Source organism: Pontibacillus chungwhensis BH030062, from assembly GCF_000770675.1.
GTDB lineage: Bacteria > Bacillota > Bacilli > Bacillales > BH030062 > Pontibacillus > Pontibacillus chungwhensis.
This window is the reverse complement of sequence record NZ_AVBG01000010.1, coordinates 1-57671: the sequence shown is the minus strand read 5'-3', so window position 1 is coordinate 57671 and position 57671 is coordinate 1. Positions and strand designations below refer to the sequence as shown.

Annotated in this window: 56 protein-coding genes, 1 pseudogene and 1 riboswitch (1 of these 58 running past the window's edge); of the genes and pseudogenes, 37 read left to right on the top strand and 20 right to left on the bottom strand. The window is 42.0% G+C overall.

Features of this window, described 5'->3' with window-relative positions:
* Window positions 1-435, bottom strand: the 5' portion of a protein-coding gene (locus N780_RS13160; protein ID WP_036784893.1) for a TerC family protein. Its footprint begins 231 nt before the window's first position; 435 of the gene's 666 nt are visible here — the first part of the coding sequence; it begins with the start codon at window positions 433-435; its stop codon lies off the left edge, out of view.
* A gap of 321 nt (window positions 436-756) precedes the next feature.
* Here N780_RS13160 and mecA point away from each other — a divergent pair, with 321 nt between their 5' ends.
* The 4 genes from mecA to pepF all read left to right on the top strand — a co-directional run bounded on the left by mecA (window position 757) and on the right by pepF (window position 7068).
* A complete protein-coding gene (gene mecA / locus N780_RS13155) occupies window positions 757-1446 on the top strand; it encodes an adaptor protein MecA (protein WP_036784890.1) in 690 nt (229 codons plus the stop codon).
* 195 nt (window positions 1447-1641) lie between these two features.
* Window positions 1642-3153, top strand: coding sequence for a cardiolipin synthase (gene cls, locus N780_RS13150; RefSeq protein ID WP_036784887.1), 1512 nt, complete (start codon window positions 1642-1644; stop codon window positions 3151-3153).
* A gap of 567 nt (window positions 3154-3720) precedes the next feature.
* Window positions 3721-4890, top strand: a complete 1170-nt coding sequence (locus N780_RS13145; protein WP_036784885.1) for a competence protein CoiA — start codon at window positions 3721-3723, stop codon at window positions 4888-4890.
* A gap of 372 nt (window positions 4891-5262) precedes the next feature.
* Entirely contained in the window at window positions 5263-7068 is a 1806-nt protein-coding gene (gene pepF, locus N780_RS13140) for an oligoendopeptidase F (protein WP_052115067.1), read from the top strand.
* Window positions 7069-7436: 368 nt separating this feature from the next.
* Here the strand turns inward: pepF and N780_RS20075 are convergent, their stop codons facing one another.
* The 4 genes from N780_RS20075 to N780_RS13120 all read right to left on the bottom strand — a co-directional run bounded on the left by N780_RS20075 (window position 7437) and on the right by N780_RS13120 (window position 10016).
* Window positions 7437-7610 carry a hypothetical protein gene (locus N780_RS20075; RefSeq protein WP_198135861.1) on the bottom strand — a complete coding sequence of 58 codons (174 nt, stop codon included), beginning with the start codon at window positions 7608-7610 and terminating at the stop codon, window positions 7437-7439.
* Window positions 7611-8002: 392 nt separating this feature from the next.
* A complete protein-coding gene (locus N780_RS13130; protein ID WP_036784880.1) occupies window positions 8003-8896 on the bottom strand; it encodes a ClpXP adapter SpxH family protein in 894 nt (297 codons plus the stop codon).
* Complete coding sequence (locus tag N780_RS13125) at window positions 8893-9297, bottom strand: globin domain-containing protein (RefSeq protein WP_036784878.1); 405 nt, start codon at window positions 9295-9297, stop codon at window positions 8893-8895. The genes N780_RS13130 and N780_RS13125 overlap by 4 nt, the downstream gene beginning before the upstream one ends.
* 146 nt (window positions 9298-9443) lie before the next feature.
* Window positions 9444-10016 carry a CYTH domain-containing protein gene (locus N780_RS13120; protein WP_036784876.1) on the bottom strand — a complete coding sequence of 191 codons (573 nt, stop codon included), beginning with the start codon at window positions 10014-10016 and terminating at the stop codon, window positions 9444-9446.
* 160 nt (window positions 10017-10176) lie between these two features.
* Between N780_RS13120 and yjbM the strand changes: the two genes are divergently transcribed.
* From yjbM to N780_RS13105, 3 genes are read left to right on the top strand one after another with little or no spacing between them, the layout of a single operon-like run.
* A complete protein-coding gene (gene yjbM, locus N780_RS13115) occupies window positions 10177-10812 on the top strand; it encodes a GTP diphosphokinase (RefSeq protein WP_036784874.1) in 636 nt (211 codons plus the stop codon).
* A gap of 28 nt (window positions 10813-10840) precedes the next feature.
* A complete protein-coding gene (locus N780_RS13110) occupies window positions 10841-11641 on the top strand; it encodes an NAD kinase (protein WP_036784872.1) in 801 nt (266 codons plus the stop codon).
* A gap of 18 nt (window positions 11642-11659) precedes the next feature.
* Window positions 11660-12532, top strand: a complete 873-nt coding sequence (locus N780_RS13105; protein ID WP_036784869.1) for an RluA family pseudouridine synthase — start codon at window positions 11660-11662, stop codon at window positions 12530-12532.
* Between the two features lie 52 nt (window positions 12533-12584).
* Here the strand turns inward: N780_RS13105 and prpE are convergent, their stop codons facing one another.
* Together prpE and N780_RS13095 are read right to left on the bottom strand one after the other, a co-directional pair.
* Window positions 12585-13337, bottom strand: a complete 753-nt coding sequence (gene prpE, locus N780_RS13100; protein WP_036784866.1) for a bis(5'-nucleosyl)-tetraphosphatase PrpE — start codon at window positions 13335-13337, stop codon at window positions 12585-12587.
* Window positions 13338-13879: 542 nt separating this feature from the next.
* Window positions 13880-15055: an FtsW/RodA/SpoVE family cell cycle protein gene (locus tag N780_RS13095; RefSeq protein WP_036784864.1), complete on the bottom strand. Its 1176-nt coding sequence runs from the start codon at window positions 15053-15055 to the stop codon at window positions 13880-13882.
* Window positions 15056-15314: 259 nt separating this feature from the next.
* Between N780_RS13095 and mgtE the strand changes: the two genes are divergently transcribed.
* From mgtE to N780_RS19290, 7 genes are all read left to right on the top strand, one after another.
* Window positions 15315-16688 carry a magnesium transporter gene (mgtE, locus tag N780_RS13090; protein ID WP_036784861.1) on the top strand — a complete coding sequence of 458 codons (1374 nt, stop codon included), beginning with the start codon at window positions 15315-15317 and terminating at the stop codon, window positions 16686-16688.
* A 21-nt stretch (window positions 16689-16709) separates the two neighbouring features.
* Window positions 16710-18569, top strand: a complete 1860-nt coding sequence (locus N780_RS13085; RefSeq protein WP_036784857.1) for a monovalent cation:proton antiporter family protein — start codon at window positions 16710-16712, stop codon at window positions 18567-18569.
* An 803-nt stretch (window positions 18570-19372) separates the two neighbouring features.
* A complete protein-coding gene (locus tag N780_RS13075) occupies window positions 19373-20674 on the top strand; it encodes a homoserine dehydrogenase (protein ID WP_036784850.1) in 1302 nt (433 codons plus the stop codon).
* A 2-nt stretch (window positions 20675-20676) separates the two neighbouring features.
* Window positions 20677-21738 (top strand): threonine synthase, encoded by a 1062-nt coding sequence (gene thrC / locus N780_RS13070; protein WP_036784847.1) that lies wholly within the window; start codon window positions 20677-20679, stop codon window positions 21736-21738.
* On the top strand, window positions 21735-22643 hold the full coding sequence (gene thrB, locus N780_RS13065; protein WP_036784844.1) for a homoserine kinase: 909 nt from the start codon (window positions 21735-21737) through the stop codon (window positions 22641-22643). The genes thrC and thrB overlap by 4 nt, the downstream gene beginning before the upstream one ends.
* A gap of 172 nt (window positions 22644-22815) precedes the next feature.
* A complete protein-coding gene (gene fabI, locus N780_RS13060; protein WP_036784842.1) occupies window positions 22816-23595 on the top strand; it encodes an enoyl-ACP reductase FabI in 780 nt (259 codons plus the stop codon).
* A 377-nt stretch (window positions 23596-23972) separates the two neighbouring features.
* Entirely contained in the window at window positions 23973-24767 is a 795-nt protein-coding gene (locus N780_RS19290; protein WP_052115066.1) for a CotO family spore coat protein, read from the top strand.
* Window positions 24768-24894: 127 nt separating this feature from the next.
* On the opposite strand, the gene N780_RS13050 is transcribed toward N780_RS19290, so the two are convergent.
* Window positions 24895-25353, bottom strand: coding sequence for a CotY/CotZ family spore coat protein (locus N780_RS13050; protein WP_036784840.1), 459 nt, complete (start codon window positions 25351-25353; stop codon window positions 24895-24897).
* Between the two features lie 217 nt (window positions 25354-25570).
* Between N780_RS13050 and N780_RS13045 the strand changes: the two genes are divergently transcribed.
* The 5 genes from N780_RS13045 (at window position 25571) to N780_RS13025 (ending at window position 28243) form a co-directional block, all read left to right on the top strand.
* Window positions 25571-25828, top strand: coding sequence for a hypothetical protein (locus tag N780_RS13045; RefSeq protein WP_036784836.1), 258 nt, complete (start codon window positions 25571-25573; stop codon window positions 25826-25828).
* Between the two features lie 106 nt (window positions 25829-25934).
* A complete protein-coding gene (locus tag N780_RS13040) occupies window positions 25935-26273 on the top strand; it encodes a DUF1360 domain-containing protein (RefSeq protein WP_036784833.1) in 339 nt (112 codons plus the stop codon).
* A gap of 191 nt (window positions 26274-26464) precedes the next feature.
* On the top strand, window positions 26465-26698 hold the full coding sequence (locus tag N780_RS13035; RefSeq protein WP_052115065.1) for a hypothetical protein: 234 nt from the start codon (window positions 26465-26467) through the stop codon (window positions 26696-26698).
* A gap of 320 nt (window positions 26699-27018) precedes the next feature.
* Window positions 27019-27315 carry a hypothetical protein gene (locus tag N780_RS13030; RefSeq protein WP_052115064.1) on the top strand — a complete coding sequence of 99 codons (297 nt, stop codon included), beginning with the start codon at window positions 27019-27021 and terminating at the stop codon, window positions 27313-27315.
* 22 nt (window positions 27316-27337) lie between these two features.
* Window positions 27338-28243: an MBL fold metallo-hydrolase gene (locus tag N780_RS13025; protein WP_036784832.1), complete on the top strand. Its 906-nt coding sequence runs from the start codon at window positions 27338-27340 to the stop codon at window positions 28241-28243.
* Here the strand turns inward: N780_RS13025 and N780_RS13020 are convergent.
* Entirely contained in the window at window positions 28240-28914 is a 675-nt protein-coding gene (locus N780_RS13020) for a YetF domain-containing protein (protein WP_036784829.1), read from the bottom strand. The two genes, N780_RS13025 and N780_RS13020, sit on opposite strands and share 4 nt — an antisense overlap.
* A gap of 120 nt (window positions 28915-29034) precedes the next feature.
* Here N780_RS13020 and N780_RS13015 point away from each other — a divergent pair, with 120 nt between their 5' ends.
* Window positions 29035-29262, top strand: a complete 228-nt coding sequence (locus N780_RS13015) for a hypothetical protein (RefSeq protein ID WP_036784827.1) — start codon at window positions 29035-29037, stop codon at window positions 29260-29262.
* A 52-nt stretch (window positions 29263-29314) separates the two neighbouring features.
* On the opposite strand, the gene N780_RS13010 is transcribed toward N780_RS13015, so the two are convergent.
* From N780_RS13010 to N780_RS13000, 3 genes are all read right to left on the bottom strand, one after another.
* Window positions 29315-29737, bottom strand: a complete 423-nt coding sequence (locus tag N780_RS13010; protein WP_036784825.1) for a GNAT family N-acetyltransferase — start codon at window positions 29735-29737, stop codon at window positions 29315-29317.
* Window positions 29738-29744: 7 nt separating this feature from the next.
* Window positions 29745-30257 carry a YjcG family protein gene (locus N780_RS13005; RefSeq protein WP_036784823.1) on the bottom strand — a complete coding sequence of 171 codons (513 nt, stop codon included), beginning with the start codon at window positions 30255-30257 and terminating at the stop codon, window positions 29745-29747.
* 109 nt (window positions 30258-30366) lie between these two features.
* On the bottom strand, window positions 30367-31101 hold the full coding sequence (locus N780_RS13000) for an alpha/beta hydrolase (protein WP_036784821.1): 735 nt from the start codon (window positions 31099-31101) through the stop codon (window positions 30367-30369).
* 375 nt (window positions 31102-31476) lie between these two features.
* Here N780_RS13000 and N780_RS12990 point away from each other — a divergent pair, with 375 nt between their 5' ends.
* The 6 genes from N780_RS12990 (at window position 31477) to N780_RS12965 (ending at window position 38627) form a co-directional block, all read left to right on the top strand.
* Window positions 31477-32481, top strand: a complete 1005-nt coding sequence (locus N780_RS12990) for a TAXI family TRAP transporter solute-binding subunit (protein ID WP_036784817.1) — start codon at window positions 31477-31479, stop codon at window positions 32479-32481.
* Between the two features lie 76 nt (window positions 32482-32557).
* Window positions 32558-33088: a DUF1850 domain-containing protein gene (locus N780_RS12985; protein WP_052115063.1), complete on the top strand. Its 531-nt coding sequence runs from the start codon at window positions 32558-32560 to the stop codon at window positions 33086-33088.
* The gene (locus tag N780_RS12980) at window positions 33081-35201 is read left to right on the top strand and encodes a TRAP transporter permease (RefSeq protein WP_036784813.1); all 2121 of its coding nucleotides are present in this window, start codon (window positions 33081-33083) and stop codon (window positions 35199-35201) included. Before N780_RS12985 ends, N780_RS12980 begins: the two co-directional genes overlap by 8 nt.
* Before the next feature lie 175 nt (window positions 35202-35376).
* Complete coding sequence (locus N780_RS12975) at window positions 35377-37077, top strand: methyl-accepting chemotaxis protein (RefSeq protein WP_036784810.1); 1701 nt, start codon at window positions 35377-35379, stop codon at window positions 37075-37077.
* A 184-nt stretch (window positions 37078-37261) separates the two neighbouring features.
* Window positions 37262-37768: a sigma-70 family RNA polymerase sigma factor gene (locus tag N780_RS12970; RefSeq protein WP_232299538.1), complete on the top strand. Its 507-nt coding sequence runs from the start codon at window positions 37262-37264 to the stop codon at window positions 37766-37768.
* Window positions 37761-38627, top strand: coding sequence for a DUF4367 domain-containing protein (locus N780_RS12965; RefSeq protein ID WP_036784804.1), 867 nt, complete (start codon window positions 37761-37763; stop codon window positions 38625-38627). The genes N780_RS12970 and N780_RS12965 overlap by 8 nt, the downstream gene beginning before the upstream one ends.
* A gap of 151 nt (window positions 38628-38778) precedes the next feature.
* On the opposite strand, the gene N780_RS12960 is transcribed toward N780_RS12965, so the two are convergent.
* Window positions 38779-39207, bottom strand: a complete 429-nt coding sequence (locus N780_RS12960) for a ferritin-like domain-containing protein (protein ID WP_036784802.1) — start codon at window positions 39205-39207, stop codon at window positions 38779-38781.
* A 208-nt stretch (window positions 39208-39415) separates the two neighbouring features.
* Between N780_RS12960 and N780_RS12955 the strand changes: the two genes are divergently transcribed.
* Complete coding sequence (locus tag N780_RS12955) at window positions 39416-41374, top strand: phospholipase D-like domain-containing protein (RefSeq protein WP_438942508.1); 1959 nt, start codon at window positions 39416-39418, stop codon at window positions 41372-41374.
* Between the two features lie 165 nt (window positions 41375-41539).
* Entirely contained in the window at window positions 41540-42055 is a 516-nt protein-coding gene (locus N780_RS12950) for a GNAT family N-acetyltransferase (RefSeq protein ID WP_036784798.1), read from the top strand.
* Between the two features lie 747 nt (window positions 42056-42802).
* Here the strand turns inward: N780_RS12950 and N780_RS12945 are convergent.
* Window positions 42803-44149, bottom strand: coding sequence for an N-acetylmuramoyl-L-alanine amidase (locus tag N780_RS12945; RefSeq protein ID WP_036784795.1), 1347 nt, complete (start codon window positions 44147-44149; stop codon window positions 42803-42805).
* A 192-nt stretch (window positions 44150-44341) separates the two neighbouring features.
* On the opposite strand from N780_RS12945, the gene N780_RS12940 reads away from it, so the two are divergent.
* The 5 genes and pseudogenes from N780_RS12940 (at window position 44342) to N780_RS12925 (ending at window position 47235) form a co-directional block, all read left to right on the top strand.
* Window positions 44342-44950 carry a GNAT family N-acetyltransferase gene (locus N780_RS12940; protein ID WP_052115062.1) on the top strand — a complete coding sequence of 203 codons (609 nt, stop codon included), beginning with the start codon at window positions 44342-44344 and terminating at the stop codon, window positions 44948-44950.
* A 178-nt stretch (window positions 44951-45128) separates the two neighbouring features.
* On the top strand, window positions 45129-45845 hold the full coding sequence (locus tag N780_RS12935) for a nucleotidyltransferase domain-containing protein (RefSeq protein ID WP_332307818.1): 717 nt from the start codon (window positions 45129-45131) through the stop codon (window positions 45843-45845).
* A gap of 14 nt (window positions 45846-45859) precedes the next feature.
* A complete protein-coding gene (locus tag N780_RS19895; RefSeq protein WP_156969175.1) occupies window positions 45860-46015 on the top strand; it encodes an NUDIX hydrolase in 156 nt (51 codons plus the stop codon).
* A 15-nt stretch (window positions 46016-46030) separates the two neighbouring features.
* Window positions 46031-46381, top strand: a pseudogene (locus N780_RS19285) (NUDIX hydrolase); the annotation flags it as partial.
* A complete protein-coding gene (locus N780_RS12925; RefSeq protein ID WP_036784792.1) occupies window positions 46378-47235 on the top strand; it encodes an aminoglycoside 6-adenylyltransferase in 858 nt (285 codons plus the stop codon). The pseudogene N780_RS19285 and the gene N780_RS12925, both read left to right, overlap by 4 nt.
* 32 nt (window positions 47236-47267) lie before the next feature.
* Here the strand turns inward: N780_RS12925 and N780_RS12920 are convergent, their stop codons facing one another.
* The 4 genes from N780_RS12920 to N780_RS12905 form a co-directional block, all read right to left on the bottom strand.
* Window positions 47268-47630, bottom strand: a complete 363-nt coding sequence (locus N780_RS12920; protein ID WP_036784789.1) for a hypothetical protein — start codon at window positions 47628-47630, stop codon at window positions 47268-47270.
* Between the two features lie 161 nt (window positions 47631-47791).
* On the bottom strand, window positions 47792-48331 hold the full coding sequence (locus N780_RS12915; protein ID WP_036784787.1) for a D-glycero-alpha-D-manno-heptose-1,7-bisphosphate 7-phosphatase: 540 nt from the start codon (window positions 48329-48331) through the stop codon (window positions 47792-47794).
* A 361-nt stretch (window positions 48332-48692) separates the two neighbouring features.
* Complete coding sequence (locus N780_RS12910) at window positions 48693-49652, bottom strand: ATP-grasp domain-containing protein (protein WP_036784783.1); 960 nt, start codon at window positions 49650-49652, stop codon at window positions 48693-48695.
* Window positions 49649-50710 carry an LLM class flavin-dependent oxidoreductase gene (locus tag N780_RS12905; protein ID WP_036784781.1) on the bottom strand — a complete coding sequence of 354 codons (1062 nt, stop codon included), beginning with the start codon at window positions 50708-50710 and terminating at the stop codon, window positions 49649-49651. The genes N780_RS12910 and N780_RS12905 overlap by 4 nt, the downstream gene beginning before the upstream one ends.
* A 168-nt stretch (window positions 50711-50878) precedes the next feature.
* Window positions 50879-50984, bottom strand: a riboswitch (SAM riboswitch).
* Between the two features lie 275 nt (window positions 50985-51259).
* Between N780_RS12905 and N780_RS12900 the strand changes: the two genes are divergently transcribed.
* The 4 genes from N780_RS12900 (at window position 51260) to N780_RS12890 (ending at window position 56055) form a co-directional block, all read left to right on the top strand.
* Entirely contained in the window at window positions 51260-52525 is a 1266-nt protein-coding gene (locus N780_RS12900; RefSeq protein ID WP_036784778.1) for a helix-turn-helix domain-containing protein, read from the top strand.
* A gap of 173 nt (window positions 52526-52698) precedes the next feature.
* Entirely contained in the window at window positions 52699-52830 is a 132-nt protein-coding gene (locus N780_RS20285) for a hypothetical protein (RefSeq protein WP_269746712.1), read from the top strand.
* 911 nt (window positions 52831-53741) lie between these two features.
* Window positions 53742-54875, top strand: a complete 1134-nt coding sequence (locus tag N780_RS12895) for a HesA/MoeB/ThiF family protein (protein WP_036784777.1) — start codon at window positions 53742-53744, stop codon at window positions 54873-54875.
* Window positions 54868-56055, top strand: coding sequence for a hypothetical protein (locus N780_RS12890; RefSeq protein ID WP_036784775.1), 1188 nt, complete (start codon window positions 54868-54870; stop codon window positions 56053-56055). Before N780_RS12895 ends, N780_RS12890 begins: the two co-directional genes overlap by 8 nt.
* A gap of 95 nt (window positions 56056-56150) precedes the next feature.
* Here N780_RS12890 and N780_RS12885 read toward each other — a convergent pair whose 3' ends face one another.
* Both N780_RS12885 and N780_RS12880 read right to left on the bottom strand, forming a co-directional pair.
* Window positions 56151-56738 (bottom strand): hypothetical protein, encoded by a 588-nt coding sequence (locus tag N780_RS12885; RefSeq protein WP_036784773.1) that lies wholly within the window; start codon window positions 56736-56738, stop codon window positions 56151-56153.
* Between the two features lie 199 nt (window positions 56739-56937).
* Window positions 56938-57468, bottom strand: coding sequence for a DUF6944 family repetitive protein (locus N780_RS12880; RefSeq protein ID WP_052115060.1), 531 nt, complete (start codon window positions 57466-57468; stop codon window positions 56938-56940).
* Between the last annotated feature and the right edge of the window lie 203 nt (window positions 57469-57671).

Sequence of the window (57671 nt, the reverse complement as noted above, 5' to 3'; positions counted from 1 at the left end):
AATAATAGGGACCGAAATAAGCAAGCCAAATACAACTAGGTAGACTTCCCCTCTAGCAGCTCCGGCAATGGCTAACACATTATCAAATCCCATTACGAGATCAGCGAATACAATGGTTTTGACAGCTGCCATAAGAGTTGTGTGAGCTTGAATTTCAGGGCCATCTTCCTGCTCTGTGACTAGGGTCATAGCGATATAAACGAGTAGGACACCACCGACAAATTGTAGGAATGGAATTTGAAGCAGAAAGACAGCTATTCCTGTCATTACAATTCTTAACCCTACAGCAAGGCCTGTACCAAGTAAGATTGCTTTGTTCCGCTGGCTAGTCGGTAAATTTCGGCTTGCAAGGGCAATCACAATGGCGTTATCCCCTCCTAGAACCAAGTCAATTCCAACGATAATAAGAATAGATTGAATGATCTCAAAATCCACAAAAAAACCTCCCACTTCTAGTGACAAAGCTGCCCAAATAAGCTACAATGTTAAATTAACTAACCCTCTACTATTACTTATATGTACAACCATGGGAGATCATGATTACGGATCTCGTCTAGGTCATTCGTTTGTTTTTAATTTTATGAGCAATTCTGTTTTCAATTAGCAGGGTAGTATCATAAAATGGTATTAAACGTAGCAAGAGCACATCAAATGATTGAGAATAGTCATATGAGGGTAAGGTAAAGTAATAGCAATATTGAAAGGGTGAAGTTTTCCCTTCCACCTTTAACTAATCAACAGAAGGGAGCGAGTTCCATGGAAATCGAACGCATTAATGAAAACACAGTAAAGTTCTATGTTTCCTACATTGATATTGAAGATCGAGGTTTTGACCGCGAAGAGATTTGGTACAATAGAGATAGAAGTGAACAGCTCTTCTGGCAAATGATGGACGAAGTAAACGATGAAGCAGATTTTAATATAGACGGTCCGCTGTGGATTCAAGTACAGGCCATGGATAAAGGGCTAGAAATTGTTGTAACGAAAGCTCAAGTTTCAAAGGATGGTCACAAACTTGAATTACCAACAGAGGATGGTAAGACATTAGATATGCCTGTCGATGAGAAGCTTGAATCTCTTCTTGATCAAGAAGTAAACGCGAACCAAGAAGGAGACCAGGATGGAGAAGACGAAGCAGTGGAATCCGACAATTTATCCTTTGTCATTGGCTTCCGTGACTTTGAAGATGTCATCCAGTTAAGTCATTACTTCTTGAATGAACAATATGTAGAAGATCAATTGTATCACTTTGATGGATCTTATTATCTATATGTTCAATTTGCGGATGGGCAGTTAAGCGACGAATCTCAAGAGAATATTTTGAGTCAACTACTAGAGTTTGGCCATGAATCGCCACTTACAGTTCATCGCTTAGAAGAATACGGTAAAACGATCTTCAGTGAAAATGCACTAGAGCATATTAGTAGTTACTTTCCGGCAAAGTAAAAAATGAGCGGCACCTTTTATAAGGAGCCGCTCTTTTATACGTTATACAGCATTCTTTTGGATGAAGGTTTGCTATCTCGTGAAAAATAAAAGGAAGACCTTTATTTTATGTACATATAATTGAAACAAGTGAAGTAGAACCTTCGTATATAAAAGGGCAAAAGGGATTTCAGCTGGAGAAAGGAATCGAAGCTTATGTTCAAACGGATTCAGGTTCTCGTTTTTATGGGGATATTAATTGGAGTATTCTATGTAACAAAAGAATTGTGGCAAGGATGGCTTATTGGAGCCATTTCACTCTTGTTTACGATTTCAGCCATATTTATTGGCTTACTCATTTTCTTTGAAAATCGTCATCCCACACAGACTCTAACTTGGTTGCTCGTCTTAGCAGCCTTGCCCATAGTCGGATTTTTCTTTTACATCCTTTTTGGGCAAAATTATCGAAAGAAAAAGATGTTTCGTAAAAAGGGAGCGTTGGATGAGGAAGCCTTCCGTAAGATTGAGGGCGAAACGGATATAATGCCTTATCAGGTTGAACAGATGGGGGATCACCAAAAACTGTTGGTTCGTCTCGCCCAACGATTGGGACATTCACCGATTACATTTAGAACAGAAACGAAAGTATTAACAAATGGAGATGAAACCTTTGATGAAATTCTTAAAGAATTAAAAAAGGCTACTCACCATATTCACATCGAATATTACATTGTCAGGCATGATCACATTGGGAATGAAATTAAGCAAATTCTAATGGATAAGGCTCGGAGTGGAGTGAAAGTCCGATTCTTATACGATGCTGTAGGGAGTTGGAAACTTTCTAGTCAGTATAAAGAAGAGTTAAAAGAAGCAGGAGTTGAAATGAAACCGTTCCTTCCTGTTAAATTACCGTTCTTGAATAATAAGATTAATTTCCGTAATCATCGCAAGATTATCGTCGTAGACGGCAACACCGCTTTTGTAGGCGGTTTAAATATTGGTGATGAATATTTAGGCCGTCATGAATACTACGGCTTCTGGCGTGATACTCATTTATTCGTTCAAGGGGAATCAGTTCGCAGCTTACAATTAATCTTCTTACAAGACTGGTACTACATGACGGATGAAGCGCTTCTTACGAATGAGTATTTATCGCCCCAACTGGTGGAGCGTGATAATCTAGGCGGCGTGCAAATGATTGCAAGTGGTCCCGATAATGAGTGGGAAGTCATTAAACACGTATTCTTTTCCATGATCGTCTCAGCTAAACATTCCATTTGGATCGCTTCACCCTACTTTATACCGGATGAAGATATCCTCACAGCATTAAAAGCTGCCGCGCTAAGCGGGATAGATGTGAAAATTCTAATGCCCAGTCGTCCAGACAAGCGCATTGTCTTCCATGCTTCCCGTTCCTATTTCCCGGAACTTCTAGAAGCCGGGGTAAATATATACGAGTACCATAAAGGGTTCATGCACAGCAAGATTATGATTATTGACCAGGAACTTGCCTCGATCGGTACATCAAACATGGATATGCGTAGTTTCCATTTAAATTTCGAAGTAAATGCGTTCTTGTATCGCACAAAGAGTACGAAAACCTTAGTGGACGATTACGAGCTAGACATTCAATCATCTAATCAAATTATCCTTGAGGATTTCCGTAAGCGAGCATTGGCTAAACGCTTTATGGAATCCACCGCACGCCTCCTGTCGCCACTTCTATAACGGGTATAACCCTGATTCTCACCGAGGATCAGGGTTTCTTTATAGTAGTTATGGAAGACTTAAAGCTGAGACATTTTAGTATGGAAAGGGCCGTTACGATTATGAGCGCTTGGGCTTGCTCGGGGACAACTCGCTTTCCTGCGGGGAGCTGGGAAGCCTCCACGCCGGAACTATACTGGCTCCTTTTCCCGCGGGAGTCTCGCAGTCCCTGAACAAGCCCTGACATTAAAAGGGTGAACGGTCCCGCAGTTAACAACAGGTGGTTAGATGTCACCCTACATGGCATGTTTTCGTTTATCCGTACGGTCCTAGCACCACGCTTGCACTTTTATTCTAGGTGAGACCCCGGAAGCCGGCTGAGGAGGCTCGCCAGCTCCCCACAGGAAAGCGAGTGGTTTCCAGGCCCACCTTATGCTCAATTGAAGTTAACGAAAACATTCTCTCAGTTTCGAGTCTTCAACAATCCTGCGCTATTTTTGAACAAGCTTATTATAAAGAATAACAACATTAAACTTCAACAGAGGATTCTGAGCATAAGTGAAGAATAGAATAAGCTGGAGGTGATTTATGCTAAGTGCTATTACGCAAAGTGGTGTGTCATATGTTTTAGCAAAATACACAAAGGAGGAGATTCATGAATTAAGACGTCAGCCGTTTTATTGCCCGGCTTGTTCTGAAGAAGTTATTCTGAAGGCTGGTTCTAAAATGATTCCCCATTATGCACACAAACCTCGCTCGGAATGTAATGTTCATGATGTAGGAGAGGGGGCTTATCATGAAGCGGGGAAGTGGCAATTGTATGAGTGGCTTCGTTTGCAGGGTTATCATGTAGAGCTCGAGTCTTATCTACCCTCTATACAACAGCGGCCTGATCTATTGTTAACGATAAGGAAGAAACGTGTCGCAATCGAGTATCAGTGTTGTCGTATTTCCCCGGAAATGATCAAATTGCGTACAGAAGGTTATAAATCTGAAGGCATCATCCCGCTCTGGATTTTAGGTGGGAATCGACTTAAACGATTACACACCAATATGCTCTCGCTAACCTCTTTTGAAAAGAACTTCTTCCAACAATTTAAGACATCCCCGCATCCTATGCTATTGTTTTATTGCTCCACTACAAAACAGTTTGCACGTTTCTCACACCCTACACTGCTGACCAACCGAAAAACGATTGGAAAGCTCTCTTTCTTCACTAATACTACTTGTACATTAGCTTCTATCTTATCTTTTCCTAAATCTGTTTCTCCCTCGTATGTTTATCAATCTTGGTTAAAAGAAAAGAAAAAGCTCAGAAAACAAGTGCCAGGAAAGATGAAAAGCAGCACAGACTTTCCTTGGAGGCAATGGCTTTATCTCAGACGCTTACACCCAAGCACATTACCCTCTCTTATCCATCTACCTGTCCCCTTTGCCTTCTTATACGACCTCCCACCCTATCAGTGGCAAGCGAAGGTTATAATCGACGAGATCGAGCCTCGACCCATAGGCGAACCCTTCTCCTTACCTGTTTACCCATTCAACCAATCCCCAGAACTAAAAGCCCCCTTATTAAGAAACGAACCAAACCCAATCCAACACTATATAGATGTATTATGCGTAATAGGTTACTTGAAGAAACTAAATAATGGACAGTATGTAAAGCAGGTGAACCTTCTAATACCCAAAAATGCTCATGAGGCCATAGAACAAGATGAGTGGGTCTTGAAAGAACTCTTAAATCACTCGCTTCTTTAAACTATTTTTTGCAAACGCATAATAAATGTGAAGGACGAAACCATTGTTTCGTCCTTCTCTTTTTGTATGAAGACTCAAAGCTTGGATGATATTTATGTCCGTAGGTCCGTTAACCCATTTATGATCAGGGCTGGCTGGAGGACTGCGAGACTCCCGCAGGAAAGCGAGTGGTCCTCCAGCCAGCCCAAGCACTTTTATCGTAACGGGACATCCTATTAATATCCCCCTATTATACGCAACATCTTGGCATGATCAAAAAGGTTTCGGGTATAATGGTAGTAGGAAAAAACAATAATTTTTCTGAATATTTAAAGGTTTTTCGGGACGCGAAAAAGAAATGTATGATAGACAAGAATTGAAGGAGGAATTCCATTGGCTAAAGAACTACCAAAACGAGATGAAATACCAGAAGAACGGACCTGGAAACTCGAAGATATCTTTTCAACAGATGAAGCATGGAACGAAGAATTTGAAGCTGTTAAGCAATTAACGCCACAAATTAAAGAATATAAAGGAAAATTACATGAGTCTGCGGACACGTTATATAACTTACTAAAGTTACAGGATGAAGTGGCGAATCGTGTAGGCAAATTATTTACATATGCGCACATGCGTTATGATCAAGACACGACGAACTCACATTATCAAGATATGAATACCCGTGCAGAAAGTCTGCTTACGCAAGTAGGTAGCGCGATGAGTTATATTGATCCTGAGATCCTTGCAATGGAAGAGGGGACTGTAGAGAAATTCCTCAATGAAAAAGAGGAACTGAAGCTGTATGAGCACGCGTTAAATGAAATTACGCGCTCTCGTCCGCACACACTCTCTGAGAAAGAAGAGGAGTTGCTCGCTCAAGCTTCTGAGGTTATGTCTAACCCACAACAAACATTTGGAATGCTTAACAATGCTGACCTTACATTCCCGACTCTTAAAGACGAAGAAGGAAATGAAGTAGACCTCACTCAAGGTCGCTATCTACGTTTTTTGAAGTCTAAAGACCGTTCGGTACGTAAGCAGGCATTTGAAGCCATGTACGATACGTATGGCGATTTTAAGAATACGTTCTCCTCAACGTTAAGTGGTGTTGTGAAGAAGCATAATTTCAATGCTAAAGTTCGCAACTATGATTCTGCACGCCAGGCTGCATTAGATTCTAACAATATCCCTGAAAAGGTTTATGACAATCTAGTGGAAGCTGTGAACGATCGTTTGCCAGCTTTGCATCGCTATGTGGAGCTTCGTAAAGAGATTCTAGACCTAGAAGACGTTCATATGTATGACTTATATGCTGATCTTGTTCAGGATGTTGATATGGATATCCCTTATGAGGAAGCAAAAGAAACTGTGTTAAAAGGACTAGCTCCACTCGGCGAAGAGTATACCGAAATCATTAAAGAAGGCTACAAAAACCGCTGGATCGATGTGGATGAAAACAAAGGGAAGCGTAGTGGTGCTTATTCTTCCGGAACCTATGGAACAAATCCATATATTCTCATGAACTGGCAAAACAATTTAAACAACCTGTTTACACTTGCTCACGAGTTAGGCCACTCTATGCATAGTTACTACACAACAAGTACACAGCCGTATCGATATGGAAACTATTCCATCTTCGTAGCTGAAGTGGCTTCAACAGCAAATGAAGCGTTGTTAAATGATTATTTATTACAAAACACAAACGATGAGAAGCATAAACTCTATTTACTGAATCACTTCTTAGAAGGATTCCGTGGCACCGTCTTTAGACAAACTCAATTTGCTGAGTTCGAACATGACATCCATGAACGTGCACAAAACGGTGAAGCCCTAACCGCTGATCGTTTAACAGAACTGTACCATGATTTAAATGAAAAGTACTTCGGCAAGAATGTAGTCGTAGACGATGAAATCGGATTAGAATGGGCCCGTATCCCTCACTTCTACTACAACTACTACGTATATCAATATGCCACAGGCTACTCAGCAGCCACGGCCCTAGCCTCTCAGATCCAAAAAGAAGGCGAACCAGCTGTTGAGCGTTTCAAAGGCTTCCTAAAAGCCGGAAGCAGCGACTTCCCAATTGAAGTCCTAAAACAAGCCGGCGTTGACATGACCTCAAAAGAACCAATCGAAGCAGCACTAGACGTCTTCGAAGAAAAACTTGATGAGTTCGAAAAACTAATCAAACAACAATAACAAAAAAGGCGACTCCCCACAGGAGTCGCCTTTTGTTCTTATATAATTGTTTTTGTTTGCTTGGGAGGAGAGTAAGGTGGGGGAGAACACGCGCTTTTCTGTGGCTGCACACGATGTGGATTCGTTCGACGTTATCATATGACGTGACGGGCTTTTAGTCGAACTTCCTCTTTTGGTTAAACTGCGGGGCCGTAAGTACAATATTTGGCCAGGGGGTGTCTGGGGAACGGGGAGACTCCTGCGGGAGAAAGAGGTTGACGAGACCCCACAGAGAGCGTCAGCGAACGAGGAGGCTCGACAGCTCGCCCGCGGAAAGCGAGTCGTTCCCCAGACACCCCCAAGCACTTCTAAACGTAACGGCCCCCAAACTATTTAAACCCTCTAAAAGAGCGTCGGTGGGTGAAGCTGAAGATGGTGAAGTAGATCGCTATAAACAACAAAGGCATAGAAATGAGTATAGGAACGAGGCGCATGAGGCCTAATAAATTGAACCCAAAAGCAAGTAGAGTAACGATAATCCAGAATAAAGGGAATAAATTCATGAATGCACCTCCATTACGTATTATTCTAGTCTATGTAAGGAATGTCCCATACTTTCCAAGCAATAGGTGATAGATGTGACGTTTTTGTGAAGGTGATAAAAAAATATTGATATCGATAGGGATACTTGATATATTTATATGTGAAAAGGATCACATTCAAACAATAACCCCTTTGTTTGACCGTGAAACTTTCTCCCATCCCCCTTTGTCTTAAAGATAAAGACATAGATCAAGCCAGGCCTACCCCGCCTGGCTTATTTTTATGTGCTGAAGGAAAATGGTGGATGCGATGTGAAATGACATATTAGTTAAATATTTTAATACAAAATATAGTTAGATAAATAAAACACAAAAAAACCTTCTTTCTGTTATTAGAAAGAAGGTTTTTTGTATTATTTTATATAGCGCCAAAACGTACCGTATTTCACGGGATGTTTCTCTACTTTTTGTTTGAGTTGTAGCTTTTTCATTTCGCACTCGGTTTTCGACTCGCTCCAGTCGAAGACGACGGATATTTCGTGTGTACCTACGAAACGATACTGCTTTAAGAATTCTTCAAGAGCCGGTTTTGTGGCGGCGGGAGGTTCTTTTTGCATCATTTCTTGAAGTACATTCACGTACACGTTGTAAGGATAAAGACCTGTAATCTTGATGCCTTCTTCTTCCTCTTCCTGATTGAAGAGGACGATGGCTGGTATTTCCTCAACTTCCATCTCGCGCGTTAGTTTAAGATCACATTGAAGGGCGCGCTTGGCAGAATCAGATTGAAGGTCTTGCTTGAACTCTTCAACGTCAAGATTGCTTTCTTCAGCACAACGAAGCAGGACCTCTTCGTTTGAGATGTTTTGCTTATTTAAGAACAAGTTTTCTTGTATTTTGCGTAAGAAACGCATGCCTGCTTTCTTGCCTTGGAGCTCTGCGGCTTTGATTGATAAAGCAGCCATCCAAGGAGAGGAGACAGGGTTTTCGAACCATAAATCACCGTCGCAGCTCATCCCAGTTCTAGAAGCGACCTTTTCCCATACTTTCGCTAGGTCTTCAGGTTTTTGAAAGGCTTCTGCATTAAGAGAAGTTAGCTTACCACTAATAATAGGTCGAATGGTAAAGTATCTCCCATATTCAAGCGTAAGTTTTTTCAGAAATGGCTCTAAAGACCAGCATTGAGGGCATAGTGGATCGATAAAGACGTAGATCTCAACCGGCTTCTTTAAAAGGTCGACAAAACCATACTGGGATTGTGGTGTTTGGTTCGTGTTAGTGTTTTCCCCAGTTGCCTTAAAACTCACGTCGATTCTCCTTTCCTTGTTTCTGGTGTGTTCATCATATGATTGGCTGTGTGTGTTAAGCGTTCAAAGATAACACTTCTATAAGGTTCTTCGATCTCAGCTTCTTCTAGCGCACCATCCATACAATACAACCACGCATTCTTTCGGGTTGGTGTAATTTCAAAAGGTAAGTGGCGGGCTCTTAACATAGGGTGCCCGTGTTCTTCTGTATAGTATGCAGGTCCACCGAGAAACTGGGTTAAAAATTGTTCCTGTTTACGGATTGTTTCTGTGAAATCATCAGGAAAAATGGGTTGTAAATCTGGATGTTTGGCAACTCTGCTGTAAAAGGCTTCTACAAGTTTTGTAATAGCAGAAGGGCCACCAATTGCTTCATAAAGCGTACCAGGATTATCATTCATAAGAATGCCTCATTTACTTTTATTTTAGCGGCAGAATTCCGCCACTTTCATACGAAGGCGATCCGCCCCCCTTATATAAGGGGAACCACGCCTGTTTGTTTGATTTTATTGTAGCAACGGGATGTTTAAACAATCAACAAATCTGTTTATAGTAGAGATTGGAAAAAACGTTGAATTTTGTTAGGAGTCTCTCGTGATGGGATGTTATGCTTTTGTAAAAGTTGTTCAAAAGTAGCTTGTCCGTGCTTCGCATTATTTGCCTCTAGCTCTAATTCGTAGTCAGTAACATTATTAAAGTGGCTCCGGTCGAGAACGACTAGCGTGTTATCGTACTTTTTCTCCATACGTTCAGTTGTCAATGCACCCTTGAAGCTTAAGTTTTTGAATGGGATACCAAGTGATGCTAACTGACCCTCTATATTAGGGGCAGTTGTGGGCTGTTCATTCATCCATCTATAAGCTTCCTCTTCTGTCAGCGTATCATGCGTTTCGAGAAGACCGTCAACATGTGGTTCTTTTAATGTTGCTGTCCACGTATCGCCCTTTTTGCGAATGCGAAGAGCTGCAAGTTTTTCTCTAAGATCAAACTGATCAGTTTCAAAGTAATAGTTTGTTTGGGTAAAGCGATCTTCAGTGGAAAAGGCTAAAGCAGTAACGAGTGCTTCATATTCCTCTTCTGTAAGCAAATTCTTAAATTCGATTTCAATTTCTTGTGACATACAAATTCCTCCATTAATGCTCATTTGCCATTTCTATTATTGATGAATGGGATAAAGATTGCAAATATTAATCATGAAATCATTTATGATACAATAGATCACAGGCCAATATCGTGACCCATTTACATAGACGATGATTGGATAAAAGGTGGTGCAAGAATTGAATTGGGAAACGTTTTTAGCTCCGTACAGGCAAGCAGTTGATGAGCTGAAGGTGAAATTGAAGGGGATGAGAGCACAGTATGAATATGGTGCCATGCATTCCCCGATTGAGTTTGTCACAGGTAGGGTAAAACCTATAACAAGTATCCTTGATAAAGCAAGGAAAAAGGATATACCATACTCCAATCTTGAAGATGAAATTCAAGATATAGCAGGCATTCGTGTCGTTTGTCAGTTTGTAGATGACATATACGCAGTCGTAAACATGATTCGAATGCGCAATGATTTTGATATTTTAGAGGAAAAAGACTATATTACGAGGAAAAAAGAGAGTGGGTACAGGTCTTACCACATTATTATTGAGTACCCTGTTGAAACCATTGAGGGAGAGAAAAAACTGCTTGCTGAGATTCAAATCCGTACGCTTGCTATGAATTTTTGGGCGACAAATGAACATTCATTAAACTATAAATATAGCGGCCAAATTCCAGCTGAAGTGAAGAGCCGTTTAAAAAACGCCTCTGAGGCAGCATTTCGTTTAGATGAAGAAATGTCAAAAATAAAAAGCGAGATTCAAGAAGCACAAGCAATCTTCCGCCAGAAGAATGATCAAAAGGATACAGATGATGATTGATTCCTAATTTTAAAGGGGGAGAACTCAAGTGAAATTTGCGATTTTATCAAAAGGGGACAGTGCGTCAGATGAATTCCTGTCCAAGATGAAAAATTACTTAACGGAATTTAACCTGGAATTGGACCATGATGAGCCAGATCTTGTTATATCAATCGGGGGAGACGGTACTTTACTTGAAGCATTCCATACATATATACATCGTCTTGAAGAGACAGCCTTTATAGGGGTGCACACAGGTCACTTAGGATTCTATGCAGACTGGATGCCAAAAGAGTTAGAGAAGTTAATCATTGAGATCGCAAGGACACCTTTTCAAGTTGTGGAGTATCCTTTATTAGAGATTATCATTCGACCAAAAGGCGACGAACCAGAAGATAAGTACCTTGCGTTAAATGAATGCTCAGTTAAGACGGCTGAAGGCTCTGTGGTACTTGATGTAGAAATAAAGGGTGAGCATTTTGAAACCTTCCGAGGCGATGGATTGTGTATTTCAACGCCATCTGGAAGTACTGCTTACAACAAAGCACTAGGAGGAGCGATTATTCATCCATCTCTTGAAGCGATTCAAATCGCCGAGATGGCGTCGATTAATAATCGTGTATTCCGTACAGTAGGTTCTCCGCTGATCTTGCCAAAGCATCATACAGCCATGCTCAAGCCGCAAAATGATAAGAGCTTTATGATCACACTTGATCACATTACGCGGAAGTATTCAGACGTGAAGTCCATACAGTGCCGTGTGGCGAAAGAAAAAGTGCGTTTCGCTCGTTTCCGTCCGTTCCCATTCTGGAAGCGGGTCCATGATTCCTTCATAGCAGATGAACGATAGAAATAGAGGTGTTTTGAAATGAAATTCAAAATCGACCCAAAACACGACGGAATGCTCGTACGAGATTATTTATATCACGTACGAGCTTTTTCGCGTCGTATGGTAAAGGTCATTAAGTACGACCAAGGAATCCTGATCAACGGTTCCCCTGTTACGGTAAGGGCTAAGGTGAAAGCTGGGGACGAGTTACTTGTTCACTTCCCTGCTGAAGAGCGTGGGCGGCACTTAGCATCGATTGATAAACCCATTTCTGTTCTTTATGAAGATGATGAAGTCATTATCCTTAATAAGCCCCCATTCCTTGCGACAATCCCTTCTGTGCATCATTTGGATGACACATTGGGCAACAGGCTCATGGCATATTACGATCACCATGGTATTCCTTTCACCTTACACGTTGTAACACGCCTTGATGCAGATACTTCAGGGGTTGTTCTTGTGGCGAAAAACCGATTTGTTCACTCCCTGTTAGCCAGGGTGCAAGAGAAAGGGGAGATCAACCAGAATTATCAGGCCGTGGTAGAAGGTCACCTTGAGACGAAAAAGGGGACGATCAACGCTCCCATTGACCGAGCACCTGGTTCGATTATTGAACGTTGTGTTGATCCGAAAGGGAAAACCGCGGTTACTCATTATGAGGTGGTAAAAGAAACAAACGAAACAAGTCTGGTTCATATACGCTTAGAAACGGGCAGGACACATCAGATTAGAGTTCACTTCAACTATATAGGGCATAGCTTACGTGGTGATTCTTTATATGATGGGATCAAAAAAGGCATCAGCAGACAGGCGCTACATTGCAGCTCGATACGATTTCCTCACCCGATAAGCGGACATGAGATTTATGTAGAAGCGCCTTTGCCTGAAGATATGGAAAGCCTTATTACCTGATAGGAAATGGTTATGTGAGAGGTTGAGCGCACCATTGGCCTCAACCTCTTTATTAATCATCAAATGAACGGAACTTCTCTGGTACTTCTGGTTGTTTAGAAGGGACGCTGACAATCGCTTCTTCTGGTAAACGGAAGCACGTTAAAGCTCCGCCAAAAATACACCCTGTATCAATATTAACGGTTTTATGTTTGAAACGAGGCTCCCGAACAGGAGTATGGCCATAAACAATCCACCGATCTCCCTCGTAATCATACGCCCAGTCACGTCTCACCGGTCGTCCTAACTCATCAAACTCACCCGTGACATCACCATATAAGACAAAAGTATGCACCTTTTTATTCTTAAACGACTTCCCGATCATATCTTCACGAATCCCAGCATGAGCAACGACCGCATTAGCTTCAGGCTCCTCAAGGTACAATGGCGCTTCTTCATAAAGAGTCATGAACTGATCCTTAATATCTTTTTGCTCCTGTTCAGATAAAGCCTCATACTCCGCCACCGTTGTCTCTAAACCATGCTTCTGTTTGACTGGATTTCCCTGAAAGAAGCGGTACAACTTATTGCAATGATTTCCTGGGACATATTTCGCCATTTTGTTCTCTACAACCATCTTATACACAAGGCGAATCACATCCAGAGAGGCCGGCCCTCTGTCAGTCAGGTCTCCTACAAATACAGGAATGCGCCCCTCAGGATGACGAGGTATATCATCTGTAGTGCTATATCCTAGTTTCTCAAACAGTTCAATCAGTTCATCATAACAACCGTGCACATCTCCAATACAATCGATCTTTTTCATGTAATAAACCTCCTAGAGTGGAATGTTAGCTAGAGGAACGTTTCCGTTGATTGAAATTGAGAGTATGGTGGTCCAGGAAATTACTCGCTTTCCGCGGGCGAGCTGTCGAGCCTCCTCGGGAAAACCACCCTGCGGGGTCTCGTCGACCTCTTTCTCCCGCAGGAGTCTCGCAATTTCCAGGACCACCTTTGCCGTATGGGGAGGAACGGAAACTCGCCACAATTGGTATCTGGGTGTCTGCTGGGATAAATGCGGTCCGTTCTTCTAATGAACATGAGGGATGGAGGGGGGACTGCGAGACTCCCGCGGGAAAAGGAGCCTAGGGGAGACCCCACAGAGAGCGAAAGCGAACGAGGAGGCTCCCCAGCTCCCCGCAGGAAAGCGAGTTGTCCCCCCTCCACCCCAAGCACTTTCTTGGCAACGGACGTCCCCGGGATTAACTATTTCCCCTTCACTTAGCTACCCATATTATAAACACTACCTACATTAAACTTCACCAGAACAAAAAAGGTGGGAACGCTTGTTTAGCGTTTCCACCTTTTTTACGAATCAAACATATAGGTTCTCGTTCGGGACCGAACATTTAACACAAGCCCAATAGCGAGCATGTATGTGATCAAAGAACTACCACCGTAGCTAATAAACGGAAGAGGCAAGCCTGTGATTGGCAGAAGCTGAATCGACATGCCGATGTTTTGGAAGATTTGGAATGTAAACATTCCAATCAGTCCAACGGTCAAGTAGCTTCCGAAAGGTTCGTTGCTTTCAAGTGCTGTTGTAATCATGCGGTAAATTAATAGGAAGAAAAGCGTGACCACGACGCTCGAACCAATGAATCCGAACTGTTCAGCAATGGCTGTAAAAATCATATCCGTGTGGCGCTCTGGGATATAAACTTGCATTTCGTTGATCCCTTTACCCATCAATTGTCCGGAGCCAATAGCCATCATAGCGCGAACAAGTTGATAGCCGTAATCCTCGTATTCTTCAGGCTGAAGCCAACCATAAAAGCGCCCTGTTACGTGTCCAAAGTCAGATTCAACGAGTAATTTCTCCATCGCCACAGGGAAAAATTGAAACAAGCCTACAAGGACAAGAGTGACCATACTAATAATCCCGATAATACTTAGCAATATTCTCCACCGAATTCCTGATACAAGAATGAGTGCAGCTGTAATAGCAGCTAACACAAGGAACGTTCCTAAGTCAGGTTGTTTAGCAATGAGGGCCATCGGAGGAAGAGCAACACCGACGAGTTTGACAAGAAGCCATAGGTCATACTTCAGGCTTCGTTCAGTTGGGCGTTTTTCATTGTGTCGAACAATAAGATGACTTTGTAAAATAATGAGAAACACTTTCATGAATTCACCAGGTTGAATTGTGTTCCCTGCAATTTTAAACCAACTTCGTGCCCCGTTATTTTCATGAACAAGGCTAGAAGGGACGTTGAATTCAAGCATTAGTAGCATCATAATACCAATGCCATAGAATACCCAGGCAAGCTGTCGGAAACGGTCGTAATCAAATAACATCACTACTCCAATAACAATGGTTCCTAGTGCATACCACTGCAGTTGTTTCGTAAAGAAATTGGTGTAGTCATACTTAGAAGGAAGCGTCGGCTGAATAGTGTAAAGCGTGAAGCAACTAACAGCAGCGATCGCGACTAAAATCATGATGAGTGAAAAGTCTATTTTAAGACCTTGATTGTTGTTCATGAAGGATCCCTTTCTTCTTTCCATAGATTCCGAATTAATATATGTTCCCATATGAAAGTTTACACTATTCTGAGCTGTTTTTTAAGAACTTCTTCCATCGGATTGGTTTTGTGTCTTTAGAGGGATACTAATGGGACATTGACAAAAAAAGATGTGGAACTTACGATAAAACGGTCAAATGACTAGGTAATGTGGAAAAGACTGTATAATAGAGACATTAAACCACTTCTGGTTAAACGGCGAAAGGGAGGGTTTATCCATGGAATATCTTGAAGACCATGAACGACGTGAACTATGGGACACCATTCAAGATGCATTATTTAATGACCAAATTGACCAATTCCGAGCTGAATTCCTTGAAATGCACCCTTACGACCAGGCGAAGATCTTCGAAGAGCAAACGCAAGATGTGCGTATGCAAATCTATACGTACTTATCACCTGATGAGATCGCTGAAGTCATGGAGCATATCGATGTGGATGATATTGAAGAGTACTTCACAGAGATGGACCCACGATTCGCCGCTCAAATTTTGGCTGAGATTTCAACGGATGATGCTGCTGATATTTTAAATGAACTGGATAAAAACCAAGTCGCTAGTTTCCTGACCATAATGGACAAGGAATCGGCTTCTGATATTAAAGAACTTCTGTACTACGAAGAGAAAACTGCTGGTAGTATTATGACCACAGAATTCGTTGTAATCCGTGCTAATCAAACCGTACGGGAAGCCATGCTTCATTTAAAAAGGGAAGCACCTGACGCTGAGACCATCTATTATGTGTTCGTGATCGATGAGGACAAGCATTTAGTTGGTGTTATATCCCTGCGAGATCTTATTATTGCAGAAGAAGATTGGTATATTTCTGAAGTGATGAGTGACCGAGTGGTTTCGGTGCAAGTTGGCGAAGACCAGGAAGACGTTGCTCAATTAATGCGTGACTATGACTTTCTGGCGCTTCCTGTTGTTGATTTTCAGAATCACATGCTAGGTATAATCACGGTCGATGACATCATGGACGTTATGGAAGAAGAGGCGAGTGATGACTATTCAAAGCTTGCTGGTGTCTCTGATTTGGATCGCCCGGATGAGAATGCATTCGCAGCAGCTAAGAAAAGGTTGCCCTGGCTTGTCATCCTACTGTTCTTAGGAATGATGACCGCGAGTTTGATTGGACGATTTGAAGAAACATTAAATCAAGTCGCTATACTTGCTGTCTTTATTCCTCTTATTGCTGGTATGGCTGGGAATACAGGAACGCAAGCGTTGGCGGTTGCGGTACGAGGTCTTGCAACGGGTGAACATGAGAAAGAAGGTATCCTTAAGCTTGTGTTCAGAGAAGCTGGAACAGGTCTTATCACTGGTCTCACGTGTGGTGTGCTTGTGACGTTTATCGTGTACTTTTGGCAAGGTGATTATTACCTCGGTTTACTCGTTGGAATCTCCATTATGTCGACTCTCATTGTTGCGACACTTGCGGGTGCATTAGTACCTTTACTTATGCACAAATTAAATGTGGACCCAGCTGTAGCTTCAGGTCCATTTATTACGACCATTAACGATATTATTTCAATCTTAATCTATTTCGGTATGGCAACGACGTTTTTACGCTTGCACTTATTGATTTCCTAGAAGTAAAGGAGGGCTAAGTGAATGGAACACGGTTCTGCATCTGTTACATCACTTGTGATTGTTGTCATCGCAGCATTCCTGACGCCCATCATCCTTCATCGTTTTCGTTTGAAGACCATCCCTGTTGTGGTGGCGGAAATTATCGTTGGACTGATCATTGGTCAGAGTGGCTTTGACTTAGTAAATGAAGGCATGTGGCTTGAGACCTTGTCTACTTTAGGGTTTATCTTCCTTATGTTCCTTAGTGGACTTGAGATTGATTTCTCTGCCTTCGCAGGAAAGAAGAAGAAAGAAACCCTCCCAAGCGGTGGAGAAGCACCGAACACATTGGTTGTGGCCTCGAGCATGTTCTTATTCATTCTTGTGCTGTCACTTGGACTATCCTATTTATTTGTTCTAGCTGGCTTTATCGATAATGTCTTTCTAATGACATTAATTATCTCGACGATTTCTTTAGGAGTCGTTGTCCCAACGTTAAAAGATGCCCAAATGCTACGGAGTAACATCGGGCAAATCGTGTTACTCGTAACGGTAATCGCTGACTTAACAACGATGATTTTGCTCGCTGTCTTCGTATCAATTTATGGAGGAGAGGAAAGCTCGAGTATGTGGCTTCTTCTCATTCTGTTCGGAGCTGGTGTAGCGATTTACTTTGTCGGAAAATACTTTCAAAATCGCTCCTTTGTGGAGACGATGTCGAAAGGTACCATCCAAATTGATACCCGTGCCGTGTTCACCATCATTCTTATTTTGGTCGGCATTTCAGAAACGGTTGGTGCTGAGAATATTCTTGGTGCTTTCTTAGCGGGTGTTGTTGTCGCTTTATTATCTCCCAATCAGGAAATGGTCAAGCGGCTTGATAGTTTCGGGTATGGCTTCTTAATTCCGATCTTCTTCGTGATGGTCGGTGTAGGAATCAATATCCCGAAGCTTTTCCAAGATCCTAAGATTCTACTGCTTATGCCATTACTATTCGTGGCGCTTGTGATTGCTAAAATGATTCCGGCGCTTATCTTAAGAAAGTGGTATTCCTGGAAAGAAGTTTTTGCAACAGGATCTATTCTAACCGCGAAGCTATCGTTAGTCATCGCGGCTGCTACAATCGGGGAAAAGATGGGGCTCATTAGCACGAGGATGGAAGGAGCGCTCATCCTTGTCTCTGTTGTATCTTGTCTTGTAGCCCCTGTTATCTTCAAGAAGCTTTATTCTCATGAGGAAGAAACAGAGCATGTCCAGCAAGTAGCTTTTATCGGTTCGAACCGAATGACATTACCGGTTGTGCGTGAGCTTGATCCAAAGCTTTATAAAACGCATCTTTATCATACAAAAGTCGATAAGATTGATGAAAAAGTAAGCCGGTCTTGCTTTGATATTAATGAAGTAGAAGACTACGACTCCGAGTTGTTGGCGAAACAAGGGGTATTCAATGTGGACCTTCTTGTTGCCTCAATAGGTGATGAACAACTGAACACTGAGATTGCCCTTTATGCAAAAGAACAGGGAGTTGAACGCGTCATCGCACGAGCCGAATCCCCTGAACTGGATCAGAAGCTTCGCGAAAATGGAGTCGAAGTATTCTCTGTCTTCTTATCATCAAAAGCATTGTTAAAAGCACTTATCACCGCACCAAACGTTGTGGACATTTTAACCAACCAAGAGAGTTACTTGTATCAGATCGAGATGAATAACGAAGAATATGACGGTATGTACATCCGAAACTTCCCGTTCACAGGCGATGTCATCATGGTTCGCATATTCCGTAATAATGAATCCATCATCCCCCACGGAGATACAGAATTGAAGACCGGTGACCAACTCGTTGTTACAGGATCTTCTGAGTACGTTGAAGAACTTCGCTTTGACCTTGAATTTGCTAGCTAAACCAAAAAAGCTTCGGTCCGTAACGGACCGAAGCTTTTTTAGGTTTTTAGTGCAGTGCAGGGCGGTGAGGGTGTCGGGATGGGCTTTGGAAGTGACGGGACGCGGGGGAGAAGCGTCGAGACGAGTGCCGGAAGTGTGTCGGGGGGAGCGTAGGAAGTGTCCGGACGAGCGGTGGAAGCGTTGGGACGAGCAGTGAGAGCGTCGAAACGAGTGCCGGAAGCGTCGGGATGCGCGTAGGAAGTGACGAGACGCGCGTAGGAAGTGTCCGGACGAGCGGTGGAAGCGTCGAGACGGATGCAGTAAGCGTCGGGACGAGCGGTGGAAGCGTCGGGACGAGCAGTGAGAGCGTCGAGACGGATGCCGGAAGCGTCGGGATGAGCGTCGTAAGTGTCTGGACGCGCGCAAGAAGTGTCCGGACGCCCATCGAAAGCGCCGGGACGAGCGAAAAAAGCGCCGGAATGAGCGTTGAAAGCGTCAGGATGAGCCCCTGAAGTGTCGAGACGCCCAGCAAAAGCGTCAAAACGCTTTTGCACTTTAGCAAAGTAACGGGTGCCAGACACCCGTTCTTGCTTTAATGCATAAAAGCGCTTCAGAAGACTTTTTTTCATTTTTTTATTTTGTTTTTATGTAAGCGGTTAACATGCTGAGGGTGTTCGTTTTTCGAGGCTTGTTAGGAGAGAGGAGTATTCTTAGTTAATTATGAATTTTCCGATAAAGGTTGTGTTTAATGGGGAGCCTCTTTATAATGTCTTTAATAGAAGTACATATGTACGTTTCGTATAGACAATAAGGAGGGGAAAGCGATGCAAGATAAGAAATTAAACGTAGGATTATGCGGACTAGGAACAGTAGGAACAGGGGTTGTAGAGATTTTACAAAACCACCAGGAAGACATTGTACACCAGGTGGGATGCTCAATTGATGTAAAGCGCATTCTTGTAAATGATCTTAGCAAGCCACGTGGGGCATCGGTTGATCCTTCTTTATTAACCGATCAAGTAGATGAACTCGTAAATGACCCTGACATCGACATTATTGTTGAGGTTATGGGTGGTATAGAAGATACGTATCACGTTCTTGAGCGTGCTGTTCAGAACGGCAAACATGTTGTAACAGCTAATAAAGATATGATGGCTGTTCACGGTGGCAAGTTAATGGAACTGGCTCGAGAGAAACATTGTGATATTCGTTATGAAGCAAGTGTAGCAGGCGGGATTCCGATTATTGGATCTCTTACAAACGGGCTAGCTTCAGACCGTATTAATAAAATGATGGGGATTGTGAACGGCACAACGAATTATATCTTAACGAAGATGGTTGATGAGAAGCGCACGTTTGAGGATGTATTGAAAGAAGCACAGGATCTTGGCTTCGCAGAAGCAGACCCAACTTCAGATGTAGACGGGTTAGATGCTGCGCGTAAGATCAGTCTCTTATCAACGCTCGCATTCAAAATGCAAACCGTTCTCGATGACGTTGAAGTAAGTGGAATTCGCGGCATTTCTTCTGAGGACCTTGCTTACGCAGCTCAACTTGGCTATACAATGAAGCTACTAGGCATTGCAAGCCGTGAGAATGGAAAAGTGGAAATGAGTGTGCAGCCAACACTTGTTCCGAATGCCCATCCTCTTGCAGGTATTAAAGATGAATATAATGCAGTATACGTGTACGGGGACGCAGTGGGAGAGACGATGTTCTATGGGCCTGGTGCCGGTAAACTTCCAACTGCAACAGCTGTTGTGTCTGACTTAATGGATGTGGTGAAAAACGTTCGCCTTGGTGTAACAGGTGAGTCATCTGTTTCTCCGCATTATGATAAACAAATGAAAACAAAGGATGAGATCTTCTCGAAATTCTTCGTTCGTTTAGAAGGGGAAGATGAAGCAGGAACATTCCTCGCTATTACACAAGAATTCGCAAATAGCGGTGTTTCCTTGGATAAAATTTTGCAAATGCCAGTTGAAGGGCATGACGCTGCTGACATTATTTTAATTACACATAATGCAAGTCGATTCCAGATGGATGCTATCCTTCATGCCTTAGAAGAAATTGAAGCGGTTCGATCCATTCATAGCGTGTATCGAGTTGAAGGAGAGGGGAATTAACTATGGCTTGGAAAGGTCTTCTATCACACTATGAATCTCTCTTACCTGTAACAGAAGAAACACCAAAGCTTACGTTACTAGAGGGGAATACGCCTTTACTTCCACTTGAAAAGCTGTCAAAAGAATATGGCATTGAGGCCTATGTAAAGATCGAAGGCGCTAATCCTACTGGTTCTTTTAAAGACCGTGGGATGGTTATGGCCATGGCAAAAGCTGTTGAAGAAGGAGCTGAAGCGGTCATCTGCGCCTCAACAGGAAACACCTCAGCAGCAGCGGCGGCCTATGCAGCTAGAGCTGGATTACGGTGTATTATCGTAATTCCAGACGGTAAGATTGCACAAGGAAAACTTGCTCAGGCTGTGATGTATGGCGCTGAAGTATATGCCATCGAAGGAAATTTCGATGAAGCTTTGAAAATTGTTAAACACTTAGCTGAAACGGATAACTTTACACTCGTTAACTCTATTAACCCGTACCGAATCGAAGGTCAAAAGACAGCAGCTTTTGAAGTGTGTGACGTGTTAGGTAAAGCGCCTGACCATTTGCTTATTCCGGTAGGGAACGCTGGTAATATTACAGCGTACTGGAAAGGGTTTAAAGAGTACCATCAAGCTTACCATACAGGTTTACCGAACATGAGAGGATTTGAAGCAAGCGGGTCTGCTGCTATTGTTCGTGGGGAGGTCATTGAGCAGCCGGAAACCCTTGCCACAGCTATTCGAATCGGAAATCCGGCTAGTTGGGATCATTGCTTAGAGGCAACGAATGAATCCAGTGGTGCGATAGGCGAAGTGACGGATGAAGAGATCGTAGAAGCTTATCAATGGTTAGCCGAGAACGAAGGGGTATTTGCTGAACCAGCTTCTTGTGCGTCAATTGCAGGCCTATTTAAGTCTCTGAAACAAGGGGAGGTTTCAAAAGGTTCACAAGTGGTGTGCGTGTTAACAGGTAATGGATTGAAGGATCCGACAACCGCTATCGAGAAGAGTGCTATTCAGCCAACCGTTCTTCCTAACGATCTTGAAAAAGTAACAGATGCCATCCAAAACGGAGTGGTTTCATGATACGCATTCGTGTACCAGCCAGTTGTGCCAATCTAGGGCCTGGCTTTGACTCCATTGGTGTTGCTTTAAATCTGTATCTTGAAGTACAGGCAGAACCTTCAGATGCGTGGTATTTTGAAGCGACTTCTGAATCTGTTAAAGGGATGCCTGAGGATCATCAGAACACCATTTATCAAGCTGCACAATTTGCCGCTACTAAACGAGGGTTTGAATACTTGCCACCTCATAGGGTTGAAGTAGCTAGCGAGATTCCGGTAGCGAGGGGGCTTGGCAGTAGTGCCTCGGCAATTGTAGCTGGTATTGAACTAGCGGATCACATACTAGACTTGCAATTTACCGAAGCAGAAAAGGTCTCTTTCGCATCTCAAATAGAAGGGCACCCGGATAACGTTGTACCCTCTGTCACGGGGAGCGGTGTTATCGCCTATCAAGAGGGGGAAGATGTCAGTTGGACTACTGTTCCATTTCAAGACGTATGCTTTTTAGCTGCTATTCCTTCATTTGATTTGAAAACGACTGAAGCGAGGAACGTACTGCCCTCAGAACTCTCGTATAAAGAAGCTGTAGACGGCAGTGCTGTCGCTAATGTTCTTGTTGCTGCTTTAGCTCAAGGAAACTGGGCGCTTGCTGGTAAAATGATGGAGAAAGATCGCTACCACCAGCCTTATCGAGGGACATTAATGCCTCATTACGACGAACTTCGAAAATTTCTAAAACATCAAGGCGTATATGGGACCTTCATGAGTGGTGCGGGTCCTACGATTATGAGTCTGATTCCAACAGAGCACGGCGCTTTAATCACAGAAACCTCTCAAAGGGCTTATCCAAACTTTGAGTGGAAACGGCTGTCTGTGGATTATAGCGGCTCGGTTGTAACGACAGAAAAAATTGAGACAAAATCTTAAACAAGGTGCTCCGAAATAGGGAGCACCTTGTTTTGTTAAAAGGTTTTGAATGGGTCTAAGGATGGGGATACTAGAAAGGAATTGTGTTTTTGTTTGATTTTGTTTAGAATAGTAGCAGGTACTAATAACAAGTAATAACTATAGACACATTTTCTCCGAGGAGGACGAAAGAATGAATATGTCATTACAAGGTCGTACATATGTTGTGATGGGAGTAGCCAACAAGCGAAGCATCGCCTGGGGAATTGCTCAGTCACTACACAATGCAGGAGCACGCTTGATTTTCACATACGCTGCAGAGCGTTTCGAGAAATCTGTCCGTGACCTGGCAGCAACTTTAGAAGGTGGAGAAGAATCTCTTTTCTATCAGTGTGATGTAACAGATGATGAGAACATCATGGAAACATTCCAACAGATTCAAAACGATGTGGGTGTAATCCACGGATTAGCTCATTGTATTGCTTTTGCTAACAAAGATGAACTAAAAGGTGACTTCTTAAATACGAGCCGTGATGGCTTCTTAACAGCTCACAATATCAGCTCTTATTCCTTAACAGCTGTATCTCGTGCTGTACAACCTCTTATGTCAGAAGGCGGCGGTATCGTAACATTAACATACCTTGGCGGTGAGCGCGTTGTACCGAACTACAACGTTATGGGTGTTGCGAAAGCAAGCCTTGATGCGAGCGTGAAATACCTTGCTGAAAGTCTTGGTAAACACGGCATTCGCGTCAACGCGATTTCTGCTGGTCCAATCCGTACGCTATCTGCTAAAGGTGTAGGCGACTTCAATTCAATCCTTAAAGACATTGAAGAACGCGCTCCACTACGTCGTCCAACGACTCAAGATGAAGTAGGCGACACAGCTTACTTCCTACTAAGTGACTTCTCCCGCGGTGTAACAGGCGAGATGATCCACGTAGACTCTGGCTTCCACATTATCGGACGCTAAACGAATGACAATATGATTGAAAAGTCCAAGGCTCTGCCTTGGGCTTTTTTTTGTATGATGTCAGAAGTTACGAAAACAAGCATAGCAGTTACCAAAGACGGTTGGGAAGTGGCTAAAACGAAAGTAAATTGACTAAAAACAAAGGAGAACTTATGAAAAGGAGCCGAGAAGTTACTGAAAGAGACCGAGAATTTACCAAAGCCGGGCAGGAAGTTGCTAAAATGATAGTTATCTTACTAAAAAGAGCAAATCAAAGAGGCCGCTTACCAAATCCACCTTCCCATGCAAAAATGAGTCGGAAAAACTAGGCACATTCCCCGTCTCTTTAGCATAGGCTATAGTGTAGATTAATGATGATATAGGGGGAGTGTGTATATATGGCTAAGAAGAAAAAGGAACGTGTAAAGCAGCCGATGTTGTATATTACACAGCCTGACTTTGAGAAGGCGTCGCCAAATATGCAGTCTGTGTATCGAACAGAAAGGAAACCGTTAACTAAGAAAAGTGAAGACACACAAGAATCCGAGCCGAAATTTGAGGCGAAAGCGGAAACAGCAGAAAAAGAACAAGCGTCTGACTCACAAGACACCCCTACTCAAGAGAGATCGAAGCGAGGGCAACAGCGCCGAAAACGTTATTCGCTAGGGCTTGGGGAACCTGATCAATCTAGGCCAGCAGGGTATGATCCGTTTTTAGGTCGTCCAGATCCTTTTGCAGTAGCTAAAGAAGATCATGTTGAGGGAAAGCAAGAAAGCGAGATTGACCTTCAGGAGCCGCAGAAAGATCAAGAGTCAGAAGTGGAACCGCCTACAGTTAGGGAAGAAAAACAGGCGGAGCGGTTAGAGTATTCTTCAGAACCTGCGTCACACGATGAGGAAACTCAAGATTCTGGAACAAAAGAGAGCGAAGGGAAGCGACGCGTATCCTTTACGAATAGGAACCGTCGTAGCAGATTTAAAGATATGAGTCTAGAAGATAAAGTAGACTATTTCGTTAATTTGCCTTCGCAAGTCCCGAGAATGAAGTGTGAGGTTATTACGGATGAAGAGCGATATAAGGGATGGATTGAAGACTATGAAGAGGGAACTGTATATATGAAAATCCTTCAGCGGCCATTCCGCGTGGAAGTTCCGTTTGATGACATTAACGACATTGTATTAAGAGGATTTTAGAGGGCTGCTAAAAGCAGCTCTTTTTTTCGTCTAAGAAATCGACCTGCATATTAAAACGAGGGGGTAGTAACTTGGTTTTGAATAAAAAAGTCAGGTCCCGTTTTAGGACCTGACTTTTATTCATCGACTAAGCTCTTGCGTTGATCGCAGGAAGGCAAGTGATGTGGCAGAAGCAGTTAAGGTCTACTGTGATGCAGATACCAGTTGCGCGTAGGTTACTTGTGTCCTGGTCGCTTGGTGATTTGATGTGGCACTCTTCAGAAGAATGAGGTGTAACAAGTAGTTCAAGTAGTGCGCATTCGCAATCTTCGTCTACCTCTTTAACGCGGAAGATGAAGCTTTCGCGAATTGTATCGATTTCGTTGCGACGAGCGCCGAAACCTTTAAATGGTTTGCAATCTTTGCAATAAAGAATGACAGGTACCGTATCTTTATTTGTCCCACGGTCCCCCATTAATTCGTTAATTGACTCTTCGCAGCTAGAATTGCAATCATCTGTTACGTCGTTTTGTGCGTCAACGATTTCTTTAAGGATGTCGCATACACAACCTTCAGCTGACTCGACTCTGTTTTTTCCACAACCCATGTGTCATTTCCCCTTTCTGGACGTTTTGACTTATTGTCTTTAATAGAATATGTCGGGAGCCTCCATGTGTGTGGGCAGAAGCCTGTATTTTTCTGAAAGGCTTGATGAAAAAATCCAAGGGCGGTTTTCTTAAGAAATAGGGCAATAGCCCAAACACACCTAATCCATCATACATAGGATACTAGCGAGTAAAGATTTATAAAGGAGTGGACCAACTGTGTCAGAGAAACGAAAAAAAGTCATCCATGTAGATGAAGTGATCATTAAAGCTGAAAACGTGGTTATTGAACCACAACGTCCTCACCGCCGTGATCGTCATGAAGAGGACCGGTTCGACCCATTCTTCGGGCCTCGCCGTGCGCAGGTTGAAAGCGTATCGGAAGAAGAGCATGTGGAGTTAGAAGAAGAAGTGGAAGAAGTTCATGAAGAGGGAGAAGAAGGCGAAGATCGTCGCCCGCCATTCTCTTGGATCTAAACATTCATAAATGGTCCTTTGCCCTTTCCGGGACAAAGGGCTTTTTATTTTGATAATCAAATGGACAACCCTCTATTCATATACTTCATTAAAGGATGTGATGCATATGGGGTTAACGTGGATGGAATTATTGATTCTCGTACTAGCTAGCTTTCGGGTTACGAGATTGCTTGTTTATGACACGATTACAGATTGGGTCAGGAGGCCTTTCCACAAGGAGGTCGAACAGGTAAATGAAGACGGAGAGACCGAAGTCTTTATTGAAGTAAAAGGAAAAGGATTGCAAAGGTTCATTGGCGAATTACTTAGTTGTCACTGGTGTACGGGGGTCTGGGCATCTGCACTTGTGTACGGCACGTTTCTATTTTTCCCTATACTCATCCCTTTATGGATTATATTCGCCATTAGTGGCGGAACGGCATTATTATTTAAACTTTTTGACTAGAGAGAGGTACCTACCCATACGGAAAGGTGAAATCTTTCATACACTAAGACTAGGGGCTAAGTTTAGTTGAAAGGGTGGTGGAGAAGTTGAAAAGTAAAAAAACAGCTTCACAGAATGCCTCATTGAAACCAAAACCCGTATCACCGAAGAAAAAGAAAGGCTGCGGTTGTGGAAAGAAGAAGTCGAAGTAAATGCCTCGAATTCGAATATTTGAACCCCATTGGATGAAACCTTTCCATGACCTTAATAAGCATATGGATTTAAAGGAGTCGTGGTTTCAGTTTCCAGAAAAGAAAAAAGCTAAATTTGATCAAGAATTTCAGTCTTTTCATACATCCCATGACGAATGGCATAAATCGTTTCAAGAAGGCATTAACGAGATTGAAAAGGCGATGAACGAATTAGAGAAGAAGATGGAAGGCTAGGTCTCTGGATAGGGACCTTTTTTAATGTTGAATATTCGGAAACTGGGGCATTGTAGTAAGGAGGCGTCCGTTACCATATGGAGATGAGGGCTTGCTGTGGGACAACTCGCTTTCCTGCGGGGAGCTGGTAAGCCTCCTCCTTCGCTGACGCTCCGTGCGGGGTCTTACCTAGGCTCCCCACAGGAAAGCGAGTGGTTTCCAGGCCCACCTTACGCTTTATTATTGCTGACGGAAACATCTCTCTATCTATCGCAAACAGGCATATTATATGGAAGAAACGGGTAGAGTAACGTAAGGATCTAAAAAAGGAGTGATAGGATATGGGATACATTTTACCAATACCGCACTACCAATATAGCGATTATCGTGAGCGAGTCGAACGCACGAAACGTGATCCATTTCCGATTGAACCAGTGTTTAAATTAGATTTAGAGCAACAGTTAGATAACCCTGAGCCGAGAGAAGAAGATCGGAAAGATTACCAGTTTTATAATGAACAAATAACGAAGCAGCATAAGCCTGATTTATATGCGCCGGGTTCTGTGCATTTGGGGAAGACGCACAAAGTTTATTCTGACTTAACAGGAATTGGGCGGCATTTTAACGAAAGTATTTAAAAATGCCGAAGGAGTCGAAATCATGCAGCTGATTCAAATTAATACAAACTGCTATTATTTTAGCGGATCTGTCAATATAGGGTACATTTCTCAAGGGGAGTCGGGAATGATTGTGGATGCAGGAATCGACTCCCAAACGATGAAGAAAGTATTAAAGAAACTAGACCAAGAAGGGTTGCCTGTAACGCACCTTTTTATTACACATGCGCACTCCGATCATTATGGAGGCGGGTCTTATTTGCAACAGGATCGCGCCATTTATACGTTTGCTCCTTATTATGAGGAAGCCATTTTACGTAACCCTTCCATTGAGCCCTTATACTTATTCGGTGGAAATGACCCATTACCGGAACTGCGAAATAAATTTTTAGAGGGAAACTCCATTTTTGTAGATGAGGTATTGCAAGAAGGCGTTTACGAGCGAGATGGCTTCAATTTTACGACGTATTTGTTGCCGGGGCATAGCTATTATCAGCTTGGGATTAAAATTCATGATTGCTTGTACGCAGGAGACGCCTACTTTAGTGAAGAGCAACTGCATAAGCACAAGATCCCTTTCTTAACAGATGCTCATCTTGCTATTCAATCATTGTACAAGCTAAAAGAGATTCATACCAAAGGGGCAGTTCCTGGTCATGGAGAATATGAAGAAGATTTTCATGATACGGTTGATGCGAACATTGCTTATCACCATGAACTGATGCATATGCTATGGGCTTATATTGAAGCAGAGAAGCTTGTCTCTCACGAGGAACTTATCGTGTATATGTGTAATACGTATCAAGTGAAGGTAGACCAACTCCCTCAATGGCTTTTATTCCGTACAGCTGTGACGGCATACTTAATTGCGTTGCTGAAACAAGAACAAGTTGGGTATAAGATCGAAAACTATCGATGGATGTTCTATATAAAAGAAGGAGAAGCTTAGTATGGGACGACATACAATGCTTCTCCTTCTTTGTATTCTGCATACATTAACTCTTTAGGCGACTGGATGTTTTGTTTTCGTAGTTCTTGATGTAACCACTCCTCCGTCAAACCAGCTTCCTCAAGATTATCCCATAAAACTTCTCCATCACTAACGAGTGTACGAGGCAAGTAGACCCGTTCTGGTTTTAAATTGAGATCTCCGCGGCTTGGGGTCTGTTCGAGAGATTTCTTTAATACCGATACCGTTCCATCTGTTTCAAGTATGGCGTATTCCACTTCTTGTATAGAAAAAACATCTTTTGAACGGAGCAAATGCTGTAGCTGATTAATATCAAGCTTTCCTTTGTTCATAAGTTCTTTCTGAATTTTTCCTTCATATATAATAATCGTAGGTCGCCCTTCAAGCAAAGCGCGCGAACCCTTGAATTTCTCGGTGATCCATTCTGTCACATAAATAAGAATTCCCCAGCAGAAGACAGCGAAAAGGACTTGAGATATGCCGACTTCTTTATCATATAGCGCGTTGCCGACAAGTTCTCCGAGGACAAGTGCAGCGATGAAATCAAAAGCAGTAATCTGCGTAATTTGAGATTTACCTAGTACTTTAGTTAAGACGAATAAGCACAAAAATCCGATGATGGTTTCAACTAGTATGGAAGTATAAACCAATCTCCTCTCATCCTTTCTTTATTCCTCTAACCATTTTTGCCAAAAGAGAGGGAGGGTATACAAAGAAGTCGACGCCCAGTAAGATGAAAACTGAACACGATGCAAGGAGGATAGGCCTTATTGATACATAAACTTTTATTTATGCTAAGTATAACTGCGCTTTTACTTTATGTCTGGACGGGAAACCAACTAGTAGATGAAGATTTGTTGCTTACCGTTGCAATTGGGGGATTTATAGCTTCAATCTTACTAACATTCTTGATTAAAATAGGGAAATTCCTGCTTACCGTAACAGTGCTGGTATTGCTCGGCTTGATTGCATTCCAATTTGTGGTGCCTGCTTTATAAGAGATTACAAAAAAGCTCAAAGTTATGACTTTGAGCTTTTTAATACTAGACATTATAAATCTTTAATCATTGTAACGTGTGGGATGCCAGCGTCCATAAATTCCTCTGAAACCACTCTGTAACCAAGTGATTCATAGAAGCCAAGTGCTTGAGTTTGAGCGTTTAGCTTACTCTTAAGGTAACCCTTGTCTTTCGCATGACCTTCCATATGAAGAATCATCTGTTTTCCAAGCCCTTGTCCTCTAGAAGACTTTATCATACAGATGCGTTCGAGTTTTGCATACTCACCGACAAACCGTAAGCGACTTGCGGATATAGGTTGATCTTCTTCATACCCAACGAAGTGCGTCGCTACTTGATCGAATTCATCCATTTCTTCTTCTATAGATACATTTTGTTCTTCCACGAAAACGATTTTTCGGACAGAATAGGCATCCTCTAACTGTTGATCGTTTGTAACTTGTTCGATTCTCATGTACGACTTATCCTTTCCCAAGGCGGAACGTTTCATAAACGGTCCAAGATCCATTTTCTAACTGATAGAGCAATTGGAAACGATCAACTGTCTCTTCGAACTCATGGCTGATCATACGTAAGCTGCCATACACATCTGAATGTTCATCGTCTGAAAGCTTCTGTGCGATTGTGATGTGAGGGACAAAGGAAAACGTCTGTCCATTCGGAATATCGCTTTTGTGAAGTTTCTGATGTAGCTCCATAAGCCCATCTACGGGTTCTACTTTCATATAGATTGTATTTGTTACCGGTGAGAAGGTGCTTAACTTGTTGATCATTAGAGAAAAGGGTTGTGTATCTTTTGCCACTTTAGAGAGTTTTTGTACAACTTCTTCGATATGATCTTCTTCTGCTTCAAAAGCTTCTTTCAATGTTACGTGCGGTGGAATCAATGCGTAATGTGGGTCGTATCGTTTTCTGTAAGAATTTGCAATGTCTTGAATTTGCTTAGATGGAAATAAAGCAATACCGTACTTCATGTTTGAACCTCCCATTTCATATTTAATAATAAAGATGAATCGTTTCATCTTGATAGAATAATGGTATTATACATTATATCAAATTTTCTGAAATTCTTCTTGAGGTAGTTTAAGGATTTTCACTTCCGAACATAGTAGGAAGTGCCCGTTTTAAATCTTTTTGCCAATATTTCCACGTGTGTTCACCGTCAAGTTCGTGATAGGTGTAAGTATGGCACTTTTCTTCTAAAACGTCATAAAGCTTTCGGTTTGGTGTAAGGAAGTCTTGAACCGTTCCATCTGTTGTAGAAACTTCAGTCTCCTGTGTTCCAATCGTATGATAGATTTCCATAGTTGATAAGGCATCACTATCCTGTGCTTCTTGTAATACGGTTTCATCAACGTACGGAGACTGCATAATCACTTTACCGAACGTGTGCGGATATCGAAGAGCTGTCATGAGTGCCATCGTGCCACCAAGTGAATCTCCCATAAGAGCGCGGCAACCACCCATGTGATATGTAGGAAGTTCTTCATCTAGCATCGGAACGACTTCCATCGCAAGAAACTTCATATAAGATGTGAAATTCTTGCCTTCTGGATGATACTTCTCACGGCGATCATACTTGTCTTTGTAATGTATACCAACGAAGATGGTGTTCTCAATCGTTTGGTCCCCGTGAAAGCGGTCGCTCAATGTGGCTACCCTTCCGAGCTGCATATAGTCATCTCCGTCTTGCATTATACAAATGTTGTATTTATATAATGGAGAGAACGTTTCTGGTTTGTAGATCTTCACAGTTAATGTTTCGTTCAAATATTGGCTATCAATGGTTTGATCTGTCATGGTTCCTTTTCTGCCCATTTTAACACCTCCTATAATGATGAAAGAGGAAGCTATCCTCATCGATTCCCCCGTGAAGGAAGAAATAAACAACAATGTATTAAGTGTATCACATTTAATGAAAAAAGCGGATTTAACAACTTGGGGGCAGGGTAAAGAAGAGGAGGGATTCTTTGGCGGTTAAGACAAAAGACCTATTTTGATAAACGATAGAAATCATCATTTCGAAATAATGAATAAAAGATGGTATAATGATGTTAGGAAAGCTAACTTATTACGTAAAGCTGAAAAGTCTTTACATAAAATTATTGTCAAAAAATTAGTGATTGTCTTTCCAATTGAATCCTGCTAAAATACAATTAGCAAATTATAATCATTTTTAGGGGGTAAATAAAAATGACAAAGAAAAGAAGTTTATTGGCTTTCATCCTTATGTTAGCGCTTTCTATGGTGTTAGCTGCTTGTGGCGGCGGAAGTGCTGACGACGACTCTGGCGACGGAGGTAGTGAAGGCGATGATGGTGGTAAGAAGTTCGTTTCCTTACTAACTGGTGGAACAACTGGTACATACTATCCGTTAGGTGGTACGTTCGCACAGGTTATGAACGAAAATGTTGATGGCGTAGAAGTTTCAGCTCAATCTGCTGGTGCTTCGGTTGAGAACATGAAGTCCTTATCAAAAGGTGATGCTGAGCTAGCTTTTGTTCAAACAGATATCGCAGCTTATGCAGCTGAAGGTAAGTTAATGTTCGAAGATAACAAAGTTGATAACGTTCAAGCAATTGGAACGCTTTATCCAGAAACGATTCAAATCGTTACAACGAAAGATTCTGGTATCGAATCAGTTGAAGATCTGAAAGGAAAAACGGTTTCTATTGGAGCTCTTGGTTCTGGTACAGCAGCAAATGCTGAGAATATCTTAGATATTCACGGAATCTCTCTAGATGATATCAAGAAACGTGACCTTGCTTTCGGTGAATCTACTAGTGGAATCCAGGATGGTTCAATTGATGCAGCATTCATTACTTCTGGAACACCAACTGGTGCGGTTGAAAGCTTAGCGGCTACAACAGACGTTAAGATTGTACCGGTTGCAGAAGATAAGATTGAAGAGCTTATTAGCGAGTATCCTTACTACGCTAAAGATGAAATTAAAGCAGAAACGTATAGCAAAGTAGACGAAGCTGTTACGACAGTAGCTGTTCAGGCGATGCTAGTTGTTTCTAAAGATTTAAGTGAAGATGTTGTTTATGATATGACGAAAGCGTTATTTGAAAATACAGATGCCATTTCTCATGCTAAAGGTGAATTCATCACAGCTGAAAGTGCTCTAGATGGTGTTGGAATTGACGTTCATCCAGGTGCTCAGAAGTACTTTGATGAAAAAGGTGTTAGCAAGTAAGTAACCATAGTCACCACGGAGATAAGATAGACCGAATTGTTCGGTCTATCTTTCTTCATGAAAAGAAGGGATGAACTTGAAGAAAAGCAGATACAAACTCGTAGTTGCCATTTCCCTCATCGCGGTTACGGCACTGTCCGTTCTTATCTTTTATCCAAACCGCACGGTTATCACCTTCCAACATATAAGGTCGGGAGAAGAGTTAGCTTATCTTCCGATTCATCAGCAAAAACACTTTCAGATCAGATACATTCATTCTGTTCACCTTTCAGAGGTTATTGAAGAATTTGAGCTTCAGAACGATTATTCCATTCAACCAAAGAAGCTCATATATGAAGATACGGCAATTGGCATGCCATCGAATGCCTATGGAGAAGATACGTTCGAAATGAAAGACGAGAAATATATCATCACTAAGGGTCCAAACACGAAAACATTACCTTCTATCAATTTGTCTGTGGGGCAAGTCCGATCGGAGCATACAATTGTTTACGATGGAGAGTCATACGTATTGAAGGATTTTGTTGGTGCCGGGACGAGTATTAAGATCGAAGCCCGTGACATGAGTATTTGGCAGATGTGGAAAGGAGTGAAGATGAGTGAGTGATAAGAACAACCAAGATCATACACTCTCACAGGAAGACCAGGACGCACTGGTTAAGAAGTACGATGTTGAATCAAGCGTCCGAGATTTATCAGGATTTGTAGGAAAATTTGTATTCTTTACCTTGTTAGCTTTTTCTCTTTATCAAGTTTATTTTACTGTCATCTATCAAATACCAGCCCAAATGCACCGATCCATCCACTTAGGGTTTGCGTTAATGCTTATCTTCTTGCTTTTCCCAGCAAGGAAGAAGAACTTAGAGCGAGGAAAGCTCGGTTGGTATGATTATCTATTAGCCATATTGAGTGTCGGGGTAGGAGCGTATTGGCCGCTAAACTATGACCAGATTATTGCTCGTGCCGGAGAAATGACACAAATTGATTTCTATGTAGGTGGTCTTGCGATCTTGCTTGTTCTTGAAGCGACAAGGCGTGCTGTGGGACTCCCAATTACGATTATCGCATCCCTATTCCTGGCTTACGCATATTGGGGACGTCAGATGCCTGACTTCCTAATTCACCGTGGCTTGGATGTGGATACGATTGTACAAACGATGTTCTTTACAACAGAAGGAATTTTTGGGACGCCGCTTGCGGTATCATCCACTTTTATCTTCTTATTCTTATTATTTGGTGCCTTTCTTGTGAAAACAGGGGTAGGCCAATACTTTAATGACCTGGCGGTAGCCTTAGCGGGTAAGCGTACAGGTGGTCCGGCGAAGGTAGCCATTTTCTCCAGTGCTCTTCAAGGGACAATCAGCGGAAGCTCTGTAGCGAACGTTGTAACATCAGGTTCTTTCACGATCCCAATGATGAAACGTCTCGGTTATCGTAAAGAGTTCTCTGGTGCGGTTGAGGCAGCGGCTTCAACGGGTGGTCAACTTATGCCGCCTATTATGGGTGCAGCTGCCTTCTTAATGATTGAATTCATTGGGATTGATTATTGGTCTATTGCTAAGGCAGCGGCCATTCCAGCTATTCTTTACTTCACAGGGATCTGGATTATGACGCACTTTGAAGCGAAGCGAATTGGACTTCGCGGTCTTGATGATGAAGAGGTTCCTGATAAGAAAGAAGTGCTGAAGAAGCTTTATCTTCTACTTCCTATTGTAGCGATTGTTTTCTTCTTAGCTTCAGGTTTAAGTATTATTTTATCTGCTCTTTATGGAATCTTTACAACGATATTAGTTGGTCTTTTGCGAGAAGAGAAGTTTCGCAAGATCTATCCGATCGCATTTGCGGTTGGTGGAATTGCTTATATCATTTATAAAGCGATCGTAAACGGCGGACTCGCAGACGGATGGTTCGTTGGTGGTCTGATTGCAGGAACGATTGCTACGATTGTAGTGAGTTACTTCTTTGATGGAAACTTTGCTGATACGATTGATGCCCTTGTCCAAGGTGCTAGAACAGCCCTTGGCGTTGTAGCTGCTACGGCTGCTGCGGGTATGATTGTAGGGGTTGTAACGAAGACGGGTCTTGGCCTTAAATTGGCCAACAGCTTAGTATCCCTTGCAAACGAGCAAATTCTATTAACCTTGTTCTTTACCATGGTAGCAGCAATCATATTAGGAATGGGTTCTCCAACAACGGCGAACTACGTTATTACCTCAACGATTGCAGCACCAGCGATTATAGCGTTAGGTGTTATGGAATTACCGGCTCACTTGTTTGTATTCTACTTCGGTATTATCGCAGACATCACCCCTCCAGTTGCACTTGCAGCCTTTGCAGCATCCGGGGTGTCAGGGGGCGAACCGATACGGACCGGGGTCAACGCGGCAAAACTTGCCATTGCGGCCTTTATTATTCCGTACATGTTCGTCCTGCAGCCTGAACTATTAATGATCGACGCCACGTTCTGGGGTCTGATCTGGATCTTGTTCACAGCGATTGCGGGTATGATTGCAATCGGTGCTGGCATGATCGGATATTGGTTCCGTAAAGTGTACTGGGTGGAACGAATCCTTGCTGTCGGTGGCGGACTAGCGCTCATCTATCCAGGAGGCTACTCGGATACGATTGGACTTGTGGTGTTCGGCGGTATTTTAGGAGCACAATTCTTAATCAAACGAGAGTTGATTGGGAAGCCAATGCCGCAAAGAAGTCGTGCATAATGGAATAGCTAGAAACATGAGGGCGAAATCATCAATTGATTTCGCTCTTTTTTTGTGGATTAGTCCATCTATTCATAGGAATGTTGTAAAGATTTGTGACTTTTGTCCGATAAAAGAACCATAAGATTGAAAGGGTTTACATATTTGGTGAAGACGTGATGGGGAGTGGTGGAAGATGTTTAAATGGAGAGATATGAGTATTGGTCGAAAATACATGTCGGCCTTCTTGGCGAGTGTGGTCTTATTTATTATTTCAGGTGTTATTATTTTACAAGAAATGCAGCAAGCACAAGAAAATGTTTCAGCCCTTGAAAGAAGAGGAGATCGAGCACTTGATATTGCAGAGATGGGCTCTCTAATCCGTTCCATGGATATAAGCATTACGGATTATATTGAATTGCCAAATGGAAAATCTTTAGAAGAGTTCGAAGAGAGTCGTAAGAAATTCGAAGCGTTAAAAGAAGAAGTGGAACCTAAGATGGGGACAGTTTTCCAGGAGAAATTATTTAAACGAATTGTTGAAGCTCAAGAGGATATGGAAGAACGCCTATTAAATGAAATTGTTCCCGCAGTTGAAGCAGATGAGTTGAATGTGGCAAATCGCTCTAGGCGATATGTTAGCAACTCGCGATTATCTGCTGTTGAATCCATTGTGCAACTTGAAGAGGTTGTGAATGAGGAACGGGCTCAGGCGGTGAAGAATGCGAAAGAGAACTTAGCGCGCAGTGTAATCGTCTTATTTGCATCGATCATTGGAGCGGGTATTCTTGGGACCGTTCTCATATCACTTGTAAATAGAAAAATTCGGAGAGGACTGGCCAGGGTTGTGCAAACAGCAGACGAAATTTCAGAAGGAAACTTAAACGTTCAAGACCTCTCCTTTAAACGAAATGATGAAGTTGGGAAACTCGCAACTTCCGTAAATAACATGAAGCATCACTTGCGCCACGTGATTCAAAATGTTACCACTGCGACTAATTCAGTTTCTAGTAAGAGTGATGAATTGCAACAAGCGTCCAATGAAGTTCAAGAAGGAAGCAAACAGATCGCTTCAACGATGCAGGACCTATCTTTCGGTTCAGAAACGCAGGCTCACAGCTCTCAGGCGTTAGCGGAAATGACAGAATCCTTTACAGCTAAAGTGCAAGAGGCAAGCGCTAGTGCGGAAGTGATTTCATCTACCTCAGGAGAAGTTCTCTCAATGACAGAAGAAGGCGCGCGTTTAATGAAAGAATCGGTCGATCAAATGGGAAGAATTGATGCGATCGTCAAAGGCTCCGTTGAAAAGGTGCGGGGCCTGGATGCGCAGTCTAAAGAAATATCTGAATTGGTACACGTGATTAGAGATATTGCAGATCAAACCAATCTACTCTCTTTAAACGCTGCCATTGAAGCAGCCAGAGCTGGTGAACATGGAAAAGGATTTGCCGTTGTGGCTGATGAAGTACGTAAATTGGCAGACCAGGTATCTAAATCAGTCGGAGACATCACAACAATCGTTGGTAGCATTCAAACAGAATCTGGGTCGGTAGTGGCTTCTCTTGAGAAAGGATACAAACAGGTAGGGGAAGGATCCAAGCAAATTCAAGTCACTGGTGAAACATTTGATACGATTAATGCATGGGTTTCTGATATGGTTACGAAGATTCAAGGTATATCTGGAAACATGAGAGACATTGCTGATCAAAACAATCAAATGAACGAATCGATTGAGGGCATTGCTTCTGTCTCAGAAGAATCTGCCGCAGGTGTCGAACAAGCAGCTGCCTCTTCTCAACAATCGAGCAGTGCGATGGAAGAAGTGTCCAGAAGTGCTAGTGAATTGGCACATTTAGCAGAGGAGTTGTCTGAGGAGGTTAGGAAGTTTAGATTGTAGGAACAGAGGTAGCCTGAGAATCAACGAGTTTATCTATATAATTAATAACTTATAAAAAAATCGTCTGCTTAGACGATTTTTTATTTTGAAGAAAAATTTAATAAGATTTAAGCCAAATGAGATACCAATTCGTCTAATGAGTGAAAATCAAACAAAGAGAGGGTGAACAACCATTATTCGCTTAGTGAAAAAAGCTCAAAAGGGAAATGAAAAAGCTTTTGTTGAACTCTTTAGTCAATATCAAGAAGACATATACCGGATTTCTTATACTTATGTAAAGAATCAAAATGATGCTTTAGATGTAGTTCAAGAGGTAGCGTATCGTTCGTTTAAGAAAATGGACACGTTAAAGCATCCTGAGTATTTCAAGACATGGCTAATTAAAATGGCCATAACATGTTCGATTGATCTAATTCGAAAAAATAAAAAGGTCATTACCATGGATGCAAGTTATGAAAACTATATAAGGGCAGAGGTTCAAGACACTACCTTATCGCTAACTCTGCAAGAATTGCTAGATAAGTTAAATGAAGAAGAAAAGAGTATTATTATTTTAAAATTCTATCAAGGTTATACCTTTAAGGAAATTGCTGAAATATTGGAGATTCCTTTAGGAACAGCAAAATCTATTATGTATCGGGCATTGCAGAAGCTGCGAAAAGATTTAGGGGAGGTTGGAAGGTGTGAATAACATCAAAGAAGAATTTGAAAAGATTGAGATACCTGATGAACTAAATAGCAGAGTTGCTTCAGGAGTGAAGCAAGCTAAAAGAGAGAAGAAGAAAAAGAAAGGATATCCGAATTGGGTCATGGGGGCAGTCGCTTCGGTTATGATTGTTGGAATAAGTTCAACGCTAGGAGGTTCATATATTGTAGATGCAACAGAGTCTTTGTTGAACCAAATTTTTGGTGCGAAAGAAAAGGTGACGGAGGCATATCCTGAAGAAAGTTCTGAAGAAATTAGTTTCATGGAACAACACATAGAATTCGCAAAAGAAAATTTAACAGAAGAAGAGTTCACACACTTAAGTGACTTATATAAGGAACAGGCTGAGATATGGCGGGGAGTGCGAGCAGAAAGTAGGGAGCCTGATGATCAAGAAGCGGCTAGGTTACACGAAATAAAAGGATTACAGTTTTCGTATGAGAATCAATTTGCATTGAAAGAGGCTCAACACCTTTCAAGTTACACAGTTACACAACCAACGTATGTTCCTGAAGGGTATAGTCAAACGAAGGAAAACTTTTTTATAAAAAATAAAGGCGATGAACCAGTTGTTACATTCGAATATAGTAATGGGGATTTTGGGTATACGACCTTTCAACAGGAAATCAATCAAACAGATGACTTCGAATATATTTGGAACAGGTTTGAAAATACTGAATCCTACTCTTTAAACGGGTATGAGTTTACTTTTAAATACTCTGAAGAAAAGAAAGAAAAAGGTATAAGGGTAAAAGCACCAGAAAAGGGATATAAAATCACTTTATTAGCTGACAGATTATCAAAAAGAGAAGCGGAAAAGATCGTGCTGTCTATGCTTGAGTAGTAAAATGAAACCCCATTTGATTGGAAGTGTATTTGTGATCAAAAGTTTAAACAGCAATTGGCAATGTACACGAGACTCTGTTTCTTGTAGATGAGTGAATAAAAAGGAAAGAAGCTCAAGGTAGAGTAGTTACCTTGAGCTTCTTTCATACCTAATGAAGCAAACGATGGAGAGATTCTACATGGGCCCGATCTTCATCAATAATTTGTTCAATAAGTTCCTTTGTCTCAGGGTCAACATCCCCTTTCACAATCTCCTCAGACAGCTCGACAGCATAGTAACTTTCAGCCCTGACGGCGCTGTCGATGATTTTATCGGTCTCATCTGGCATCATAAATTCACCGATAAATCCTTGGACGGAGCCGATTATCCCTTCATCATCGACCGGTGTGCCGTTAAGATCTTGAATTCTTGTGGATACTTGCTGAGCATGTTGTTTATGTTCTTGTTGGATTCGTTGAAATTCCTTTTTAATACTAGGGTCTTCTAGTTTCTTTATATAATGTTCATATGCGTGAACGCCCATATATTGTCCCTTAAGGAAGGTGTTTAATGTTTTAATGACATCTCTTTCAGACATATGGTTCACTCCTTTTTCGCTTAGTTTTTCTTTAAGCTACTGTAGGTATGTATGTTGTTTTCTCAATTTAAACCTTTGAATCATAAAACTTCATATAATTTACAACGACTCCTCCTAAAGTTCGCATTTGTGTAAAGAATTGATTAATTTGAAAATCGGAAGCGATATCTATGTTACTTTTACAATGTATTCGAACAATGTAAAAGGGGTGGAGAAGTTGAAGAGACAAAAGAGTTTCATAATCGCCGTTATCTGCACATTACTGATTGCTTGTGTACCGATGGGGGATGTGGATGCAGTTACTGAGCAGGATGTTGTGATCAGTGAGATCGCCTGGATGGGAACGACGAATAGTTACAATGATGAATGGTTGGAGCTTACAAATAATACAGGCTCTGAAATGAGTTTAGATGGTTGGACTCTAGAGGCTCAAGATGGATCTCCGAGTATTTCTTTAACAGGGAGTATCCCAAGTGGGGGAACGTTTACCTTAGAGCGAACGGATGATTCTACTGTTACAGAGGTGACAGCCGATGTTATTTATTCAGGTTCCTTAAGTAACAGCGGGGAAGTTCTGGAGTTACGTGATTCATCAGGTACTTTAGTCGATTCAGTGGATAGCTGGTATGCAGGGGACAACAATTCGAAATCTACGATGGAACGTGTCAGTCTTGGTGGAAGTGGAACAAACGCAACCAACTGGGCAGATGCAACAGCTACATATAGCGGAGGATACGGTACTCCTTCAGGAAGTAAAGAAGAACCTCTTTGTGATTCGAAAGAGCACTTAAATCAAGTATCGAATACAGCGGGTTCCATTAATGTTTACTTTAATAAATGTGCATATGGACAGTATGCAACGAGCGGGAACGAAGCGAACTATAACGTGAATCTTGAAGATCGATTGATTCAGCGTATAGAAGGGGCAACAGAATCAATTGACCTGGGTACATATGAAATCAACTTGCCTAGAGTCATTGATGCCCTTACAAAGAAAGCGGCTCAAGGCGTGGATGTGCGTGTTATTGCAGATGCGAAAGACGGTAGTGACCCTCATTACACAGAGCGCTACCAGACGATGCGTCTTTATATGGAGCAGCTTGTCCGAGGGCAGGACGGAACGATTGGTACAGCTGACGACGTAGAAGTATTCTCAGATTCTATTATGTTAGCGGTGGAAGACCAAGCCTTACGTGATCAATACGGCTTACCTAGTACGGTTAGCGGAATGGACTATGTGACGGTTGAAGTAGGTTCAGGTACAGACTCTGGCTACATGCTAGCAGATGCTGAAGAGAAGGAACCAGGAAGCTACTATTCCCCCGGAAATCAAATGCACAATAAATTTGCCGTCATTGATGGAAAATGGGTCTTCACCGGAAGTTGGAACTTTACGAAAACGGGCTTGTATGGTTCAGATGAAAATTATCAAAACGATGTATTAGGCGGAAACACGCAGCATGTCGTTGAGCTTCATTCTAGTGAACTAGCAGGAATTTATAAGACTGAATTTGATGAAATGTGGGGAGCAAGCGGTATGACACCAGACCCTGCAGCTTCAAACTATCATGGGAGAAAGATCGACAATACACCGCACACCGTTACGGTCGGAGGAAAAGAAGTTGAAGTCTATTTCTCTGCAGGTGATGATGCGGTTGGTCACATGGCGAACGTCGTGAAAAACGAGGCGGACTACGGAGCTTACTTCACCATCTTTGCCTGGTCAGATCAGGCGCTAGTAAATGAGCTGAAGAATAAGTGGGAAGGTAGTTACGCAGATTTAGAAGGTTCCTTAACGGGCTTTGATGTAAAGGGCGTTTACGATGAAGGCTTCTGGAATCAATGGTGGTCGGCTTCGATCGAAATGACAGGTCGAACAGCTTCTCAAACGTCTGAAAATAATCCAAACGTACGCTGGAACAATGCAGCACCTGTCTATGAGGATAACGAAGACCGTAAGCTTCATAGTAAAACCATGCTGATTGACCCGACACATCCAGAAAGTGACCCGACGGCGATTGTTGGATCAACGAACTGGAGTACGAACGGGAATGACATCAATGATGAGAATATGCTTTTCATTCATGATGCAGCGATTACGAATCAGTTCTTGCAAGAGTTTTATGCACGTTATGATGCGGCTGGGGGGAGTATTCCGGCTCAGTAACAATAGAATAATGTAGCATGGATAGCGCTTAGGGTTATAAACTCTAAGCGCTTTTTCTTGTTAATGGTGATGTATTTCTTTAAAAGGTATTTATTCATTTTTATTGAAGTGTAGAGAGTAGATGTTTTTATTTTCCATTACATAGTTTCAAAGAGGAGAGGTTTAATGAATATTCGAAGAGCTGTAGATCGTGATGCTGAAGGAATTGCCAAGGTACATGTGGATAGTTGGAGAACGACCTACAAGAATATTATACCTGATAAGGTCTTACAGAAATTATCCTATGATCAGAGAACAGGATTATGGAAAAAGAATATCTCAAAGGACGGAAACTTTGTTTTTGTTGCAGAAAACGAAAATGGAGAGATTGTCGGATTTGCCGACTGTGGAAAGAGAGAGAATAGTAGCACTGAGAATGCTGGGGATTTAACTTCCATTTACCTTCTTGAAGAATACCAGGGAAAAGGTATAGGGAAAGAGTTAATGAAGCGGCTGTTTCAACAATTTAGAGAGTTAAACTATACTAAAGTCTTTGTTGAGGTATTAGATGATAACAAAACTCGTTATTTTTATGAGCATTACGGAGCCGAACTTTTAAAGAAAGAGACGATCAAGATGGGGGGCGCTGAATTATCACTTCTCATCTATCAGTGGGAGAGTATTGAAGGGGTAAGTATATAGATTTCTAAGGTGATACATATTGCATCAACTTATTGGGGTTTATACCCTTTGGTGGCCAAACTATAAGAATTCAAAAGTAATTTTCAAGGACGTTAGCGTGTCCATTTTTCTCTAGTTGCCGTTACTATGATATTAGAAAATAAATTAGTGAAACCTTATTAGGGGATAAAGCATCTAACAAGTAGGGTGGTTGTAGTGGTCGCGCATGGAACGTGCACTAAAGTGATCATCATAGATTTCGGTGTAGTATCTGAGCTTATCGATTAATAGTAAAGTAATGAGATAATAAAGGAGGGGAGCTTTTGAGTTATGTCCCGTTTGTTGCCCTTTCAGTGGTATTTGTATTGCTTTCTTTAGTTGTGTTATTCATTATTTTATTAATTAAAGTGATGAAAGGTTGAACAATTAGATAGCAAAATAGTTTATTTTTTGCTAACGGATGCGATTGCTTTTTATTAACTTATAATTACGGAGTAGTTGAATGAGGAGTTAAAAGGAATTTCATAGTGTAGGTGTTTCTGGGTGGCCGCGGCCGGGGGAGTATTCCAGCTTAATAAAAACTAGTATAAAGAAGTACAAATAGCGTATAGAGTTATAATTCTATACGCTATTTTTGTACCTTTTACCTGGGTTTTGTTCTCCAAGAGGTATTTATTTATATTAAGGTTTATAGAGGAGATTTTTTCTCATTACATAGTTTCGGGGTGGAGTGTTTTTTTACCAAGGCCTATTCGGAGTTTTTACGAGTTACTTTCTGTTTGCTTTAACATCTTGTAGTGATTCTTCTAACTTCTTTATTGAAGCATCTAGCATTCTCTCGTAAATGTTCAAGATTAATTCACCATAATTGTCTCCAGGCACAGCCCATTTTCCATTGAGAACTTCCCATTTAGTTGCTGAATTCCTATCAACCAGGCCGAAGCGAGGGTCTTCTAATGGGTATTGGCCTGGTAAGGGGGCGGAGGAAGCATAGGCATATAAATGCTGTATATGAGCAAGCACCCCTTTTTCTGGAGTGTCAAAGCTTGCTCCTGGATTGTCAGAACTTGTTGCACCAAGCCCGCAGAAGTTGTTTTGCTCTGGCTTAACTACACCTGTAAAACGAAGATAATCTGTTTCAAGCATAGCTTGAGCGAAGGCTATGTCACCTCTAATGCCATAATATTGACCGTATAGGAGATAATACAATCCGATTTCAGTAGCATCTGGGTTAACACTCTTTGCAAACTGATTCATTTGGTCAGGGGATAAGATGGTACTGCCTAAAATAGGGTATCCTGCTTGTTCAGATACTTCGCCTTCTGGTCTAATGATGTAAGCATCTTTGATCCCTGCTTGTTTCACTTGTTCTAACTGTCGTTCAGCACCTTCCTTTTCTATAAATGCTCCAGCTTGGACGCGGTAGAATTGGTTGCCATCTATCAGTAACGGATCAACGAACGCGGAAATGCTTTTGGATTTGAGATACGATACGCGCTCGTCTGCGTTATCTCTTTGCTTAAATGAACCGGCAATCACCTTATATATTTGTTTAGCTTCTACTGGTCTAGGTTGAAGGTTAAATGCTTTTGCTAATCCATTGACATGTCCTATGGCAATCTTTTGCCGCCATGATGCTTGTTTTATTAACGCAGCATCCTTTTTGTTATCAATAAAGCCGTTTTCAGTTAACAAAGCGGGCATAGTGGATTCGCGTAAAACATGAAAGTTAGCTTTTTTTTGTCCGCGATCTTTTAGCCCATTTATTTTCATGACTTCTCCATGAATAACATTTTGATATCGTGCTGTAATGGAAGAATTAGATAAACTATCATGAATAAAATCCTCATACCCATTCGCTTTGCCATCAAGCGCGTTGCAATGAATAGATAAATAATAATCAGCACCCCAGGCGTTAGCCTCTTCGGTTCTCTCAGTTAAGCTTTTAGTCCGATCATCAGTGCGACTCATTAGGACTTCGACATTTTCATAATCATTTAATATGCTAGCACGTATTCTCAACGCTATATCTAAATTAATATCTTTCTCCACAATTCCATCCCCAATAGCTCCAGGGTCTTTTCCCCCATGACCAGGGTCTAGATAAAGCTTCATGTAATAACCTCCATTTCATTAAAAAGCTTGTGTTATACTCTTACGATATGCTTGTATGATAGGAATGATTGGGGTTGTATCATTCTGTATAAAAATTTTTTAATAAACTGTTTATAAGTTCAATTCCTGAAACTGATATACGAAATTTATAATAAATGTAACTGTTCAGGTAGTAAGGTGAAAATGTATTAAATGAGCTTTCTCACTCCAACTAGTGTGGAAGATTATGTTAAGATCATTACGTATACAGTCGAAAAGGAGTGGGATAGTATGATCTTTGAAACGGAGAAAATCAGGTTTAGGAAACTTGAAAAGGATGATATGGAATTACTTCACCGGTGGCAGAATGATACGACGGTTCATACGAATATGAGTACGTCGATTGATTTATATAGTATGGAGGACGTTGAGAAGTTCTATGAAAGAATGAAGGAATCGAGAAGCTATATCATCATAGAGAAGGATGGGGGCAAAGAAGTTGGGAGTATTACCCTTGTGCGTGAAAACAACCAACAACAAAATGCAGAGTTTCTTCTGATGATTGGGGAGAAAGAGTATTGGGGTGAAGGGTATGGCAAGGAAGCCCTCTTATTATTCTTAAACTTTGTCTTTATGGAACTCAATTTACACCGAATCAGTCTAAAGGTATTTTCCTTTAATGAGAAGGCTAAGAGCATGTACGAGCGGATGGGCTTTAAGGTAGAAGGGCAGCTACGTGAGGTCTTCTTCCGAAATGGTGAGTGGCACGACATTTTCATTATGGGAATGCTTCAGGATGAATATCGTACAATGTACACGTAACAGTTTTTTGCACTTTCGTTTTAGAACGAAGGTGCTTTTTATTTATGGAAAATACGAGGAATTAATGGATATTTATGCTAAACTAATGAGATAAGAAATGGCTTCCCTAAAGCATAATTATGAGCACGTCGCTAAGAAAGTTAGGATTATCATTTCAACAGCACAGGAGATGAAGGACATGAGGACTGATCGATTAGCACCATTGAAAGCAGCGAAATTGTTTGTCGACGCATTCTTCCCACAATGTAGTGGGGCTTTATTAGCTGGAAGTACGGTTCGCGGAGAGGGGACAGCGAAGTCGGATTTAGATATCGTTATCTTTGATCAGAACCGTTGCTCCTCTTATAGAGAGTCGCTCATCGCCTATGAGTGGCCTGTTGAGGTCTTTGTTCATAGTTTAGAATCTTATCGGGCGTTCTTTGAGAGTGATGTAGAGCGGGCACGTCCTTCATTACCTCGTATGGTCTCAGAAGGGGAGATTATAAAGGGGTGGGACGTTGTTATGCCGATTAAAGCAGAAGCAGATCATGTGCTAAATCGGGGCCCTGGGAAGTGGTCGGATGAAACGATTCGCATGAAGCGGTATTTTCTGACTGACACGCTAGAAGATTTCATCGGTAGTGAAAATCGGGCTGAAACGTTATGCATCACCTATACGCTAGCGAATCAAATTAGTGAATTTGTCTTGCGGACAAACAGAAAATGGGTTGGCTCCTCTAAGTGGGTCATTCGGTCTTTGAAAGAGTATGACCCTGAGTTTGCAACTCGCTACAGTGATGCGTTCGATTATTTTTATACATATGGAAGCAAGGAAAGAATCGTTCAACTCACTGAAGAAGTACTGGCACCTTTTGGAGGACGGTTGTTTGATGGATTTGTGTTAGGTGAGAAATAGAGGAGGTCGTGTGAATGTTCTATAAGGAATATCGTGAAGAGGATGAGGATGAAAGACATTTACCGATTCGTCATAGAAAGGCAGTGCGAGCAGTGATCTGGCATGCCACGAAAATCTTATTGGTTTACACGAAGCAAGGGATCTATACGTTTCCAGGAGGAGGCGTATAGGCGGATGAGAGTGATGAGGAAGGCGTTATCCGGGAGGTGGCAGAAGAGACAGGGTATGTGAATTGTGTCGTAAATGAGAAAATCGGTGCGGTTGTGGAGAGCAATCCTGACCATAAGAATCCAGGTATGGTTTTTGAAATGAAATCTGATTACTACACGTGTGAGTTGAAAAATGATGAACAGATCCCGTTGCAGCTAGAAGGGTATGAAGTTGCCGAAGAATACGACCCGCGATGGGTGACGCTCGAGGAAGCGATTGAGCAAAATGAGGCAGCAAGAGGGTACGGAGAAGCCCGGTGGCTACGGCGTGAAACGTATGTACTGAAAGAATTACAGAAGCAATGGCAACAGGAGGGGAGTAGGTGAGAAGTTATGATGAGATGATGGATCTTATTTTGGGGAGAGCAAGACAGGATGAGAACATTCGGATCGTTGAACTCAATGGCTCAAGAGCGAATTCTCGTGCTGAAGAAGACCGATTTCAAGATTACGACATTATCTACTATGTAGAAGATCTTCACCCCTATTTAGAGGATCATTCCTGGATTGATGTCTTTGGTAGCAGGCTCATTATGCAAATGCCTGATTTAAATGATGGTCTTCCTGAAGACGGGGAATGGAAGCGCTTTGCGTACCTCATGCAGTTTGAGGATGGCAACCGAATTGACTTGACGCTCGTCTCTCTAAAACACCTCCAAGAGTCTCTCCACGCACGAGATTATCGCAAAATTTTATTGGATAAAGACGATCGGATTAAGGAGTCAGTAGATACAGTTGAAGACCCTTTTCTTATACAAAAGCCTACGGCAAGAGATTATGAGAGATGTGTGAATGAGTTCTGGTGGGTCAGTACGTATGTGGCAAAAGCGTTGTGGAGAGAAGAATTGACCCTTGCGAAATATATTATGGAAGAGCCTGTTCGTGATATGCTTATTCGCATGCTGTCGTGGGAAGTAGGAATTCGAACAGACTTTACCGTGAGTGCAGGAAAAGGTGGTAAAGATCTCGGGAAATACCTTGACCCTAAAGAGTGGAAGCAACTGGTTGCTACATATCCTGATGGAGAGTACGAGCGTATCTGGCAAAGCTTATTCACAATGTGTGATTTGTTTGAGGAAGTTTCGGAACACGTAGCTTATGTGTTTGGTTTTGAAAGGTCTGATGAAGGAGAACGGGTAAGGCCTTATTTACACCAAGTAAGAAATTTGCCAGTTAGGTAGTCAGCGTTAAGCTGACTACTTTTTTGATGGGGTCATTTAATCTCTGTTGTGACTTTATATAATTTGTTCTTATAAAGATAGCGAGCACCGTCCATCGGTTCCGTGTAATATCCGACTGAAAGCACAACCTCTTCATCGTAGATAAAATCAAGATAAAAATCAGGACTAGCCATATCGACATTTGAAACATCGTCTGTACGGGCTCTTCTTAAGTCGGCAAGTAGGTCATTGATCGTATCTTGATCCTTAATCGTGAACTGCAATTTTCCAGTTCCTGACCCCTGTTGATTCTCATAAACGTTAATGGATGTCGCTTCAATATCGAAAGCTTCGTTTTGGCAAGCGCTCAGCAAAATCAAGCAAAGCAATAAGGGAACCATTGCATATTTCCTCATAAGGCACTCTCCTTCTACGATCACTCTATTAATTAGACGATTAGAAAGGGAGAAGAGTTACACCATTATGGAAACTTTATGATTTATTGCGGCTTTACTACGCTAGAGCACTAAACGGTGCCAGACACGCTTTGCTTCGCTAAAGCGCGTCTGGCACTGTTTTAATGATTTTTAGCATCTTGTATAATCCACTCGGCTGCGTCGTAAAGGGTGGGGAAGGTAGCGTTAGCAAGACCATAGTCTTCGCCTAAGAAAACGGTTTTCGTTCCGGCATTCTGTCCGGCCTCGATGTCTGGTTCTCGGTCACCGACCATGTAAGAAGCGGACAAGTCAATGTCGTGTTCTTTAGCTATATCCTCAATCATTTTGCTACCAGGCTTACGGCATTCACAGCCCTCTTTTGGCTTGTGGGGGCAGTAGCACACCTCATCAATCTCTGCTCCTAGCTTCTTCAGCTCGTCGACCATGTATGTGTGAATGTCTTGTAGCTGCTCTTCCTTCATATACCCTAAACCCACTCCGCCTTGGTTCGTGATGACAGCGATTAAGTCAAAAAGACCTGATTCATTCAGCATTTGAATGGCCTCAGGGACTTTGGGGAGAAAGAACAAGTCCTCACGTTTATTTACGAATTTCACGCGGTCTGTCAGAACTTCGTTGATTACACCGTCCCGGTCCAGAAATACAGCTCGCTTTGTCATAAACATCCCTCCATCAATCTTCTAACAGGTAGTATACCCAAGAAGTCTGTATATATGGAACTGAGGCATTTAATGTGTATGAGGCCTTTACGTTTACTGAGAGGAGAGAGGTGTCTGGGGAACGACTCGCTTTCCGCGGGCGAGCTGTCGAGCCTCCTCCCTCACTTCGTTCAGTCCGGGGTCTCGTCGACCTCTTTCTCCCGCAGGAGTCTCCCCGTTCCCCAGACACCTCTTGCTATAGGTAGTGAAAGGCCTCGCAGCTTTAATACTTTGAGGGTGATGCATAATTCCCGTGCATGGCATGTTCCAAAACTACCTTACGCTCATTACAGAGAAAAAAGCAAAGCCAGTAAGGCTTTGCTTAAGAGATGGGGATTGCTGATGGGTACTGTTCTTTCAGACGTTCTCCTAGGTAGGTTGCGAGTTGCAGCATACCATATACGCCTGATACGGCTTCGGCGTCTGAGTTGTAGTTGGTGTTTGTGTTCACATCGTATGTGTATACATTTCCATTATGGTCCTGGATCGCTTCAATTCCGGCTACTTTAATGTTATTAGAAGCAAGGAAAGCTTCGTAAGACTCAATGATTGGGTCTGCATACCCTTCTAGAATTTCAAATTTTGCACCGCCTGTTTCTTCTGTGCCGGTCGGGCAGTGTAAGTCTTCGATGGTGCAGGCGTCAGCTGGGCATAGTTCGAATCCTCCTGAGGTGTCGACTTTCACGGCGTAGAGGAACTTGCCGCCTACGAATTCGTGACGGACGATATACGGCTTTGGAGCTTCGATATATTGCTGGACGAGTGTGATACCGTCGACGGGTTCTTCAAACGAGTATCCATACACATATTCTTCAAGTGCTTTAAGGGAGTGGAAGAGCTGTACGCCTTGCCCTTTGCCAGCGCGGTTGTGTTTCGTAATAAATGGAGCAAGGTCAAGCTTTTTAGCTGCTTCAATAATTTGATCTTTCCCGACGGCTGTAATCGTCTTTGGCGTGGTGATGCCTTCTTGATTTAACGCCATATACTGGTTCACTTTACTAAGCTCAAGGCGCAGTGCGCGGCTGCCGTTTACAACGGTTCTGCCGTGACGTTCAAGCCAAGCCAGTACGGCTTCTGTGAATTCGGGTGCGAAGCGGTGATCACGAGTGTGAGAAGAAGCACTCATTCGATTGTAGAAGATTCCTTCTGGTGGCTCCTCCGTTAGATCAACTGTGCCCTGGTCTAAGTGCCATAACTCAAACGGCAAGCCAAGCTCCTTTAGGCGTCCTGTTAAGTGATCGGTCCATTCATCGTTTTCATGTAATACGTAAATCTTTGTCATTGTGGTACCTCCTTGAAGTGTGTGCGTTTCTCTTCTACGAGTGGCATAACGTCTCTGCTAAAGCGCTCCATCTCTTCTAGCTGCGGAGAGCATTGAAGAAGAAGCAGATCAAGCCCAGCTTGTTCGTATTGTAAAATGCGTTCAGCAATTTGATCGGGTGTGCCGATTAGTTTCGGACGCAGTCCCCGGTTGGAGACGGAGTAATCCTGCAGATCGACTTGCTGTTCAAGCTGTGACTTACTTGTGAAATCACTGTACCCAGCGTAAGCTCCAGAATCTTTTACATCTGTAATCCGGTTTAATTCCTGAAGAGCTTCTTCTTCCGTATCGCGACAAATGACATAAGCCGCCATGCCGAAAGATTGGAACGGTTCTTGCCCGGCTTCACTACGTCTTTCTTTCATATCATCAATCTTCGTCTTAATTTCATCGACCGTCCCCCCATGCATGACATAGGCGTCACAGTGATTGACGATCGTTTCTTTTCCTCTTGGGCTCTCGCCACCTGCGTAAAGCTTAGGATACGGCTTTTGAACAGGTTTCGGATGAAGGTGGGTGTTCTCAATGGAATAGAATTTCCCGTTGTAGCTGACAGGCTCTTCTTTAGTCCAAAGGGATTTTAACACTCTTAGAAATTCATCCGTTCGATCATACCGTTCATCGTGTGCGGTGAACGAGCCACCGTATTGCTTTGCTTCCTCTTGCCACCAGGCGGACACGACGTTTAACGTGAAGCGACCTCCTGAGATTTGATCAATATTTGCGGCCATCTTCGCAGTCACGGCTGCATTATGAAAATTCGGTCTGACCGCTGCCATAATCTCTGTTGTTTCCGTCACGGCAGCTAGCCCTGCCGCTGTTGTCCAAGCTTCCAAAGAATCCTGATCGGTTCCTTTTATATCATTTAAATACAACTCCGCAATGAGCGTCGTATCAAATCCTAATTGTTCACCTCGTTGAACGACTTTCTTGGCATAATCGAATGTGGGAGGCATGCCCTCATCTTCAACATTTCTAAGCCAACCTCCGAAAATCGGTAACCAATATCCGTACCTCACCTGACTCAGCTCCTCTTTATAATAGTATATCAGATTAAACAACCCAAGTTACTTGGAATTAAAAGTTACGCGTCCAATTTCCTTCTATGTATATGAAGGAAGGTACTAAAAAACCCCCTCAACTTGTCCTTCAGACGAGATGAGAGGGCTCCGAATACGAGTCCCGCTCTCTCATCTTTCAGGCTTTCACCTGGTTGGAATTGGCACGGTATTCACGTAAGAACCCGTTGCCGAGGTATCAAAGGGCCAGTCCCTCCACCTCTCTTGATAAGAAGAGTTAATTTTCGAACTTTTTTGTTGATGATTATATTACGCTCTTATAAGTGAGTTGTCAATGAAATGTAAGTCAAAACTTTCACCTTAATGTTGCGTATTTATCTTGGTTAATTTCAGACGGTGGTTCTATTGACCTATGATAAAAGGGGTCTTCCTTCCTGATTCAGTAAGGCCGAATGTCTGATAAACTAATACTAAGGAAATAATTTTTGAATTTTCAGCATCTTTGTTGAACACATACAACTAGTCCAATATGGTATGGGGGAATCTTTGGTGCACATCGGGAGAAGAATTAAATACGTAAGGCAATTACGTGGCTTATCGCAGAGTGAGCTTAGCGTTGGGGTGGTTTCAGCTACTCATCTTAGCAATATTGAATCGGGTAAGTACGTTCCGTCTAAAGATATTCTTGTGCTTTTTGCGGACAAGCTAGAGGTGGATGAGGATTACTTGTTGGAGTACGAATACATGGATCAGGCCTTAATCGACCAGATTATAGAATTGAAAGATGCGGTCGTTATAGGTGATGGTTCAAGAGTGAAGAGTCTGCTGAATCATTTGGAGTCTCTGGAGGATCAAGTCGTTAAGGGGATTTATAGTGAGCTACTATATACGCTCATTAAAGGTGCTCATTTTATGAAAGAGGGGGGCAATCAAGATAAACTAACCTCGATTCATTTATTAGTAAGCCTTTATATAAAAGATGGGGAGATGCTAGACGATACCGTGCTCTCGTCATTCCATGACTACTATTTTGGTTTATACCACTTTCAACACAATCATATACATGCAAGTTTAAAACACTATTATAGACTCGTAACCCAAACTGACGACAAATTAGAGGAAGGTTTGTTCTTCTATAATATTTCTTTGCTGCATAAGCAGAACAGGGAGTATTATAAGGCGATTGAAGCAGCGAAAGAGTGTCTGCATGTGTTTCAGCAAAAGCTCGAATGGGACCGGTTAGGGGAAACGTATAATATGATAGGTGCTATACATTGGGAGATGACTGAATGTGAAGCAGCAATGGAATACTTTCACAAGGGAGAAAAGATTGTCAATATGACAAATAATAAAAAGTTGAAGAGTCGCATTCAACATAATTGCGGACTGATTAATAAGCAACTGGGTGATTACGGGACTGCCATCTATTATTTCAGGAAGTCGATAGAGACAAAAGTCGAGGATGGAGACCTGCACAATATTGTTCTTCCATACCGTTCCTTAATAGGTAGTTTGATAGATCGGAATAAGGTTGAAGAAGCCAAACTCGTTCTTAGTCATGCCAAACAACATTGCCAATCAGAACAAGATCAATACTACTTAAAAGAGTTAGAAGCTTTTATATTTGAGAAAGAGGAAAGGTTTGAAGATTTCGAACGCTGCATGAATGACTTAATAAAAGAATTGGAAGAACGCGACTACCAATATAAGTTGAAAGGTCTCTATGAACGACTTGGTGATTATTATTATAACAATCGGAAATATAAATTAGCTGCTTCTTATATGAAAAAAGAAATTCAGTTAAGCTCCGTTTAAGAATTGTACTTGAGTCTATTTAAGTGGATAAATATAGAGGTTAACGCAAAACCTTTGGTTGAAACAATCAATTTTATGCAGTGTTTTTGTAATGTTTTGTATTAACTCAAAATTATTCAATATAATCTAAAAATTAGGTATGATGTTTATAGATTAATCAAGGAGGGCTTATCGTGAAAAAGTTAACAACTGTAGTAGCAGCTATTCTATTGACGTTAGGTTTTGGTATGTTTCAGGGAGGGTTCGATTTAGCTGGTGAAGAACCTGATGTTGCCGGGTTAAACGATGAAGAGGTTGTTAGCTAAAGTCTCTTTTTTAGCCGAGAATCTAATATAATTTATAGATAGCATAAAGGGGCTTGTGGCTCATGATCAGGGTGAGATCTCTGAAATGAAGCCAAGCCCTTTTTTATTTGCGTAACCTTGAGTCTATCATTACTGGTTTTCCGGTATTGGTGGACTTATTGTTTTTCTGGGGGAAAATAAGAATGTTAAAAGCTTGGATTTAGTGGTGTTTTCACTACTGATTCTTTGTCAGGGAACAAAAGATTTGAATGGAAAATAAAAAGAATAGCAAATAATCTGTAATATTTCGTTAAGTAGTAAAACTATTCAAAAAAGTAAGAATATTTTGTATGATTAACTCAGATCAAAAGTACAGCCCATTACATAAGAGGTTGCTACTTGAAAGGAGGAGTACTCATGAAGATTGAAGTGAAAAAGACTGAAAAACTTAAGCCGACATTCATCCCTTACGGTGGCTAAACGTAAAACGTAGTCAGCTTCACCAATCTATTAAAAAGGGGGTATTCTTCATGAAAATCGAAGTGAAAAAAACCGAAAAGCTTAAGCCAACATTCATTCCATACGGTGGCTAAGCGTAAAGCGTAGTCAGTTTCACCAATCCAGCATAAAGGAGGTATTCTTCATGAAAATCGAAGTGAAAAAGACCGAAAAACTTAAACCGACATACGTGCAAAATTATGCTGGCTAAGACTTGGAATACTTAGCTTACCCAAACTATATGAAAAGGAGGTCATCTACATGAAAATTGAAGTGAAAAAGACCGAGAAGCTCAAGCCAACTGTTCTTGTACCGCCTCCATATGCTGGCTAAGGGCCGCTTTGTATAGCGGAAGGTGTACTAAATAGGAAGAACGATCACAGGGGCCGTATATGAAAATGTACGGTCCTATTTCTATAATAGGAGGGTTTCGAATGAATGTAGCGTTTAAGAGAACGTTAAGACCGGTGGTTCAGTTAGAGGAAGCTATAGAAGTTGGAATGAATGAACAGCGTACCATCATCAATGATCCCGAGGGATTGGTTTACAAACTTACTGAGCTCCTGGATGGCAGTAGAACTAATGAAGAAGTTGCGATTCAGTTAGGGATTACAGAAGAAGAAGTAAATGAGGCGATAGGGGCCCTTGATGGACTTGGCTTTCTTGAGTCTGCTGAAGTCCCAGTCTCTTTTCTTGCGTCTGAACTTGAGCGATATGAAGCCAATTTAAACTATTATTCAAGCTATTCGAATCTATCGAAAAGTAAGTATGAGTATCAAGGGAGTCTGAAGGATGCGAAAGTAGCCGTTATCGGTCTTGGAGGAGGCTGTTTAACAACAGCTTACTTTGCTGGGCTCGGTGTAGGTGAGATTCGTGGTGTAGACTTTGATACAATAAGTCGCAGCAATTTGAATCGTCAGTTTATCTTCAATGAAGAGGACGTTGGCCGATTGAAATCCGAAGTTGCACAGGAAAAAGTCGAGAAGATTAATCCTGATGTGAAAGTAAAAATGTATAACCGAGAAATTACGTCCCATCACGATTTGTTAGATATCATTGATGGCTGTGACATCGTTGTGAGTATGATCGATACGCCTGCTATCGTAGCCAACAGATGGGTGAATGCTGCTTGTTACATAAAAGGAATTCCGTTTTATCAAGGAGGGTTCCTGAATAAAATCGTCATGTGGGAACGGCTCGATCCTGCTTCTGGTTCTTGTTATGATTGCCGTCTTATTAACGGACTGGCGGAGGAAGATTCTGAAGAAAGCCGATTAAGAGCGGTGTACAATAAAGTTTTCTCAAGAAGAAATACTGGATTTGCGCCTCATGTTTCGATGCTCACAGGCTTCTTTACATCTGAAGTTGTAAAACATCTAACAGGCTACGCCGAATTGGCAAAGCCTTACTCTCAGTTAAATACAGAAACCATGGAACTGAATCAGAGCGATTTTGAATTTACCAGGGTGCCGACTTGTCCTACGTGCAGTCAAGATCACATAGAAGAGATCTCAACTTTAGATGAACTCATTGAATGTGCAAATGAAATGAGGGTCGTTCATGGGTAACCTGGTAAAAGAGCATTGTCTGGATTGTACCCATTTATCGATCCAGCAGGACGGGGAGGAGTACACGATTGGAGACCCTGTTTTGGGGGAGTTCATACGTGTGCCTGATGTAGCGGCTGATGTGGTTCGAGGATTTGATGGAGAGAAGACGATCGAAGAAGTGAAAGAGAGCGTAGAGGCGAAGTACGGAGAAGAAGTGGATGTGCTGGATTTTGCTGAAACGCTTCTTGAAATGGGTCTTATCCTGAAGATCAATGGTGTGGTATTAAATGAAGAAGTAGATCGTGAGGTGAATCCTCGTCTGCAAAAGGCAGGCAGCATTCTTTTTAGTAAGCCACTAATGATGTTCTACACCTTGTCTGCTGTGGCTGCTGTCTTCCTCATTGCTTATTCTCCTTCCTTATTCCCTAGTTTCAGAGATGTCTTCTTGTTTGAATCAGTCGGTCTTAGTGCAATTTTAATCTTATTAACCATATCAGCTGCAACGATCATTCATGAGTTTGCTCATGTATTAGCTGCCAACAGGCTTGGTGTGAAAACAAAAGTTCAGCTAAACTTGCGCATGATCTTTCTTGTAGCAGAAACGGATATGTCAGGACTTTGGTCGAGGGAGAAGAAAGAGCGATATACTCCGTATTTGGCGGGAATGGCCTGGGATGGGGTTATGATTTTAGCTTGTCTTTTGGTTCAACTATTCGTGCCGATCGCTTTTATCGTTTCCTTTGCCCAGATGGTCACGTTCTTTCTCTTATTCGGCGTAATCAGTCAATTTGTTATATTCTTAAGAACAGATATGTATTTTGTACTGATCAACTGGGTAAACACGTCGGCGCTTCATGAGCATAGTCTTGTTCTCTTGCAAAAGATATTTCTTCGTAAGCGTCAAGACGAGTGGCAGCGTTTAGCCCCTCATGAGAAGAAACATGCGAAGTGGTTTTCGGTGCTCTATATGTTTGGAGGAGCTGTAGCGACCTTTTTATTCGTTTACTTCCAGATCCTCCCGTCCCTTTACGGGTTGCAGCAAGCATTTGAGAATATGACGCAACATACGTTCACAAATCTTTACTTCTGGGATGGAATTCTTGTCATTGTGGCGCTTTTGATTCAAGTCGCAGCATGGTTAATCGGTTTGCGTACTGCAAGACAGGAACGTCAATCGAATCAAGCTGTAAGTGCTTAGAGGATTTTGTTAGAGTTGTTTCTTAATATTGTAAACTAAACAAGACTTCCATATATGGAAGTCTTGTTTAGCGATGGACCAAGATAACTGCTTGTTCACCCACCTTGCCGATCGATCACATCCCCGTCTTTTGATAACCCTCGAACAATGGGTTGCTGACCGATCTGGATGTAATAGCGTGCTACTCCATTTTTCCTAATAATTTTTGCTTCTTCGAATGATTCATCATCATGTGACTTGGTTTCAATAATGGCAATCTCAGGGTTGTTTATTTCTCCAAACACCACATAAAATTCATGTAGTGCATTACCTTTATTGTCATGAACGCGCAGAGGCTCACGGTAAACCGTCATATTGTCATTTTCATAATGAGTCCATCCACCAACTCCAAGCTTCTCCCAGCCATCCTGGTGACTTCCTTTAAAGAAAGCTAACGCAAGTGCTTCGAAATCTGCGTGTGGTAATTCGTCTTTATCTGGATCAGTTGTGTACATAACGATGTTTACTCCATCGTAATTTTCGATGTGGATTAGATCATTAACCTCGTAAGGTATGCCTTTTTCAATTGCTTCTTGGAAACTATCGTACTTTCCAAGTTCAAAATTAGAAGAATTAATCCATACAGCTAAACCCGAAACCGCTAAAGTGATCACAATTGAGGCTATAATCTTTATCCTATTCATTCTGTCTCCTCCCTACAATTTATTTAGACCTTTAGACCATGTTCCATGTTGTATGAGTGATTCCCTTTCTAAATTTAAACTGTTATGAAGTAAATTGGTGGCCTAAGCGTACCATAGTATTTTGTGTGTTGTATTAAATTCTCTTTTATTCGTTCGTAGAGACTTCATCTTGTAGTAGTTCTAAAAACTGTTCTCTGTGTTAGTGGTGATTTATTTGTGTGGCGTATAGGGAGAAGTATGATCCGATGGCTTGGATCCAGTTTCCGATGCTTTCGAGTGTTTGTGCGTTTTGGCCTTTTAGTTCTTTTCCTTCTGCGAGGGCTTGGAGACTGTTGCCGATCATTTGGAGAAGGTCTCCGTATATAATGTAGAGGTTGAGTAGGGTTTGTTCTTCTGAAAGAGCTTCTGCAAGGGAGGTTCCGCTTCCTAGTGCTTGGAGCAGGTTTCCTTTGATGAGGAGCGTGAGTCTTGTTTGTTCTTCTACAGGCAAGAGCAATCCGCTTACAACGGTTGAGTTTCCGGTAGCTTGGATCATGTTCCCAAGCTTGTTGAGTGTGAACGCGTCTTCTGTATCGGCGAGGAATGCGCTTCCTGTGCCTTGAAGGACATTTCCAACAACGTCGAGATCCTTTGAAAGGGTGGAAGGGAGAGACAGGGAAGGGGTGTTGCCTAGTGCTGCTAAAGTTGTTCCAATGGCAACGACCCATGCTCCGAATGTTTCCCTCTCCATGCCCCTCACCCCTTTTGTAGTAGTGTAAACAAGAGGGAGTTATGGTGTGACAGAAATGCTTGTAATCTATGCAACTATGTAAAAAGGGGCGATTTTATCAAGCTAGTAACTGGATAAATGAAGAAAAAGGAGTTGACTTTCTATAGGAGATTTCGTATTATAATAATTGTCTGAAACAATTGTAAAATTACATATTTCCCAGG

What these genes read in the sequence shown, in the direction of transcription:
- N780_RS13025 (WP_036784832.1), top strand. Translation starts at nt 27,338, where the DNA reads ATGCAGCTGATTCAAATTAATACAAACTGCTATTATTTTAGCGGATCT.
- N780_RS12915 (WP_036784787.1), bottom strand. Translation starts at nt 48,331, where the DNA reads ATGACAAAGCGAGCTGTATTTCTGGACCGGGACGGTGTAATCAACGAA.
- N780_RS13095 (WP_036784864.1), bottom strand. Translation starts at nt 15,055, where the DNA reads ATGAACAACAATCAAGGTCTTAAAATAGACTTTTCACTCATCATGATT.
- N780_RS13040 (WP_036784833.1), top strand. Translation starts at nt 25,935, where the DNA reads ATGGGGTTAACGTGGATGGAATTATTGATTCTCGTACTAGCTAGCTTT.
- N780_RS13050 (WP_036784840.1), bottom strand. Translation starts at nt 25,353, where the DNA reads ATGGGTTGTGGAAAAAACAGAGTCGAGTCAGCTGAAGGTTGTGTATGC.
- N780_RS12960 (WP_036784802.1), bottom strand. Translation starts at nt 39,207, where the DNA reads ATGTCTGAAAGAGATGTCATTAAAACATTAAACACCTTCCTTAAGGGA.
- N780_RS13005 (WP_036784823.1), bottom strand. Translation starts at nt 30,257, where the DNA reads ATGAAGTACGGTATTGCTTTATTTCCATCTAAGCAAATTCAAGACATT.
- N780_RS12935 (WP_332307818.1), top strand. Translation starts at nt 45,129, where the DNA reads ATGAGGACTGATCGATTAGCACCATTGAAAGCAGCGAAATTGTTTGTC.
- N780_RS13000 (WP_036784821.1), bottom strand. Translation starts at nt 31,101, where the DNA reads ATGGGCAGAAAAGGAACCATGACAGATCAAACCATTGATAGCCAATAT.
- N780_RS12890 (WP_036784775.1), top strand. Translation starts at nt 54,868, where the DNA reads ATGGGTAACCTGGTAAAAGAGCATTGTCTGGATTGTACCCATTTATCG.
- N780_RS12945 (WP_036784795.1), bottom strand. Translation starts at nt 44,149, where the DNA reads ATGAAGCTTTATCTAGACCCTGGTCATGGGGGAAAAGACCCTGGAGCT.
- N780_RS12880 (WP_052115060.1), bottom strand. Translation starts at nt 57,468, where the DNA reads ATGGAGAGGGAAACATTCGGAGCATGGGTCGTTGCCATTGGAACAACT.
- N780_RS12885 (WP_036784773.1), bottom strand. Translation starts at nt 56,738, where the DNA reads ATGAATAGGATAAAGATTATAGCCTCAATTGTGATCACTTTAGCGGTT.
- N780_RS12975 (WP_036784810.1), top strand. Translation starts at nt 35,377, where the DNA reads ATGTTTAAATGGAGAGATATGAGTATTGGTCGAAAATACATGTCGGCC.
- N780_RS19290 (WP_052115066.1), top strand. Translation starts at nt 23,973, where the DNA reads ATGGCTAAGAAGAAAAAGGAACGTGTAAAGCAGCCGATGTTGTATATT.
- N780_RS12940 (WP_052115062.1), top strand. Translation starts at nt 44,342, where the DNA reads ATGAGCTTTCTCACTCCAACTAGTGTGGAAGATTATGTTAAGATCATT.
- N780_RS13010 (WP_036784825.1), bottom strand. Translation starts at nt 29,737, where the DNA reads ATGAGAATCGAACAAGTTACAAACGATCAACAGTTAGAGGATGCCTAT.
- thrB (WP_036784844.1), top strand. Translation starts at nt 21,735, where the DNA reads ATGATACGCATTCGTGTACCAGCCAGTTGTGCCAATCTAGGGCCTGGC.
- mgtE (WP_036784861.1), top strand. Translation starts at nt 15,315, where the DNA reads ATGGAATATCTTGAAGACCATGAACGACGTGAACTATGGGACACCATT.
- N780_RS13075 (WP_036784850.1), top strand. Translation starts at nt 19,373, where the DNA reads ATGCAAGATAAGAAATTAAACGTAGGATTATGCGGACTAGGAACAGTA.
- N780_RS12950 (WP_036784798.1), top strand. Translation starts at nt 41,540, where the DNA reads ATGAATATTCGAAGAGCTGTAGATCGTGATGCTGAAGGAATTGCCAAG.
- N780_RS13035 (WP_052115065.1), top strand. Translation starts at nt 26,465, where the DNA reads ATGCCTCGAATTCGAATATTTGAACCCCATTGGATGAAACCTTTCCAT.
- N780_RS19895 (WP_156969175.1), top strand. Translation starts at nt 45,860, where the DNA reads ATGTTCTATAAGGAATATCGTGAAGAGGATGAGGATGAAAGACATTTA.
- prpE (WP_036784866.1), bottom strand. Translation starts at nt 13,337, where the DNA reads ATGAAAAAGATCGATTGTATTGGAGATGTGCACGGTTGTTATGATGAA.
- thrC (WP_036784847.1), top strand. Translation starts at nt 20,677, where the DNA reads ATGGCTTGGAAAGGTCTTCTATCACACTATGAATCTCTCTTACCTGTA.
- N780_RS13105 (WP_036784869.1), top strand. Translation starts at nt 11,660, where the DNA reads ATGAAATTCAAAATCGACCCAAAACACGACGGAATGCTCGTACGAGAT.
- N780_RS13085 (WP_036784857.1), top strand. Translation starts at nt 16,710, where the DNA reads ATGGAACACGGTTCTGCATCTGTTACATCACTTGTGATTGTTGTCATC.
- N780_RS13120 (WP_036784876.1), bottom strand. Translation starts at nt 10,016, where the DNA reads ATGTCACAAGAAATTGAAATCGAATTTAAGAATTTGCTTACAGAAGAG.
- N780_RS12910 (WP_036784783.1), bottom strand. Translation starts at nt 49,652, where the DNA reads ATGACAAAGATTTACGTATTACATGAAAACGATGAATGGACCGATCAC.
- N780_RS12990 (WP_036784817.1), top strand. Translation starts at nt 31,477, where the DNA reads ATGACAAAGAAAAGAAGTTTATTGGCTTTCATCCTTATGTTAGCGCTT.
- N780_RS13125 (WP_036784878.1), bottom strand. Translation starts at nt 9,297, where the DNA reads ATGAATGATAATCCTGGTACGCTTTATGAAGCAATTGGTGGCCCTTCT.
- N780_RS12895 (WP_036784777.1), top strand. Translation starts at nt 53,742, where the DNA reads ATGAATGTAGCGTTTAAGAGAACGTTAAGACCGGTGGTTCAGTTAGAG.
- mecA (WP_036784890.1), top strand. Translation starts at nt 757, where the DNA reads ATGGAAATCGAACGCATTAATGAAAACACAGTAAAGTTCTATGTTTCC.
- fabI (WP_036784842.1), top strand. Translation starts at nt 22,816, where the DNA reads ATGAATATGTCATTACAAGGTCGTACATATGTTGTGATGGGAGTAGCC.
- N780_RS20075 (WP_198135861.1), bottom strand. Translation starts at nt 7,610, where the DNA reads ATGAATTTATTCCCTTTATTCTGGATTATCGTTACTCTACTTGCTTTT.
- N780_RS12920 (WP_036784789.1), bottom strand. Translation starts at nt 47,630, where the DNA reads ATGAGGAAATATGCAATGGTTCCCTTATTGCTTTGCTTGATTTTGCTG.
- N780_RS13145 (WP_036784885.1), top strand. Translation starts at nt 3,721, where the DNA reads ATGCTAAGTGCTATTACGCAAAGTGGTGTGTCATATGTTTTAGCAAAA.
- cls (WP_036784887.1), top strand. Translation starts at nt 1,642, where the DNA reads ATGTTCAAACGGATTCAGGTTCTCGTTTTTATGGGGATATTAATTGGA.
- N780_RS13030 (WP_052115064.1), top strand. Translation starts at nt 27,019, where the DNA reads ATGGGATACATTTTACCAATACCGCACTACCAATATAGCGATTATCGT.